Source organism: Nocardia arthritidis NBRC 100137 (assembly GCF_001612765.1).
GTDB classification, from domain to species: domain Bacteria; phylum Actinomycetota; class Actinomycetes; order Mycobacteriales; family Mycobacteriaceae; genus Nocardia; species Nocardia arthritidis.
The window spans coordinates 1-57,191 of record NZ_BDBB01000022.1; the positions used below are offsets into that span (position 1 = coordinate 1).

Here is a 57,191-nt window from a genome sequence, read left to right on the forward strand (position 1 = left end):
GCACGCGGTCCGGCGGCCCGCGCAGCAATTCCAGCGCCCGAGCTATCCGCCACCGCAGGACGCGCCGGCGCCCGCGCTGAACGTCAACATGACGACCAGGGCGGACACCTCGAACATGCCGCCGGTCCGGGCCAGGGCGAGCACGGCGCCCATCGCCCGCCCCGACCGCATTCCCCCGAGCGGCCTCGGCATCGGCCGCACCACCGACAACCAGATCGTCGTCAACGATCCGCTGGCCTCGCGCAAGCACGCCCGCCTGGTCGCCTCCGCGGAGGGCCTGACCATCGAGGACCTCGGCTCGGCGAACGGCACCTTCGTCAACGGGCACCGCCAGCAGCGCGCGGTGCTGCGCGAGCGGGACATCATCACCATCGGCAACATCGACTTCGTCGTCCAGCAGGGCACGCTGGTGCACCGGCAGAAGCCGGTCGCCGAGCAGGGCCTGGCGGTGCACGGGGTCGGCTTCACCGTCGAGGGCAACAAGCAACTGCTCGTCGATGTGAACATGTCGGCCAGCCGCGGGACGCTCACCGCGCTGATCGGCCCCTCCGGCGCGGGTAAGTCGACGCTGTCGCGCCTGATCGCGGGCACTACCCAGCCGTCGGGCGGCGTGGTCACGTTCGAGGGGCGCAATTTGCACGCCGAGTACGAGGCGCTGCGTTCCCGCATCGGCATGGTGCCGCAGGACGACGTGCTGCACCGCCAGCTCACGGTGCGCCAAGCACTCGGGTTCGCGGCCGAGCTGCGGTTGCCGAGAGACAACAGCAAGCAAGACCGGCAGCAGGTCATCGACGGTGTACTGCAAGAGCTCTCGCTCACCGAGCACGCCGACACCAGGGTCGATCGCCTGTCCGGCGGCCAGCGCAAGCGCGCCTCGGTGGCGCTGGAACTGCTGACCGGCCCGTCGCTGCTCATCCTGGACGAACCGACCTCGGGCCTGGACCCGGCATTGGACCGCCAGGTCATGGTGATGCTGCGCGAACTGGCCGACGCGGGTCGCGTGGTGATCGTGGTCACCCACTCGGTGGCGCACCTGGACATGTGCGACCAGGTGCTGCTGCTCGCCCCCGGCGGCAAGACCGCGTACTGCGGCAACCCCGCCGGCGTCGGCGCGGCGCTCGGTACCACCGACTGGGCGGAGATCTTCGCCAACGTCGCGGCCAACCCGGATCAGGCGTTCGCGGCCTATCGCTCCCGCCAGGCGTTCGCGCCGCCACCGCCGCCGCCCGCGCAGCCGTACGGGCCCGCGGGCAGTCCGCCGCAGTCCAGCCGCGGCAAGCAGTTCTCGACGCTGGCGCGACGTCAGGTCCGGTTGATCCTGGCCGACCGCGGCTATCTGACGTTCCTGGTGATCCTGCCGTTCATCCTCGGCGGGCTCTCACTCGTGGTGCCGGGAAAGAACGGTTTCCAGCGGGGGGCGCTGAAAGCGCTACCCGATGGCACATTCGTGCCAGAAGGCGGCAGTGAGACGCAGCAGCTGCTGGTGGTGCTGATCCTGGGCGCCTGCTTCATGGGTTCCACGCTCACTGTGCGCGACCTGGTCGGCGAGCGGACGATCTTCCACCGCGAACGCGCGGTCGGGCTGTTGCCCTCGGCGTACCTGATGGCGAAGATCGCCGTGTTCAGCGTGACCGCGCTGCTGCAATCGGCGGTGCTGGTCGGCATCGTGCTGGCGGGTAAGAAGCGGCCGGGCGAGGGGGCGGTGCTGGCGTCCGGCAGCGCGGAACTCTACATAGATATCGCGCTGACCGCGATCTGCTGCGTGGTCGTCGGCCTGCTGCTCTCGTCGCTGGCGAAGTCGAACGAGCAAGTGATGCCGTTGCTGGTGGTGGCCATCATGTGCCAGCTGGTGATGGCGGGCGGTCTGATCCCGGTCACCGGCCGGGTCGTGCTCGAGCAGGTGTCGTGGCTGTTCCCGGCTCGGTGGGGATACGCGAGCGGTGCCTCGACGGTGAACATCCGCGAATTGTTCCTGAACGCGCAACCCGACACGCTCTGGCAGCACAAGCCGGAGATCTGGGCGCTGGACGTCGGCGTGCTGCTGCTGATCACCCTGGTGCTGGCCGTCATGACGTGGCGCCGGTTGCGACTGAAGAAGTCGTCGGCGTGACGCGGTTCGAACGCGGCGCGAGCGCCCCGGTGCGCGAAAGCGGCGCCGGATGGCATCGGACGGCACCGACGAGCATCTCGGCCGCGAACCGGGCACACTTATGCCTGTGACGGTGCGAGTAGGGGCAGTGCATCTCGGCTGGGATGTGGTGTCCGTGGCCGCGGGTGGTGGTGGCATTCCCATCCGCCCGGTGCAAGTGGAAGGTATGTGGACGCCGCCGGCGTATCTGCTGGCGGATTCGTCGGGCCGGTTGCACACGGCGGGTGTGGAACGCAACAGGCCAGATCTCGGGATGGCGATCGCCGACGTGCGCGACATCCTCGGACATCCGCAGATCGTGGTCGCGGGCGCCACCTGGCCCGCCGAGCTGGTCTTCCGCGCGCGCATGTACAACCCGCTCGCGGAGATCGGCAAGCACTTGCGCGGCAAACCGGACCTGGTGGCGTTGCCTTTCCCGGACAGCTGGCCGGACGAGAAGGTCGAGGTCTACGCCTCGATGGTGGAACAGCTCGACGTCGTGGTGGAGCCGTTGCCGGAGAGCGTCGCGCTGTCCGGCTACGTCCGCGCGCTCGGACTGGTGCACCCGCCCGACCGGTCCAGGCCGAACGGCATCGGCGCGACGGGCGTGTACTCCGACGGCCGCAGCATGCTGGTGGTCGCGGTGCACGGCGACGACGAGCAGCCCACCGAATCGGTCGACGTTCCGGTGGACGCGGAGGCCATGCGCGACGCCCGCTCGGCGGACGACGTCGTGATCGAGGTGATGGCGGCGGCCCGTTCGATCGGCGCGGACACCTCGACGGTGCTGCTGTCGGGCAACGTGCGCTTCAACGACGCGCTGCGCCTGGCCTTCCAAAACCATCTCGGGCACCGCCTGCAGGTGGCCGACCATCCGATGCACGCGCTCGTCCTCGGCGCGGCGCACCTGCTGGTGAGCGATACGGAGGCGGGTGAGCCAGAACCCGCGAGCGGGCACGCCGAACCCGCGCCCGCCCCACAGCGCACCGTCGAGTACCCGTCGCAGGCCACGGCCCCGCCCCAGCCGGCGGACGCGGGACAGCGGTCGAGCAGGCCGGTGCCCGGCGTCCAGTACGGGCCGGGATATCCGACCCAGCCCGACGAGGCGACGCCCAGGACCGGACCCGACGAAGCACCGCGCGGTCTCCCGCCGAACCTCGCCGAGCTGGGCAGCCGTTTCACCCGCCCGCCGAGCGCGTCCGAAGAGCAACAGGCGGGCGGCGGGCTCGCGGGGCCGCCGCCCGGCGGGCCGGTGGCGCCCCTCGGCCCACGGCCGCCCTATCCGGGCGCACCGGAGCAGTCGCAGTACCCCGGCGGCCAGGGACCATGGCAGGACCAGAGCGCCGAGTCCGACGACGAGGACCGGCACCGCAAGGGCAAGCTGTGGAACAAGATGAAAGGCAACCTGTTCGGGGCCAATACCGTGGTCGGGGCGGTGGCGCTGGCCGTGGTCGCGCTCCCGTCCGGTAATCATCGGGTGGAGCTGACCGCGCAGCCGGTCGTCCTCGATACGGGTTCGGTCGTGTCGGAGAAGATGGCCGCGGCCGATCCGGTCGCCTGTGCGACCGCTCCCCACGCGATCACCAAGCCGCGACCGGGGGTCACCAACGCCCGCGGGGACCAGCCCGAAGCACAGCAAAGCGCCGCCGAGTGCGGACGGCCCGACGTCGACACCCTGCGTTACCTGATCCCCGGACCGCCCGGCGCCATGGACTTCGGCCCGCCGATCGAGACCTGAGGCGATTTCTTCCCGCGATACCCCACTGGTATCGTGGCTCGTCGGCGTGTGGAACGTCCGGTCGACTCCTGATGAATCGCCCGAACGTCCGCCGAGTCCCGGGTCTCCACCGGCCGCCGGGAACACCTCGACCACACGCTGGGCCGGCAACACCGACGACAGACAGGGAAGCACTGTGCCTACGTACAGCCCCAAGGCGGGTGACGTGACCCGTAAGTGGTACGTCATCGACGCCACTGACGTAGTGCTCGGCCGTCTCGCCGTCCAGGCAGCGAATCTGCTGCGTGGCAAGACGAAGCCGACCTACGCCCCGCACGTCGATGGTGGCGATTTCGTCATCATCATCAACGCCGACAAGGTTGCCATCAGCGGCAACAAGCGGCAGGACAAGCTGATCCACCACCACTCCGGGCACCCGGGCGGCCTCAAGTCGCGGACCGTCGGTCAGGTGTTGGAGACCCGTCCCGATCGGCTCGTGGAGAAGGCCGTCAAGGGCATGATCCCGAAGAACAAGCTCGGCAACGCGATCGCGGGCAAGCTGAAGGTCTACGCGGGCCCGACGCACCCGCATGCCGCCCAGCAGCCCATTCCGTTCGAGATCAAGCAGGTGGCCCAGTGACCGCTCCCGAGGAATTCAACGAGGACTTCGTCGAGGAATTCGACGCTGCCGAGGCTGTCGAGGACGGCGCCGGCTACGAGGACTCCGAGGACTCGGCGTCCTACGCTCCGGTCGTGATCGACCGCCCGGTGCAGACCGTCGGCCGCCGCAAGGAGGCCGTCGTGCGCGTGCGCCTGCTCCCCGGCTCCGGCAACTTCGTGCTCAACGGCCGCACCATCGAGGACTACTTCCCGAACAAGGTGCACCAGCAGCTGGTGAAGTCGCCGCTGGTGACCGTCGAGCGCACCGAGTCCTTCGACGTGCACGCCCGCCTGGTCGGCGGCGGCCCGTCCGGCCAGGCAGGCGCTCTGCGGCTGGCCATCGCCCGTGCGCTGATCGAGGTCACCCCGGAAGATCGTCCCGCCCTCAAGCGGGCCGGCTTCCTGACCCGTGACCCGCGTGCCACCGAGCGCAAGAAGTACGGTCTGAAGAAGGCGCGTAAGGCGCCGCAGTACTCGAAGCGCTGATATCGGCATCGTCGATCTTCCGCGTCCGGCGCCCCCGCGGTGCCGGACGCGGTACGGTCGTCGCGGCAGCTGTCCGAGAGCAGGCTCCCAGCGAACAGCTGGTCGCCTGCTCTCGCGCTGTATGAACACGCGGCGTTCGCGGGGCCTTCGTGGTGCACAAGCCGGTGCCTCCCAGGTCGACGCCTACGCCACAGATCATCAATGAGGGGCGAGGTATGGGACGGTTGTTCGGCACCGACGGAGTCCGCGGGCTTGCCAACGAGTCACTGAGTCCGGAGCTGGCGCTGCGCGTTTCCGGCGCGGCCGCGCAGATCCTGAGCCGGGGCAAGACGCGGGCGCTCGCGGTGGTCGGCCGCGATCCGCGGGCCAGCGGGGAAATGCTCGAGGCCGCCGTGACCGCGGGTCTGACCGCGGCCGGCGTGGACGTGCTCGCGGTGGGTGTGCTGCCGACGCCCGCCGTCGCCTACCTCACCGGTTTGTACGACGCGTGTCTCGGCGTCATGATTTCCGCCTCGCACAACCCTATGCCCGACAACGGGATCAAGATCTTCGCCGCGGGTGGGCACAAACTCGACGACGCGATCGAGGACCGGATCGAGGCGCTGATGGCCGCGCATACACCGTTTCGCCCGACCGGCGCAGGCATCGGACGGGTGCGCAACGCGGCGGGCGCGCGTGATCAAGGGCTCAGCATCCCGGACCAGTACAGCCTCGCGGGCACCCACGAACGCTACGTGGAACACCTGGTGGAGGCGACCGGCCAGGACCTGTCCGGACTGACCGTCGTGGTCGACTGCGCGCACGGCGCCGCCGCGGAAGTGGGACCCGCCGCCTACCGCGAAGCGGGGGCGACCGTGATCGCCATCAACGCCGAGCCCGACGGGCTGAACATCAACGACGGCTGTGGCTCGACCCATCTCGATCAGGTGCGGGCCGCGGTGGTGGAGCACGGCGCCGATCTCGGTCTCGCGCACGACGGCGACGCCGACCGCTGCCTGGCCGTCGACGCCAACGGCAATGTGGTCGACGGCGACGCTATTCTGGCGATCCTCGCCTCGGCCATGCACGACGCGGGCGAGCTGGCCGAAGACACCCTGGTCGCCACCGTGATGAGCAACCTCGGGCTGCACATCGCCATGCGCGCGGCCGGTATCACCGTGCGTACCACCGCGGTCGGTGACCGTTACGTGCTCGAGGAATTGCGGCGCGGCGGTTTCACCCTGGGCGGCGAGCAGTCGGGGCACGTGGTGTTCCCCCGATACGGCACCACCGGCGACGGCATCCTCACCGGCCTGCGCCTGATGGCGCGGATGGCGCAATCCCAGCGCACCCTGGCCGACCTGGCAAGCGTGCTGCAGACCGTGCCGCAAATCCTGGTGAACGTGCCGGTCAGCGACAAGTCCGTGGTCGCACGCGCACCCGAGATCCGGGAAGCGGTGCTGGAAGCGGAGCGCGTGCTGGGCGACTCCGGCCGAGTACTGCTGCGCCCCAGTGGCACCGAGGAACTGGTGCGCGTGATGGTGGAGGCCACCGACCCCGGCCAAGCGCGCCAGCTTGCTGACGACCTCGCCAAGCGGGTGGCGGCTGTGTAGTTTGGCCGCGACTTCGTCGCGACGTGTTCGCGCGCCGGGCCGTGAACGGCGCCTGATCGTTTCGCTCGCTCGGAACCTGTGGTCGAGCTGGTGGTCGTCGTACAAACCCAGCCGATGCCCGGCGCGGTTCGGTGGGTCGATGGATGTAGCGTCGCGCCGATGTGAACTCGTGGTCAGACTGTCTCGGTGAGCGTGCCCGCGATCATGTGCCAGCGGCGGGTCGCGCGGACGGTGTCCAGCATGCGGCGGTCGTGGGTGACGAGTATCAATGTGCCGGTGAAGGATTCGACAGCCTGCTCCAGTTGCTCGATGGCGGGGAGGTCCAGGTGGTTGGTCGGCTCGTCCAGCACGAGCAGATTCACCCCGCGGGCTTGGAGCAGGGCGAGGGCGGCGCGGGTGCGTTCGCCGGGGGAGAGGGTGTCGCACGGGCGCAGCACGTGCGGGCCGCGCAGGCCGAATTTCGCCAGCAACGTGCGTGCCTCCGCCTCCGGCAGTTCCGGCAGCTCGGTGCCGAACGTGTCGGCCAGCGCGGTGGTTCCGCGAAACAGCCCGCGCGCTTGGTCCACCTCGCCGATCTCGACGCCGGAGCCCAGGCTCGCGGTCCCGCTGTCCGGCCGCAGCTTTCCTAGCAACAGCGCCAGCAAGGTGGACTTCCCGGAGCCGTTCGCCCCGGTGAGAACGATGCGATCCGCCCAGTCGACCTGGGTGGTGATCGGGCCCAGCGTGAAGTCGCCGCGGGTGACCTTCGCCCCGGACAGCGTCGCAACCACCGAGCCGCTGCGCGGGGCGGCGGCGATACTCATGCGCAGGTCCCACTCCTTGCGCGGTTCCTCCACCACCTCGAGTCGTTCGATGCGGCGCTGGGTCTGCCTGGCCTTGGCGGCCTGTTTCTCGGTGGATTCGGCCCGCATCTTGCGGCCCGCCTTGTCCGAGTCCATCTTCCTGGGGTCGCGCGCCTTGCGGCGTGCGTTGCGGACGCCGTGCTCGAGCCAGTTGCGCTGCATCTGCGCGCGGGACTCCAAGCCCGCTTTGGTGTCGGCGTACTCCTCATAGGCCTCGCGCGCGTGCTGCCGGGCGATCTCGCGCTCCATCAGATACGACTCGTAACCGCCGTCGTACAACCCGACCTGCTGCTGGGCGAGATCCAGCTCGACGACGCGATTCACGGTGCGCGCCAGGAACTCGCGGTCGTGACTGATCACCATCAGCGGGACCCGCACGCCCGCGACGAACTGCTCCAGCCGGGCCAGGCCGTCCAGGTCCAGGTCGTTGGTCGGCTCGTCCAGCAGCAGGATGTCGAAGCGCGACAGCAACACCGAGGCCAGGCCCGCGCGGGCCGCCTGGCCACCGGACAACCCGGTCATCGGCGTGTCGAGGCCGCCGGGCAGGCTGTCGGCGAGGCCGAGATCGGCGGCGACTTCGTGGGCACGCTGGTCCAGGTCGGCTCCGCCGAGGGCGAGCCAGCGTTCCAGCGCGGGGGAGTAGTCGTCCGGCCCGCCGTCGGCGAGGCGTTCGGCCGCGGCGTCCATCACCCGCTGTGCCTCGCCGACTCCGGTTCGGCGGGCGAGGAATTGCAGAACCGTCTCGCCGGGGATCCGCTGCGCCTCCTGGGCCAGGTAACCGACCGTCGCGTCCGGCGGGCTGAGCGTGATGCTGCCGGTCGGCGCGTGCCGGTCGGCGAGCATGCGCAGCAGCGTCGACTTGCCCGCGCCGTTCACGCCGACCAGCCCGATCACGTCGCCCGGCGCGAGGGTCAGATCGAGGTCGGCGAACAGCGTGCGCTCGCCGTGACCGGCCGACAGGCCGCGGGCATGCAGAGTGGTGCTCACCAGCACGAGTCTGCCGTGCTCGGGGTCGCACCCTGAGGTCGGCCCCGGGAGAAATCAGGGTGGGAATCGGCCGCGGGGCCGATGGCGGGGCCCGCGGTGGCGGGCACAGTGGAGGTTGTAGCGATCACCGCACGAGAGGGAAGACCAATGACCGCCCCCACCCGCCGTTTCACCCGCTCCGCCCACGACAAGTGGATCGCAGGCGTCTGCGGTGGCATCGCCGAGTACCTCGGCTGGAACGCCAACGTCGTCCGGCTGCTGTTCGTGGTGTCGTGCCTGCTGCCCGGCCCGCAGTTCATCCTCTACCTGGTGCTGTGGCTGCTGATGCCGAAGAAGTGACCCGGGGGGCTGCGTCGAGCGCGCGCGGGTGTCAGGATGGAACGATGCCGCTTGTGCGGCACGTGCCACCGAATGAGTCCTGCTGAGGAGGAGTCATGATCACCTCGAGCGAATTCCCCGGTCTGGATATACCCGGCATCGACGCGTCCTCGTCGCTCGGCGGACTGGGCGCCATCGAATTGCAGCATCCGACCCAGGACATCGATGGCGACGGCAGTCTCGACACCATCACCACGACCGGTGACGAGGCGATGCAGGTCTGGACCGACTACGACCACGACGGCTTCGCCGACCACGTCACCGTGGTGGAGAAGGACGGCGACTACGCCGCATGGGAATTCCACCGCCACCCGGACGGCACCTCCGAGTGGGTTCGCACCGACCGGGGCAGAATCGGCAGCTGACCGTCTTCGCGAAAGCGGAATTCGGGGGAACCGAGTGTCGGCGTGTTGCGTCGAAATAAGTACGGCGGGACTCGGTGCGAACGAGATTCGCACCGGCGCAACGACACTACGAGGACGGAGGGGAGTCGTGGGCGGGTCGGAAATGGTCGGCGTCCGCACGGGGGAGCTCGGTGCGCTGGGCAGTGATTATCGGAGATCGGCGGACGCGGTCCGCGACCAGGCGAAGCGAGTCGCCGATCACCGGTTCGGCGCCGGCGACGAGGCGGGCCGGAACTATGCGCCGCAGGGCATCGCGGTGCAGCAAGGACTGGAACGGATCAGCGCGTGGCTGCGGAATTGGAGCGACGCGACCACCGCCACCGCTGACGCGCTCGGGGCCGCCGTGGTGGCCTACGCCGAGACCGACCAGCAGCGTGCTTCCGAGACGAACAAGACATGAGACCGCCGAATGACACGTGCTCGCACCGGCGACACAACACATTCGAGGAGGCGGGATCATGACGGTTTCCTGGCAGGGCAAGGCGATCGACGCCCTCTTGGACGACGGCAGCGCGGGGCTGCGTTACTGGATCGAGTTCATGCCGCTGTACGAGGCGGCGTTCGGCGGCAACGGCGGGCGTGGCGACCTCGGCAAGCTGCTGGCGATGTACGACGAGCAGCGCGGCATGCGGTTGGAGAAGCTGGAGCAGGCGGGCGAGGCGCTGAAAGTCGCTCTGGCCGAGGTCGATCGGGAATGGGACGCGCAGCAGGGTTACACCCGTCGACTGCCCGAGTTGTGGCAGGGAACGGCGGCCGCCGCCGCGCTCGACATGCTCGGCAAACAGTCGGTTCTGGCCGACGAGGACCGGCAGCATGCCCGGGCGGCCATGACGGTGATCGCCGATATGGCGAGTTCGCTGCGCTCGGCGGTGGCCGCGAAGGCATTCGCCACCCGGGAGCTGCTGGAGGGGCCGGTGGGCGGCGGCAAAGTGGTGCAGATCGACGGTAAGACTCCGGACGACGTGAAAGTCATCGTCGAGGTGCATCATGCGCGGGAGTGGATCGACGCCGAGCAGGTGCGCGAACTCGGCCGCATATTCCCGGCACTCGCCGTGCCGGAGGACAAGATCAACAAAAGCGTGCTCGGTTTCATCAACTCCGACAGCAGGAATCTGCTCAGCGGCGCGTACGGCGATCGGGTGCGCAGCGTCACCGACGAGTGGCTGACCAAGACCTTCAAACCGGACTTCGATCGGAAATTGGCGTCCTACGTCGACGTCTGCGCCGAGGTCGATCGCCTGTTCAAGGACCAGTACAAGAACCTGACCGACGCATTGGCGCAGGTCACCGAACGGGCCTACCCTCGGCCGGAAGGTCCGACGAATCCACAGCCGGAAACACCGGCCAACCAGGACAAGCCCCAGGGAACGATGGCTCCAGGGCCGCCGGGCACGCCCGCTGCCACGGTCCCGGCGAGCGCCACGCCGAGCGATGTCCCCGCGTCGGCCACGCCGGCGACACCGAGGACCTCCGGCACGCCGAGCGCTCCGGTTACGCCGACCACCCCCGTTACGCCGAGCTCTCCCATCACGCCCGCGCCCAGGTTGCCGTCGCTGGACGGACTCGCCGCACTCAGCCAGGTGGCACAGGAATTGTCACCGGTGGCAACCGGTCTCGGCCAGGCGGTGAACCAGGGACTGTCAACGCTGAGCGGCCTCATCGAAAGCGGAGTAGACGACGCGATCGAAAAGCTCATGCAGAGCGTCGATCCGCAGACCGCCGAAGCCGACGGCGAGAAGGACGAAGAGAAGGACGAGAATTCCGGGCCCGAGGCGGAGTTCGATATCGGTGGAAAGCATGTGAAGTTCGAGATGGGCCCGGACGGTCGGTTGCGGCTTCTGCTCTCCGATGCCACCGGCAAGGAACAGGAGTTCACCGTCGAGCTGAACGAGCAAGGCATACCGGTCATCTCCACAACCGAACCGGAGGCCGAGAACGCCCAGCCCTCGGCGCCGGTTGCTCCGGCGCCCGAGGCCCAGCAGGACGCGGATGCCCCGACGCCGGAGAGTCGGAAGCGAGAGGAGGCTCCAGCGCCGGAGGCCCAGGAGAAAGAGATTTCGCCCGACTCGGCCCCGGCGCCGGAAACCGATGACGGTCGGCTCGGTGTGCCGAGCGGAACCTCACCGGGCACCCGGCGCGAGGAAGACGGCGAACACTATCCGAGGCCGATGCCGGAACCGGACGCGCCGGTGGACAGCGGCGCGGAACTGGCCGAAGCTGGGCCGCTGGACGCGGATTTCGCCGAGGCGGGCCCGTTGTGAGCCCGGCCGGGCCGAATCCGCACATCCGATAAGCGAGGAGGCGCAGCATGGTGAACTACGCCGAGGAAGCGAGGCAACTCGCCGCCGAGAACCAGCGCCGCATGTCGCTGCTGCTCGACGAGATCCAGGCGATCAACGAGCAGACCGCGACGACCGGCCGAGAGCTCGCCGACCGCCTGACCGCCGACATGGACGAGTTCTGGACGACGCACGCCGACGAGCTGGGCAAGGCCGCCGCCGAGGCGGAGGCGCAGCAACGGCTGCAAGACGAGGCACGCGAGCAGCGTGCGGCCATCGCACGATCGATGGCCGCACGCCGCGCCGCACAGATGGTGACTCCGGTCGACGAGGAGGACGAGGAAGCCGCGTTCTACAGACGCAAGAGCTGGCTGATCTGACCCGGTACTCCGGCGGCGGTGGGCCTGCTACCGGCGCAGCAGGGCGGCGAGCTGGCCGACCTTGAGCTTCGGTGCCGCCTCTTGCTCTTGCGGCGCATCGGGGTCGATGACTGTGGTGTGCGGGATGACCTCTTCGAGTTCCGCGAAGGCGCGATAGGTCTTGTCGCCCGCGAGCGTGGCGAGCAAGTAACCGGCCAGCAAGGCGCGGGTGGTGCGGGCGGTCTTCGCTTCGTGCTTGCCCGCTCCCACGGCGGCGAGTAAGCGCCTGCCCTCGATGATGCCGTTGTGCGAGGCCTTGTCGATGGCGCGCAGGATCGCGGGGCCGCCCCACGCGGTAGCCAGCGGGATGGCGTTGGAACTCACCGAGGTGATGTCGGTCGCGCCGGCCAGGATCAACGCCGGAATGTCCAGCTCGGGCGCGACGGCTTCGGCGGCGGGCGCCGTCGGCGCGGGGAACAGGGCCACGACGGTGGCGACGTCGCGCCGCCCCGCGGCGATGACGGCCGCGCCCGCGCCCATGCCGTGCCCGGCCAGGGCAAGGCGCTCCGGATGCACGCTGATCTCGCCGTCGCCGAGCCGCACGCCGGTGCAGATGTCGAGCGTGGTGAGCAAATCGGCGGCCAGCCCCAGATGTGACGGAATCGGCCCGCGCTCGGTATCGGGGGCGGCCGCCACGATGCCCCACGAAGCGAGGTGTTCGAGCAGGGTGCGGTAGTGGCCGACCCCGGTCAGCCAGCCGTGCCCGAACGCGACGGCAGGTAGATTCCGCCCCGCCTCGGGGGTGAACACCACCCCCGGCTGGCCGGCGACGGCCAGATTGCCACGCAACACGCGGTGCGGGCCGCGGCTGGTCAGGGTGCTCATTAGCGATTTCACAGACGCCGACACGACGTGAACGTTATCCGATAAGTAGTGTGGTGAGCCATGTGCGGAATCGTGGGGTACGTCGGGTACCGAGACGCGCTCGGCGTCGTCGTTGACGCGTTGCGCCGCATGGAATATCGCGGTTACGACTCCGCGGGTGTGGCGATCCTGGACGGCGTGGGCGCGCTGGCGGTGGAACGCAAGGCCGGTCGCCTGGCGAATCTGGAGGCCCAGCTCTCCGAAACCGGCATCGATCGTTTCGTGGGCACCACGGGCATCGGGCACACCCGCTGGGCCACGCACGGCGCGCCGACCGATCGCAACGCGCACCCGCACCGGGACGACAGCGGCAAGGTCGCCGTGGTGCACAACGGCATCATCGAGAACTTCGCTCCGCTGCGGCGCGAGCTGGAGGACGCCGGGGTCGAGCTGCACAGCGACACGGACACCGAGGTCGCCGTGCACTTGGTGGCCCGCGCGTACGCCGACGGCCCGACCGCCGGTGATTTCGCGGCCAGCGCACTGTCGGTGCTGCGTCGGCTGGAGGGGGCGTTCACCCTGGTCTTCACGCACGCCGACCACCCGGACATGATCGTGGCCGCGCGCCGCTCCACGCCACTGGTGGTTGGCGTCGGCAAGGGCGAGATGTTCATCGCCTCCGACGTCACGGCGTTCATCGAGCACACCCGCGAAGCGGTCGAACTCGGCCAGGACCAAGCCGTCGTGATCACCGTGGACAGCTACCGGGTCACCGATTTCGCGGGCGCGGACGCGCGTGCGCGCACCCGCCCGTTCACGATCGACTGGGACCTGGCGGCCGCCGAGAAGGGCGGCCACGACTACTTCATGCTCAAGGAGATCGAGGAGCAGCCCGCCGCGGTCGCGGACACCCTGATGGGGCATTTCAGCACCGATCGCGACGGCGGGGGCCGGATCGTGCTGGACGAGCAGCGCCTCGCCGACCAGGAGCTGCGCGATTTCGACAAGGTGTTCGTCGTCGCGTGCGGCAGCGCCTATCACTCCGGGCTGCTGGCGAAGTACGCCATCGAGCACTGGACTCGACTGCCCGTCGAGGTCGAGCTGGCCAGTGAGTTCCGCTACCGCGACCCGGTGCTGGACCGCTCGACGCTGGTGGTGGCGATCTCCCAGTCCGGCGAGACCGCCGACACGCTGGAGGCGGTGCGCCACGCGAAAGAGCAGAAGGCGCGCGTCCTCGCGATCTGCAATACGAACGGCGCGCAGATTCCCCGCGAGTCCGACGCGGTCCTCTACACCAGGGCCGGGCCGGAGATCGGCGTCGCATCCACCAAGGCGTTCCTGGCCCAGGTGACCGCGAACTATCTGGTCGGGCTGGCCCTGGCGCAGGCGCGCGGCACCAAGTACCCGGACGAGGTGGCCCGCGAGTTCGCCGAACTCGAGGCGATGCCGAAGCTGGTGGAACGCGTGCTGGAGACCGCGCCGCAGGTGCGGACCATCGCGCGGGAACTGGCCCAGGTGCAGACCGTGCTGTTCCTGGGACGTCACGTCGGCTACCCGGTGGCATTGGAGGGCGCGCTCAAGCTCAAAGAGCTGGCCTACATGCACGCCGAGGGATTCGCGGCGGGTGAGCTCAAGCACGGCCCGATCGCGCTGATCGAGGACGGTCTCCCGGTGATCGTGGTGATGCCGTCGCCGAAGGGGCGCGCGGTGCTGCACTCGAAGCTGCTGAGCAACATCCGGGAGATCCAGGCGCGCGGCGCGCGCACCATCGTGATCGCGGAGGAAGGCGACGATACGGTGCGCCCGTTCGCCGACGACCTCATCGAGATCCCCAGCGCGCCGACGCTGTTCCAGCCGCTGTTGTCGACGGTCCCGCTGCAGATCTTCGCCGCCGAGGTGGCGCAGGCGCGCGGCTACGACGTCGACAAGCCCCGTAACTTGGCCAAGTCCGTCACCGTGGAATAGCTCGGTGGCCGCGCACTCTCGAGTGCGCGGCCACCCTCGCCATCTCGGCTATGCCCGCACGGTGACCAAGGGTTCCTCCGGGACGGCGGGCGCAGCGCGGCGCTCGAGGTATCCGGACCCGACCGCGAGAACCAGCGCGACCAGGACCAACCCGACGCCGACCCAGTTGGGGGCGGTGTAGCCGAGGCCCGCGGCGATCACCACGCCACCGAGCCAGGCCGACACCGCGTTGCCCAGATTGAACGCGCCGATGTTGACCGCGGAGGCCAGGGTGGGCGCGCCCGCCGCTTGGTCGAGGACGCGCTTCTGCAGCGGCGGGACGGTCGCGAATCCGAGGGCGCCGATCAGCACGACCGTGACAGCGGCGGCGACCTTGTCGTGGGCGGTGACGGTGAACAGCGCGAGAACGACCGCGAGCCCGCCGAGGGTGATATACAGCATCGGCATCAGGTGGCGGTCGGCGAACTTACCGCCGATCAGATTGCCCGCGAAGAAGCCGACGCCGAACAGCACGAGCAGCCAGGTGACCGAGCTCTCCGCGTAGCCGGTCACCTCGGTCATCATCGGCGCCAGGTAGGTGATCGCGGCGAAAACTCCGCCGAAGCCGAGCACCGTCATCGCCATCGCCAGCAGCACCTGGAGATTGCGGAACACCGCCAGTTCGGTGCGTAGCCGGGCGTTCGCGGCCGCGGGCTGTTCCGGCACAAGCGCCGCGACGCCCAGCAAGCCGATCAGCCCGATCAGTGCGACGAACAAGAAGGTCAGCCGCCAGCCGAAATGCTGGCCGAGCAGCGTCCCCAGCGGCACACCGACCACGGTGGCGACGGTGAGCCCGGTGAACATGATCGCGATGGCACCGGCGCGCCGGTCGGTGCTGACGAGGGTTCCGGCGACTACGGCACCGATCCCGAAGAACGCGCCGTGGGCGAGCGAGGCCACGATGCGCCCGGTGAGCATCAGGGCGAAAGTCGGTGCGGCGGCGGACAGGATGTTGCCGAGGACGAGCAGAGTGAGCATGCCGAGCAGCATGCGTTTGCGCGAAACCCGGGTGCCCAGGCCGGTCATCAGCGGCGCACCCGCCACGACACCGAGCGCGTATCCGGTAACCAGCAGGCCCGCGGTGGGGATGGACACCGCGTAGGTGTCGGCGATGTCGGGCAGCAAGCCGACGACGACGAATTCCGTTGTCCCGATGCCGAATGCCCCGAGGGTCAGGGCGAGAAGGGCGAGGGGCATGAGGGAGCCTCCACATGATGTTGCGTCAGATCCTTACAGGCGTAGACAATAATTGCAGACGCTGTTTAATCGCAAGCGCGGGCTATTGTGAGGTCTGGCTATCCTGGAGTCCTGTCCCCCGACGCCGAAGGAAATGCCGATGACCGCGGATGCCGCTCTGACCGGCCTCGCCGATGGTTGGTACGCACTCTCGCTGCTGCACGACCGGATCGAGGCGCACATCGAGCGGGCCCTGCAATCCGGCCATGACCTGAGCGTTCGCGAATACTCACTACTGGTCGTCCTGAGCCGCCAGCACGACGGGCCGGGCGGGCACCTGCGGATGAACCAGGTCGCCGAAGCCGTGGTGCTGAGCCAGAGCGCCACCACCCGGCTGGTCTCCCGGCTCGAGGACCGCGGCCTGCTCCAGCGGTACCTCTGCCCGGACGACCGCCGCGGTATCTACACCGACGTGACCGCGGCGGGCTTGGACCTGCTCGAGCAGGCCCGGCCCACACACGACGCCGCCCTCGCCGGCGCTCTCGGCCAAGCGGCCGCCAACCCGGAACTCGCGCCGCTGGTGGCCGCGGTCGAGGCGCTGAACACCAGTTCAGCCCACGGGGCCCGGCCGCGGGACTACCGCCCGGTGTGAGCTGAGGCGATTCGCGTATCAGCTCGGACGCCGACCGGCGCCCGAATCGGTTGCTCCGGTGCGGTGTCGCGTCCGCGGGTTATTCGACGGTGACCGTCCCGCGCATCTCCGGGTGCAGCGAGCAAAGATAGCGATAGGCGCCGGGCGTGGTGAAGGTGTAGCTCCACTCGCCCTTGTCGATGATCGGGCTGTTGATGCCCATCGCCTTGTCACCGATGCCCTGCACGGTGTGCGGCACCTTGTCGCCGAATTTCCAGGTGACCGTGTCGCCGACCTTGATGGTGACCTCGGCGGGGGAGAATTTCATGTCGTCCACCGCGATGGTGGCGGCGGCGGGCTTGCGCTCACCGGTCTGCTGAGCGGTGGTGGTGGCCGGCCGAGCCGGTTTCCTCGTGGTGGTGGGGGACGAACCGGATTCCTCGCCGCCGCAGCCGGACAGCAGCAGCGCGCCGGCCAGGGCGACTCCCGTGAGGACGCGGACGGTCCCATTGCGGCGGCGAACGCTTGGCATGATGGCCAAGCGTAGTAGGCCACACCGACGGAGGGAGCGGCGATGTCCACGCAGCGGGGCTATTTCACCGTAGACGAGGTACGCGCGGCGGAGGCCGAGCTGTTCACCCGGGTGCCGGACGGCGTGCCCATGCGGCGTGCGGCGCACGGCCTGGCCACGGTGGTGGCGGGTGAACTGCGGGAGCGTACCGGCGGTGTCGCGGGACGGGCGGTGACCCTGCTGGTCGGATCCGGCGACAACGGCGGCGACGCGCTCTGGGCCGGAGCGCGGTTGCGCCGCCGCGGTGTCGCCGTCACCGCGGTCCTGCTCAACCCGGAGCGGGCGCACGCCGAAGGGCTTGCGGCGCTGCGCGAAGCCGGTGGTCGAGTGGCCGACGACACCGGTGACCCGGACCTGGTGATCGACGGCATCGTCGGCATCTCCGGTCGCGGTCCGCTGCGGCCACGTGCCGCGGAAATCGTTGCGGCGCTGGAGGCTCCGATCGTCGCGGCCGACCTGCCCAGCGGCGTCGACCCGGATACCGGGGCGATCGACGGCCCCGCCATCCGCGCGGAGGTCACCGTCGCCTTCGGCGCCTACAAACCGGTGCACGCCCTCGCCGCGTCGCAGTGCGGCCGAATCGAATTGATCCCTATCGGCTTACGTCTTCCGGAAGCGGATCTCGTCGCACTGGAACCCGCCTCGATCGGCGCCGCGTGGCCGGTGCCAGGCCCGGCCGACGACAAGTACACACAGGGCGTGACCGGTGTATGTGCGGGCAGCGCGACGTATCCGGGCGCCGCTGTGCTGTGCGCGGGTGCTGCCGTCGCCGCGACGTCGGGCATGGTGCGGTATGCCGGAACCGCGGCGGCGGAGGTGTTGCATCACTTTCCCGAAGTGATCGCCACCCAGCAGTTCGCCACCACCGGTCGCGTCCAGTCCTGGGTCTTCGGCCCCGGCGCGGGCACCGACGACGACGCTGGGCAACGCCTTCGCGAGATCCTGGCCACCGACCTCCCGGTGGTGATCGACGCCGACGGGCTGAACCTCCTGGCCGCCGCGCCGGAACTGGTGCGCGATCGCGCGGCCCCGACCGTCCTGACCCCGCACGCGGGCGAGTTCGCTCGGCTCACCGGGCACGAGGTCGGCCCGGACCGACTGGGCGCGGTCCGCGGCCTCGCCGATTCCTGGCAGGTCACGGTGCTGTTGAAGGGCCGCGCCACGCTGGTCGCCGCCCCGGGCCGTCCCGTGCTGGTCAACGAAGCGGGCGGCTCGTGGGCGGCGACAGCGGGCGCGGGCGACGTGCTCTCGGGCATCATCGGGACGCTGCTGGCCGCGGGCCGGGACCCCGCCTGGTCGGCCGCCGCGGCCGCGCGCGTGCACGCGTTGGCCGCGAACCTCGCCGCCCACGACCACGCGCCCGCGGGTACCCCTATCTCGGCGAGCGTCCTGGCCGCGCATGTCCGTCCCGCGATCGGCGTCCTGCGCGGCCTCGCCCACCCCCTGTGAGCTGACGCGCAGGCCCCGACTACGCGGTTGCGCCGACGCTGGGGTCCGGTATCTCCTCGGCTGGAGGATCCCCACGTCCGAGGCGAGCCCGCCCATGGATCGCTGCTTATCACGTGTTGCATCCACCGAGCGGGTCGTCCGCGTTCGGTGTCGTTCATGGCGACGACCACAGGGGACGACCGGCGCGTCAACCGGGTGGAGCCGGAACCGAGCGCGCCCATAGACTCGACCGGAACCAACGCAACGACTGATCTCGAGAGCACATGGGTAACTCGCCGGGTACGCCCAGAACCCAGGTGGCACCGGACGCGGGACCTGAACGCGAATCCTGTACCACCCGACTGGTACGGCCTGAATCCCCGGAGAGGCGGAACGGACTGCCGTGAATGCGCAAGTGGAAACGGTCATCGACCTGGACGCCATCGCCCACAACGTGCGAATCCTGCGCGATCACGCGGGCGACGCGGCGGTGATGGCGGTGGTGAAGGCCGACGGCTACAACCACGGCGCGGTCGAGGTGGCCCGGGCCGCGCTGGCCGCGGGGGCGGCGGAACTGGGTGTGACGACGGTGGCCGAGGCCGTGCAGTTGCGTGCGGCCGGTATCACCGCGCCCATCCTGTGCTGGCTGCACAGCACGGACACCGACTTCGCGGCCGCGGTGGCCGCCGACGTCGAGATCGGAGTGTCCTCGCAGGCCCATCTGCGGGCGGTCGAGGCCGCCGTGCGCGGCACCGGCCGTCCGGCGACGGTGACGCTGAAGGTGGACACCGGCCTGAACCGCAACGGTGTGTTGCCGGCCGAATACCCGCAAGTCCTGACCGCGCTGCGCGCGCTGGTCGACGAGCAGGCGGTGCGCTTGCGCGCGATCTTCTCCCATCTCGCGCACGCCGACGAACCCGGGCATCCCAACAACGACGTGCAACGCGGCCGGTTCCTGGACGCGATCGCCACCGCCAAGGAGCACGGCCTGGAGCCGGAGTTGGTGCACATCGCCAACTCCGCCGCCACCCTCACCCGCCCGGATCTGGCCTTCGACCTGGTCCGGCCCGGTATCGCCATGTATGGCCTGTCCCCGATTCCGGACGACGATTTCGGCCTGCGGCCCGCGATGACGTTCCAGGCCCGGGTCGTCCTGGTCAAGCGGGTGGCCGCGGGCGAAGGCGTCTCCTACGGGCATCAATGGATCGCGCCGCACGACACCACCGTCGCGCTGATTCCCGCCGGTTACGCCGACGGCGTGTTCCGCCCGTTGAGCGGACGATTCGACGTCTGGCTGGGCGGGGCACTGCGCAGGAACGTGGGGCGGGTGTGCATGGACCAGTTCGTCGTCGACCTCGGTGACAACGCGGCGGGTGTCCAGGAAGGCGATACCGCGATCCTCTTCGGTGCGCACCCGCATGCCCAGGACTGGGCGGACCTGCTCGGCACCATCCACTACGAAGTGGTGTGCTCGCCGCGCGGCCGGGTCACCCGCCGCTACACGGGTGGCGTGCGGTGAGCCGCTTCCGGGTGACCCCGCTGCACGGCGGGCTGGCCACGGTGGGTGTCGTCGGTGCGCTGGCCGGCGCCCATGCCCTTCGGCGCGCCGGTGCGCGGGTGCTGTGGCCCGCCCGGGGCGACGACTGCCGCGACGAGAATTTCGGGCTGATCGATGCCGACCGCGCCGCAACGGTGCTCGCCGACGACGGTGTGCCCCTGGCCACGCGCACCTGCGGCCCCGACGACGCGCCGGTGACGGTGATCTTCGTGCACGGCTTCTGCAACAGCATGGCGTCTTTCCACTTTCAGCGGCGTGACCTGGAAAAGCGATGGGGCGCACGGATTCGCATGGTGCTGTTCGATCTGCGCGGGCACGGTCGTTCCGGCGTGCCGAGCGCCGCGAGCTGTACCGTCGCCCAGCTCGGCCGCGATCTCGCCGCCGTGCTGCGCGCCACCGCTGTGGCCGGTCCGGTGGTGCTGGTCGGCCATTCGCTGGGCGGGATGGCGATCCTGGCCGCGGCGGCGCGATTCCCGGACCTGTTCGCGGCCAGAGTGATCGGGATCGCACTCCTGTCGACCACTGCCGCCGGTGTGACCGCGGCGGGTCTCGGGCAGCTGTTGCGCAATCCCGCGATCGACGGCTTCCGGCTGGCCGTGCACACCGCGCCCGCCCTGGTGCAGGCGGGCCGCGTCACCACGAGGCACGTGATCACGCCGATTCTGCACGTCAGCTCGTTCCACGGCCCGGTGAGCCCCACGCTGTCGCGCTTCACGACGCTGATGATCGACCAGACGCCGATGGAGACCATCGTGAAGTTCCTCCAGGCGATCGAGCTGCACGACGAGTCGGCGGCGTTACCCGCGCTGGCGGGCACGCCGGCCCTGGTGCTCGGCGGCGGGCGTGACCTGATCATCCCGTTCCGCAATTCGCGGGCGCTGGCCGCCGCGCTGCCCGGCAGCGAGCTCATCCGGCTGGAAGGCGCGGCGCACATGCCGCATCTGCAGTACCCGGACATCGTCAACGCCGCGCTGGATCGATTGCTCGTGCGTGCGGGCGCGATCGACCCGTCGGCCTCGGAGGTGGCCGGTGGCTGAACCACGGCGACGAATCCTGCCCACCGTCGCCGACACCGAGGCGCTCGGCCGGGAACTGGCCACGGATCTGCGCGCCGGTGATCTGGTGGTGCTCGACGGTCCTTTGGGCGCGGGCAAGACCGCGCTCACCCGTGGCATCGCGGCGGGGCTCGGCGTGCGGGGCCGGGTCAGCTCGCCGACGTTCATCATCGCCCGCCAGCACCGCGCCGGGCAGCGCGAGGACGGACCGCCGGTGCCCCTGGTGCATGTGGACGCCTACCGGCTCGGCGGCGACCTGGACGAGCTGGACGCCCTGGACCTGGACACCGATCTTCATCAGGCGGTGGTCGTGGTGGAGTGGGGCCGCGGCGTGGTGGAGCATCTCGCGGAGCGGCACCTGCGCGTGCTGCTGTCGCGCGAGCCGGATTCGGATGTGCGCACCGCCATCTGGGAATGGGTGGGTTAGCTCTCAGGTAGCTCTGCGTCGGTGCCGCCTACCACCCGGTATCGTTGGCCCAATCATGCTTGTACTAGCCGTCGACACCGCGACACCCGCCGTCACAGCGGGACTGGTGGACCTGGAGCAGGGCGCCGACGCGGCGGACCCCGTCCGGGCACGCACCATCGCCTACCGGGTGCGGGTCGACCCCCGCGCCCATGCCGAGGTGCTCACCCCGCAGATCCTCGAATGCCTCACCGAGGCAGGTCGTTCCAGGACCGACATCGACGCGATCGTCGTCGGCGTCGGTCCGGGTCCGTTCACCGGCCTGCGCGTCGGCATGGCCACCGCGGCCGCGTTCGGTGACGCGCTCGGCATCCCGGTGTACGGCGTGTGCAGCCTCGACGCGATCGCCGCCGACGCGGCCGTCGACCCCGCCGTGCCACCCCCGGTCGAACTCCCGCCCGAGGCCGAGCTGCTCGTGGTGACCGACGCGCGGCGGCGCGAGGTGTACTGGGCGCGGTATCGGGAGGGCGTGCGCGTGGCCGGACCCGAGGTGTGCAAGCCCTCGGAATTGGACGAGGGTCAAGCCACGGCGGTCGCCGGATCCGCCTCGCACGTCGACTTCTTCGATCTTCCTGTGCTCCCCGCCGAAACACCCTCGCCCGCCGGATTGGTGCGCGTGGCCGCCACCGAGCTGCTGTCGCGCAGCGTGCCGGAGCCGCTGGTTCCGCTGTACCTGCGCAGGCCGGACGCGGTCGAGAACGCCTACCGCCGACTCGACCGGACAGGAGCGTGAGGCTGATGGCGTTCCGGATCGAGCCGATGGTGGCCGCCGACATCGCACGCTGCGTCGAACTGGAGCAGTTGCTGTTCCCGGAGGACGACCCGTGGGCCGCCGTGGCGTTCCAGTCCGAGCTGGCCGGCAGGCACAACCGCTACATCACCGCGCGCGACGAGGACGGGCGAACGGTGGGCTACGCGGGTATCGCCCTGCTGGGTGACGCCGAACACCCCGAGGCCGAGGTGCACACCATCGGTGTCGACCCCCGCTGCCATCGCGCGGGCGTCGGCACCCTCCTGCTGGAGGCGCTGCTCGCCGAGGCGGGCAGGCGTGGCGGACCGGTGTTCCTGGAGGTCCGTACCGACAACGCCCCCGCGATCGCGCTGTACGCCAAGCACGGCTTCCACATCATCGGATTGCGCAAGAACTACTACCACCCCAGTGGCGCGGACGCGTACACGATGCGCCGGCCCGCGTTGACCAGCGAGGATCGGTGGCGGACACCGGACGAGGTGCTGTCGTGATCATCATGGGCATCGAAAGTTCCTGCGACGAAACCGGCGTCGGCATCGTCCGCAGGAACCCCGACGGCACCTGCGAACTGCTCGCCGACGAGGTCGCCTCCAGCGTCGACCAGCACGCGCGCTTCGGCGGCGTCGTCCCGGAGATCGCCTCGCGCGCACATCTCGAGGCCATCGTGCCCGCCATGCGCCGCGCGCTGTCGGCGGCGGGTATCGCGAAACCGGACGCGCTGGCGGTGACCATCGGCCCGGGCTTGGCCGGTGCGCTGCTGGTCGGCGTGGCCGCCGCGAAAGCGTATGCGGCGGCGTGGGATGTGCCCTTCTACGCGCTGAATCATCTCGGCGGGCACGTCGCGGTGGACACCCTGGAACACGGGCCGATGCCGCCGTGCGTCGCGCTGCTGGTGTCGGGCGGCCACACCCACCTGCTGCACGTCACGGATCTGTCCGAGCCGATCGTGGAGCTGGGCAGCACCGTCGACGACGCGGCGGGCGAGGCGTTCGACAAGGTGGCGCGCCTGCTCGGGCTGGGTTTCCCCGGCGGTCCGGCGCTGGACGCCGCCGCGGCGGCCGGTGATCCGCGCGCCATCGCGTTTCCCCGTGGCATGACCGGGCCGCGCGACCCGCGCTACGACTTCTCCTTCTCGGGCCTCAAGACCGCGGTGGCCAGGTACGTGGAGGCGGCGCAGCGCGACGGTGTGGCCGCGGACGATCTGCCGATCCCCGACATCGCGGCGTCGTTCCAAGAGTCGGTCGCGGATGTGCTCACCATGAAAGCGATTCGGGCGGCTCAGGATGTCGGCGTCGGCACGCTGGTGCTCGGCGGCGGAGCCACGGCCAACTCGCGGATCCGTTCGATGGCCGAAGAGCGCTGTACTGCGGCAGGTTTGACGCTGCGGGTGCCCAAACCCCGGCTGTGCACGGACAACGGCGTGATGATCGCCGCGCTGGGCGCGCATGTCATCGCGGGTGGCGCGGCCCCTTCGCCGCTGACGGTCGCCACCGACCCCGGTCTGCCGGTGTCGGTCAGTATGGTTCGCTGAACTGCTAGTACTCGGTGGCAGGCCGGGCTGTGACCGATCGGAGTCGGCTGCGATCGCCGGGATCGGCGGTCGGCGATCGGCGATCGGCGATCGGCACACGGATGCCGCCCACGGAGACGTCGACGGGCTCGGGGGACAGCGCCTCGGTGACGCCGGTTGGCAGACGACCGGAGACGAGCGCCCCGGCCTGGGCCCGGCACTCGGCCACATCCACCTGCGCGGAGATCAGTTCGGCGCGAGGAGCCCCGGGTTCGACGCGGACCCCGAATTACCCCGGGGCGGCAACGGCAGGCCCGACCGCGCGGGCGTCTGCGTCGGACTCGTGTCGGGCGCCGTGACGCTGGGCACCGTGGGCCCGAGGGTCCGGCTCGACTGCGGCGAACTGCCCGGTGCGGCATTCGGATTGCCGAACAGCGGACCGAGCAGTTCGGGGAAGGGGATCGGCGGAAGGTTCGGATCCGGGCGCAGTGTGGGCTGCGTGGGCGGAATCACCTGCGTGGTCGTCGAACCGCCGGTGCTGCTCTGCGGCCTGTGCTCCGTGGTCGTCGGCGCGACGCCGGTGCTGTCCGGCATGCGGTCGTGCGTACCGGCCGCCGCGGTCGGGAGCGGTGCGGATGTCGGGTTCGGCAGCTGGGAAGCGCTGCTCGTGGTCCCCGCTGGAGAGACCTCGTCGTCCGCGGTGGGGGAGAACGACTTGACCCCGTACCCGACGATCAGCCCGACGACCACGATCGCACCGGCCAGGGTGCCGAACACCTTCGTGACCGTGCCCGCGGGCGCGTCCCCGCCGAGCGCGCCGACCGGGAACACCGAGGGCTGCACCGAATCGGCGACCAGGGCGGCGCCTTTCGCGGTCACCGCCTCCGGGTCCGGCACGGTGAACACCGGGACGTCCAGCGCGGCGGTGAGGGTGTCGAGCACGGCGGGGATGTTGGCGCCGCCGCCGATGACCGCGACCGCCTGCGGTTGCCGAGGCGCCCGGGCGAACGCCGTGGTGACGAATCGGGCGAGGTCGCGCAGCAGGTCGGCGATCAACTCTTCGAAGTCGGCCCTGGTCAGCTTCAGCGGACGCCCGGCGACGTGGTCGATGGTGACCGCGGGCGCGATGGACAGGTGCTCCTTCGCCGCGCGGCCTCGGTTGGTGAGCATGCCGCGGTTGGGGCGGGTACCGCGCCTGGCGAAGTGCATGTCCACCAGATGCTGATAGATCAGGTCATCGATCGCCTTGCCGCTGACCGTCGCGGTGCGATCGGAACGGAGCAGGGTGCCCTCGGCACGGTCGGCGACGGTGACGCTGAGCCCCGAGGCGCCGAGATCGATGATGGCGACCGTGTCGTAACGGTCCAGCAGGCCGGTGTGCCGCAGGTACGTCAGCGCGGCGGTGCCCTCCGGGATCAGCCGCAGCTCACGCTGTTTGCCGGTGGCCGACCGGATGATCTGCGCCTGCTCCTTGGTGCGGTAGGCGACCGCGACGCTGGTGGGCGGGTGACCGGTCATCGGCTCGAAATCGCGTGGGCCACCCGCGAACCGGCCGACCGGACGGATGATCTCGCGCGGCGGCTGCGTGGTCGGCAACTGGGTGGTCATCAGCTCGATCGAGGACGCCACCAGGTCGCCGAGATCGGAATGGGCCGCGTCGGCGGAGACGACGCGGTAATCGAAGCTCTGCATGCCGTTCGGCGCGGTGGAGACCAACGCCGAGCACACGACCTCGGCCCCGGCCGAGATGCCGAGGGATGTTCGCATGTTCACCTCCCTTCGAGCGGATGGTCATGGTGTCGCCGACCATCTCGAATGGACTGCCGGACCGCCGTATGGATGACGCGCGACCCGGACCGGGAAACGAACCGGCCCCTCGTCCGGGTGGGTCGCGGGGACCGGCCATGGATCACGTGTGTCTTGCTCTCTGGTGAAGCTGGTGGTGCAACGATCGTGCTGCGGCGCTGTGAGTCTCGGCGACGCTGTGGTACCCCTGTGCCGCCGTGCCGCCGCCTGCTCGGCGACGAACCCGGCGGTTGGACCGCAGCCGTCGTCAATAGTGTCACAATCCGTTATCCGAACGTTACTGTTTCCCTGAACTTATCGCCAAGCCCGGTGCGTCATGGGCGCGCCGCGCAAAGTTGGCACCGCCCACCCTTGAGCGCTGGCACTCTCATGTATAGAGTGCTAGTCGGCACTGTGTGTAGTGCTTGTGCCAGCAGCTTGACCACTGGGCAGGGGTCCCGGCACCCGCGACGACGGGGCTATGCGCAGGGTCAGCATCGTGACCAACCGACGAGTCCGGGACAACGGTTCCGGACGACCGAATCCCCTGAAAGTGGAGGGCTCAACGTGGCGAGCGTGAACATCAAGCCGCTCGAGGACAAGATCCTCGTCCAGGCCAACGAGGCCGAGACGACGACGGCCTCCGGCCTGGTCATCCCCGACACGGCGAAGGAGAAGCCGCAAGAGGGCACCGTTGTCGCCGTCGGTCCCGGCCGGTGGGACGACGAGGGCGAGAAGCGCATCCCGCTGGATGTCCAGGAGGGTGACACCGTCATCTACAGCAAGTACGGCGGCACCGAGATCAAGTACCAGGGCGAGGAGTACCTCATCCTGTCGGCGCGCGACGTGCTGGCCGTCGTCACCAAGTAGCCGATCGGGCACGCATGCGTTCCGCCCCGGTGTCTCTAGTGACCCGGGGCGGAACGCGTTCGACGCCGACACTCCGGCAACTGAACACGCGGTGCGAGCGACGGGCCCGTAGGCGGCAGCCTGCGTGACCACGGAGGGCCCCGGGAGCACCGCTCATCGGACACAGCGGTGCGAGCGACGGGCCCGTAGGCGGCAGCCTGCGTGACCACGGAGGGCCCCGGGAGCACCGCATCGGACACAGCGGTGCGAGCGACGGGCGCGGAGCGCCGCAATCCACTACAGGAGCGAATTCCCATGCCAAAGCAGATCGAGTTCGACGAGAAGGCTCGCCGGGCTCTGGAACGCGGCGTCGACAAGCTCGCCGACGCGGTCAAGGTCACCCTGGGCCCGCGCGGACGGCACGTCGTGCTCGCGAAGTCCTTCGGCGGCCCGACCGTCACCAACGACGGCGTCACCATCGCGCGCGACATCGAGCTCGAGGACCCGTTCGAGAACCTCGGCGCGCAGCTGGTCAAGAGCGTCGCCACCAAGACCAACGATGTCGCGGGCGACGGCACCACCACCGCCACCGTGCTGGCCCAGGCGCTGGTTCGTGCCGGGCTGAAGAACGTTGCCGCGGGCGCGAACCCGATCGCGGTCGGCTCCGGCATCGCCAAGGCCGCCGACGCGGTCTCCGAGGCGCTGCTCGCGGTGGCCACCCCGGTCTCCGGCGAGCAGGCCATCGCGCAGGTCGCGACGGTGTCCTCGCGCGACGAGGAGATCGGCGCGATGGTCGGCAAGGCGCTGACCACCGTCGGCAAGGACGGCGTCGTCACCGTCGAGGAGTCCTCGACGCTGCAGACCGAACTGGTCGTCACCGAGGGCGTCCAGTTCGACAAGGGTTACCTGTCGCCGTACTTCATCACCGATCCCGACAGTCAGCAGGCCGTCCTGGAGGACGTGTTCGTCCTGCTGCACCGCGAGAAGATCAGCTCGCTGCCGGACTTCCTGCCGCTGCTGGAGAAGATCGCGGAAAGCGCCAAGCCCGTCCTGATCATCGCCGAGGACGTGGAGGGCGAGGCGCTGTCGACCCTGGTGGTCAACGCCATCCGCAAGACGATCAAGGCCGTCGCGGTGAAGGCGCCGTTCTTCGGCGACCGCCGCAAGGCGTTCCTCGACGACCTTGCCGTGGTCACCGGTGGCACCGTGGTGAACCCGGATCTGGGCATCACGCTGCGCGAGGCGGGCTTGGACGTGCTCGGCAAGGTGCGTCGCGTGGTCGTGACCAAGGACGACACCACGATCATCGACGGCGCCGGTTCCGCGGCGGACGTGGAGGCGCGTGTCGCGCAGCTGCGCCGCGAGATCGAGTCCACCGATTCCGACTGGGATCGCGAGAAGCTCGAGGAGCGGCTGGCCAAGCTGGCCGGTGGCGTCGCGGTGATCAAGGTCGGTGCGGCCACCGAGACCGCGCTCAAGGAGCGCAAGTACCGCGTCGAGGACGCGGTGAGCGCCGCCAAGGCTGCCGTGGAGGAGGGCATCGTGCCCGGTGGCGGCACCGCGCTGGTGCAGGCCGCGAGCAAGCTCGTCGAGCTGCGCGACTCGCTGTCCGGCGACGAAGCCGTCGGCGTCGAGGTGGTGCGCACCGCGCTGCGGGCGCCGCTGTACTGGATCGCCACCAACGCGGGCGTGGACGGCGCGGTGGTGGTCAGCAAGGTGGCCGAGGGCAAGGAGGGCTTCAACGCCGCCACGCTCACCTACGGCGACCTGCTCACCGACGGCGTCGTCGACCCGGTGAAGGTGACCCGTTCGGCCGTCGTGAACGCGGCGTCGGTCGCGCGCATGGTGCTCACCACCGAGAGCGCCGTGGTCGAAAAGCCCGCCGAGGAGCAGAACGAGCACGGCCACCACGGCCACTCGCACTGAGCCGGCCGTCGGGCAGCACAACCCGGCAAGGCCCCCGAACTGCGTGGTTCGGGGGCCTTGCCGGTTCTTACCGCAGGGGACGCGACTACCGGTGCTACCGAGGAGGTTCCGAAGCTCGACACGCTGTCTGCCGCAGAACCGGAAGGGTCGGCGGATGGTCCGGACCGTCCGGCCCGTACGCGTGGAGCGGGAATGCCTGGCGCGACGCCGGGTTCAGCTGGCGACCGGCGGCTGTTCAGCGGCGATGGCCGCGAGTAGGCGGGCGCGCAGCGCAGGCGGCGGTGCGGCCGCCGCGGCTGTGGCGAGAACGGAGAGCGCTTCTTTGGTGTCTCTGACTTCCCGGATGAACTCCGCGCGTAGCACGGGGTCCTCGCTGTCGAACAGTTCCTGCACTTCCTGATGGTCTTCGTCGTCGATCGATCCGAGCGCGACGGTGTGCGCGAGATCGATCTGGCGTTCGTTCATCTCACGTCACCCCCAAACTTTTCTTCAGTCGTGTCAATCCGTCCCGAATACGGGACTTAACCGTAGGTAACCCTACGTCGAGGTAGGTGGCTACCTCCGCATAGGTGCGCCCGCCGTAGTAGGCGAGCGAGATGGCTTCCCGCTGGGTTTCGGTGAGTGTGGCGAGACCAGCCAGGACGGCCTGTTGGTCGAGCCTGCGCTCGACCTCTTCGGTGACCTCGTCGAATTCGTTGCCGAGCACCCGGATCCCGTACGCGACCTCGCGCTGGGTGTGGGCCTGTTCGGCGCGGACCCGGTCGACGGCGCGCCGGTGGGCGAGCGTCATCAACCACGTCACCGCGGAACCCTTCGCCGGGTCGAAGCTCGATGCCATCCGCCAGATCTGCAGATAGACCTCCTGTGTGGTCTCCTCCGCGTATCCAGGATCGTGCAGAACGCGCAACACCAGACCGAAGACGCGCGCACACGTCCGGTCGTACAGTTCGGCGAATGCTTCCTGGTCGGCTCGGCCGCACCGATGCAGAAGCGCGGCGAGCTCGATACTTTCGGCTGCGCGTGCCGTAACCGCAGAATCCACCGTGGGTGGGAAGGCTTCTCTTCGGAACGAGTCGCCCTCTGCGGCTGGCGGCCGCGTTGTCACAACGCTCCATTCTGTGTCATCGGTCACTACCGTAGCGTGCCGCTATGACCTCCCTTCCGGTGGGGTGCCCGCAAGCCCGGCGCGGAACCGGCGCCGCGTGGCGAAATGCGCCGACACGCCGGATATCTCGGGAGAGACACGCCGTGACACGCCGAGCACTGTCGCGCCGTGCCGGAAGGGCGCAGGCACCGTTCCCGGCCTTCGCTCGGCGGCCGGCCGATCGATGGTGACGATCGGAACCCACGCGCCGGCTTCCGGTGCTGAACCGATCACCGTGTCGCGTGAGCGGCTCGACCGGAGCATGTTGCAGTGGCCCGTTGTTTGCTAGGAATTCGACGCCCGGTGGCGTGTGGATGGGAGGGGATTGATTCAGACGGCCATGCGGCGGCGGTTGCGCCGCGCGTGCATCTCGCGCTCGGTCTCCGACATGCCGCCCCAGATGCCATAGGGCTCGCTGACTTTCAGCGCGTGGGTGCGGCATTGCATGAGCACCGGGCAGGTGCGGCAGATCTCCTTGGCACGCATCTCGCGCGCGGTGCGGGCTCGGCCACGCTCGCCATCGGGATGGAAGAACACCGCGGAATCCTGCCCGCGGCACGATCCTCGCATCTGCCAATCCCAGACATCGGCGTTGGGTCCCGGGAGGTGGGTCGGCATGGGCATGGTGAACTCCTCGTGGTGCGAGCTCGTCAGCGTTGTCGAGCAGTTGTCCTGCAACAGTTGTGGGCCACGACGCCGTGTCGGCGAAGGTGCCCGGGCTCGCCCTTCGCGGTCGCTGCAATTTCGCGCGGCGCCGTCTGTGGCGATGAGCTACGTTAGGTCCAGCCGCGAAATTCCGTCAATAGTTCGACGCAGCACTTTTCCAAATCTCGCGCTGCGAAATTTAACCTCCGAACTGTTTACTTTTCGCGTTGGTTCCGGTGATACTGTTCGGTTGGCCGGAGGCCCGTTGTATCCGCATGTGCCGTGTGCGATCAGGTTTACGCAGGTAGGGATGCTTTTTGCGGTGCGGAGCCGCTTCGGCGCGGACGGTGTGCGCATGACGGCGGCCGCGCCCGCGGCCCAAGGGGTCCGGGACCCGCGGATCCGAAGATGGCGGAAACGGGGCGGGCAGGTTAATTACGCGAAACGCGCATGAATTCCCGGCGCGACCGCTCGGTGATTGCCAGGGCTGTATTTACCTAATGGAAACATCGGCTCGGCGGCGGAAATGCCGAGTGCCGGCCGGTCCGCGGTCGCTCGCCTTTCGTCGTCCCGGCCCGCGTGCCGTACAGGATAGAGTGCGCCCGTGTTCGCGCCCGCTCCGCTCGGAGATCCTCACGTCGCGGTCCTCGCCGAGGCCGCCTTCGGCGCCGATCCGGGGCGCGCTGCCGCCGAGTTGCCGCCCGCCTCGGACGCACTCGGCGGGTGGTATCGCGCGGTGGTCCTCGGCGGCCAGGGGCGCTATGCCGCCGCGCGTGCCGAATTGCGAAGGGTATGCAACCACAGCACCGACCCTGTCCTCCTCTCACTGGCGGGAAGTACCGAAGGCTCTTTTCTGCGCCAGCTCGGCAGGCACGAGCGTGCGGCGGCGTTCGACGGGCGGGCCGCGGCGCTGATCCTCACCACCGGCGACCGGGCCGGCTCCGGGGATTCTCCGGTGGAGACGGGCGGTTACCGTCCCAGCCGCGCCGACGCGATCTGTGACGCGCTCACCGGACTCGCCGCCGACGCGGTCGGGACCGGGCGGCTCGCGCTGGCCGATCGGCTGCTGCGGCGCAGCGCGTCGGCGGCACGGCAGCACGGGGCCGGTTGGCGTCCGGCGATCCGCCTGGGCTGGGTGTCCGCCGAAACCGCCCTGGCGGCAGGTGATTTCGAGACCGCGGCCGCGCACGCGGCGGCCGCGCTCGACCTGGCCGACCGATCCCCGTCGGTGCGGCACCAGGTCAAGTCGCGCCTGCTGGTCGCCGCGGCCGACGTGGCCCGCGGCGCGCGCGGACGATCCGGTGTCTCCGCCGAGGACGTCGCCGAGCAGTGCCGTGAACACGGACTGCTGCCGTTGCGATGGGCTTGTGCCATGCTCCGCGCCGGTTCCGGCGCACCGAATGCGGCGGCCGAGGCGGCCGAGTGCGCCGCGCTCATCGCCCGTGCCGGCGGAGCGTTGCGCCCGCTGGGTGGCCGCTAGGTGATCACGGAGTCCACCGTGTTGCCAAGTTCCGGCCACCGGGTCGCTATTGTTAGATCCGTTCCGCCCCTTCGGTGGAAGCACTGGTCGTCACCGGACCGTGCCACTTGTAACGCCAGGAATATCTCTGACGATGACGCACACGGGCGAAGAGTTGGACCTCGCCGTCGCTGCCGCTGCGCAGGGCGACAGATCCGCTTTAGCTCAGGTACTGGAGATGATCCGCCCGCTGGTGGTGCGCTACTGCCGCGCGCGGATCGGAGCCGCGGAGCGTGGGCAGCTCTCCGCGGACGACGTTGCGCAGGAGGTTTGCCTGGCTGTGATGACAGCCTTGCCCAGGTATCAAGACCAGGGCAGGCCCTTCATGGCCTTTGTTTACGGGATCGCTTCGCACAAGGTCGCCGACGCTCATCGCAATGCCGCCCGTAACAAGGCGGAGGCGATGGCCGAAGTACCAGATGTCATATCCACCGACCAGGGACCGGAACAACGAGCTCTCGAATCAGAGACGAGCAGACAGATGAACCGTTTGCTCGCGACGCTTCCCGAGAAGCACCGAGAGATCTTGATCCTGCGCTTGGTCATGGGTTTGTCAGCGGAAGAAACCGCAGTCGCCGTGGGCAGTACGGCGGGTGCGATCCGGGTGGCCCAACACAGGGCACTCGCGAAACTCAAGTCACAAGTGGCGAGGGCAGGTGAAATGTATGGCTAGGGATGGCGAGCGCGGTCGGGGTGACTGGAAGGCGCGGCTTGGATCGCGAAACAGCGGTCCCTACGCCGAGGCGTCCGGGGACACCGGCCCGGTCGACATCGCCGCGGTACGCCGCGACGATGCTCTGATCGACGCCATCGCCAGCGATGGTCCGGTGCACACCGACAGCGCCGAGGAGTATCAGCTCGCGACGTTGCTCGCGGATTGGCGAGCGGAACTGATCGCACCTCCGATGCCGGCCGAACCGGACCTGGATGCGATCGTGGCCGCGGTGAACCAGGAGATCGGCGCGCGGCAGGTTCGCATCGGGGCGCACAGCGGCGGGCGACTAAGGCTTCTCCGCCCGATCATGGGCGCCGCGGCCGCGCTGGCCCTGGTCTTCGGCGGCATGACGGCGTTCTCGTACAACGCGGAGCCGGGTGATCCGCTGTGGCGGGTCAAAGAGGTGGTATTCAGCGAGCAGGCCCAGACCACCGTGGTGCAGCGTGCGGGCAACGATCTGAACGAGGCGTCGACGCTGGTCACGCAGAATCCCGCCGAGGCGAAGGTGCGCTTGGAGCGGGCCAAGGAGAACGCCGCGCAGGTCAGCGATCCGGATAAGCGCGCCGATCTGATGGCGGAGTGGGAGCGGTTGCTCGCGGCACTGCGCGAGGTGGAACCGGAACTGGCCGACCAGCTCGAATCGACGATGCCCAAGACCACCGATCCGCGCGCCACCCCCGGCACAAGTGCGACGACGAAGCCCAACCAGTCGACCGGCGGCACATCCACGATCGTGCAGCGGCCGGGCGATGCGACGAAGCCTTCGACCACGGTCGATGCCACCGCTCCGAACGGGGGCGGAACCTCGAACGGCGGCGGCGCGCCGACCACGGCGCCGCCGGTCACCACGGTCCCGCCGGTGACCACCCAGCCGCCGGCGACCGTGGAACCGACGGTTCCGCAGGAGCCGCCGGTCACGGAGGTCAAGCCGCCGCCCACCGGTGGGCCCACGGCGGACACCGGTAATCCGTCGGCGCCGCAGCCGCAGCAGCCGCCCACCGCGCCCACGCCGGGCAACACCGGTACGAACAACAACAATCAGCCGCCGACCTTCAGCGTGCCCGTCATCCCCAACCCGGGGTCGTTCGTGCCGCCCGGTCGCTGATAGACGCGATATCGGACAGGGCAAGAGCCGATCGCCGGCAAGGCGGTCGGTTTTTGTCTTTGCGGTGCCGCTCTGTGCAGCGAGGCATCGGGCCGTGATTCATCGGCGTGTCGGCCCGCGACGGGGCCTCGATGTCCGCTTGCCGAAGCGAGTGTGTGCGTCGAGAATCACATCGGCAAGGGATGGGTACGCGCGCCTCGCGAGGCCCGCGTGCGTATCGGTGAGGCCGGTCTCAGCCGTCGAATCCGTCGAACCCGTCGCCGTGGAAAGCCTCGTTCATCGAGGCATCCGCGTAGCCCCGGCAGTAATCCCAGGTGACGTACGCTTCCGGCGTCGGGTCGTAGGCGGGCTCGTGCGGGCGGACCGTGCCGTCGACCAGCAACTGAAGCAAGTTGGCGCGCAACATGTCCCAGTCGTGGTAATGGTCCTGCCTGCAGTCTTCGCAGCTGACCACGAGGCCGCGGATGCCGCGGTGGGCCAGCAGCGCCTCGTAGACCGCGAGGTCGGCGAGATCCTCCTCGACCGCAAGGCGCTCGTGGGGATCCAGCGGTTCGCCGGGCTCGATGGCGTCGAGCGCGGCGGACGGGTCGGAGGGGTCTCCGGCGAACGGATCCGGCGGCAAGCCAGGTGGTAGATGGTCACGCACATCCCCACGGTACGCAGAACAGGGTGGTCTGCGCCAGCGATGCGGCCCGCCAGTTTCGGTGGTGGGCTCACTTCGTCGGCGAGTTCACCGGACAGATACCATGGAGCACAGGCTACGGCGGGTCCCGACCGCACCGCCGCCGAACCACGTCCATCCCATCAGCCGTCACGGCGCAGGTTATGCCTGCGCCGGTCGCTATCGACGTCCAGGAGGGGTCGATCCGAATGAGTAATCCCGTACCGGGCGAACGACTCGCAGTCCGCCCTCCTACGGGTGGCGACGATCCGAACAAGATCGCCATGCTCGGCCTCACATTCGATGATGTGCTGTTGCTGCCTGCCGCCTCGGATCTCATCCCCAGTTCCGTGGAGACCTCCAGCCGGCTCACCAGGGAGATCCGTCTGCGCACCCCGCTGGTCAGTTCGGCCATGGACACGGTGACCGAGGCGCGGATGGCGATCGCCATGGCGCGCGCGGGCGGCATGGGCGTGTTGCACCGCAACCTCTCGGCGGCCGACCAGGCCGCCCAGGTGGAGACGGTCAAGCGGTCCGAGGCCGGCATGGTCACCGACCCGGTGACCTGCCGCCCGAACGACACCCTCGCCGAGGTCGACGCCATGTGCGCCAGGTTCCGCATCTCCGGGCTTCCGGTGGTGGACGAGACCGGTGCGCTTGTGGGCATCATCACCAACCGCGACATGCGGTTCGAGGTGGACCAGAACCGCCGCGTCGCCGACGTGATGACCAAGGCTCCGCTGATCACCGCGCAGGAGGGCGTGACCGCCGAGGCCGCGCTGGGGCTGCTGCGCAGGCACAAGGTGGAGAAGCTGCCGATCGTCGACGGCAACGGGCGGCTGCGCGGCCTGATCACCGTCAAGGACTTCGTCAAGACCGATCAGTACCCCGACGCGACCAAGGACCGCGACGGCCGCCTGCTGGTCGGCGCCGCGGTCGGTGTCGGCGAGGACGCGTGGTCGCGTGCCATGACGCTGGCCGACGCGGGCGTCGACGTGCTGGTGGTGGACACCGCGCACGGTCATCAGGCGCAGGTGCTGCAGATGGTGACCAAGGTGAAGACCGAGGTCGGCGACCGGATCCAGGTGGTCGGCGGCAATGTGGCGACACGTGCGGGCGCGTCGGCCCTGGTCGAAGCGGGCGCGGACGCGGTCAAGGTAGGTGTCGGCCCCGGCTCGATCTGCACCACGCGCGTCGTCGCGGGCGTCGGCGCGCCGCAGATCACCGCGATCCTGGAGGCGGTCGCCGCGTGCAAGCCCGCGGGCGTCCCGGTGATCGCCGACGGCGGCATCCAGTTCTCCGGCGACATCGCCAAAGCCATCGCCGCCGGCGCGTCCACCGTGATGCTCGGCTCGCTGCTCGCTGGCACCGCCGAGTCGCCGGGCGAGCTGATCCTTGTCGGCGGCAAGCAGTTCAAGAGCTACCGCGGCATGGGCTCGCTGGGCGCCATGCAGGGGCGCGGCCAGGCCAAGTCGTTCTCCAAGGACCGCTACTTCCAGGACGACGTGCTGGCCGAGGACAAGCTGGTCCCCGAGGGCATCGAAGGCAGGGTGCCGTTCCGCGGCCCGGTCAACCAGGTGATCCACCAGCTGGTCGGCGGCCTGCGCGCCGCCATGGGCTACACCGGCTCCCAGTCGATCGCGCATCTGCAGGAGGCCCAGTTCGTGCAGATCACCGCGGCGGGCCTCAAGGAGAGCCATCCGCACGACATCACCATGACCGTCGAGGCCCCTAACTACACGGGACGCGGCTAGCCCACTAGGTTCATGTACAGGACCAACCGGTCCGTGCATGATAAGAGCTGGCTGACCGGCTGTGGCGGTGAGCAGGCTGGACGGTAGCCGGCGGCGCGTTTCGTGCTGCCCGCCTGCCCCGTAAATGACCACTGGAGGCGCGAGTCTTACGAGCGCCGTTCGCGGCTCGGCTCGTGTCCGAGTGGGCGAAGCGCATGCGACGAAGTCGCGAGTCTCGCCCGCTCGGACACGAGCCATGAGGGGGCCGCGAATACGCAGCGCCGCAGGCGCTGCACATTAGACAAGGAGATTTCGCGTGCGCGACATGGTGGAGATCGGCATGGGCCGGACCGCCCGGCGTACCTATGAGCTGGACGACGTCGACATCGTCCCCTCGCGCCGGACCCGCTCGTCGAAGCAGGTTTCGCTGTCCTGGCAGCTGGATGCCTACCGTTTCGAGATCCCGTTTCTCGCGCATCCCACCGACGCGCTGGTATCGCCGGAGTTCGCCATCGAGCTCGGCCGCCTCGGCGGGCTCGGCGTGATCAACGGCGAGGGTCTGTGGGCGCGGCACGCCGATGTCGGTGCCAAGATCGACCAGCTGCTCGAGCTGGTCGGCAAGGGCGGCTACGAGCGCGCCGTGGCGCTGCTGCAGGAACTGCACGCCGCGCCGATGCAGCCGGACCTGCTCGCCGCCGCGGTCGCGCAGGTCCGCGCCGCCGGTGTCACCGTGGCGGTGCGGGTGAGCCCGCAGAACGCCCGCACGCTCACCCCGGCGCTGCTGCAGGCGGGCATCGACCTGCTTGTGGTGCACGGCACGATCATCTCCGCCGAGCATGTCGGCGACGGTGAGCCACTGAACCTGAAGACCTTCATCGCCGAGCTGGATGTGCCCGTGGTCGCGGGCGGCGTGAGCGATCACCGCACCGCGCTGCACCTGATGCGCACCGGGGCGGCGGGTGTCATCGTCGGCTACGGCTCCTACGCCGGCGCGACGACCACCGGTGAGGTGCTGGGCATCGGTGTGCCGATGGCCACCGCGATCGCGGATGCCGCGGCCGCGCGCCGCGACTACCTGGACGAGACCGGCGGCCGCTACGTGCACGTCATCGCGGACGGTGACGTCGCCACCTCGGGGCAGCTGGCCAAGGCGATCGCGTGCGGCGCGGACGCCGCCATGCTCGGAGTTCCGCTCGCCGTCGCCGCGGAGGCGCCGGGCCGCGGCTGGTACTGGCCGTCGGCGGCCGCGCACCCGTCGGTGCCGCGCGGGTCGATGCTGCATGTCGACGATCCCTGGGATCTCGGTGGCGAGCCGGTCGGCGACACGGTGCGTCCGAGCCTGGAGCGGGTGCTGTTCGGGCCGTCCGACGATCCGTTCGGATCGCTGAACCTCGTTGGTGGACTGCGTCGTTCGATGGCGAAGGCCGGTTACTCGGATCTGAAGGAATTCCAGAAGGTCGGCCTCAGCGTGCGCGCCTGAGGTGTGTTCGATTTGCAGCGCCCGCGGCGCTGCAAACGGCGCTCGTAAAGATTCGCTTCTCGCGCATGCTTCGTTCGTGATGGCGCCACAACGGTTCCCGTTGCTCGATTGACGCTCGCCTGGGTGGATTCACCGCACGCGGGTCGGTTTCGTTCTGGCGCGCAGGAATTGGCGGATCGCGTGGTTCACCGGTTCGGGGTGGGTCATCGTCACCGCCAGTCGGGCGTCCGCGATCTCGATGAACGTGGCGCCGGACAGGCCGTGAGCCAGTTCCTGGGCGCGTTCGCGGCCCATGCCGCTGTGGGTGGGGTGGATCACCAGAGCGGGACAAGCGATTTCGCGCAGGCGATCCAGCACCGAATCCCGGCTGAGCAGGCAGCCTGCCGCGACTTCGATGCCGCGACGGTCGCGCACCAACCATCGCTGGGTCCAGATCTGGCGGTACCACTCGTCGTCGCCGATCAGCCAGGAAGCCAGCTGGTGCACGGCCCGTTCGCGGGAGCCGTCGTCGTACCACTCTTCGAGGAATTTCCGGGTTGCGGTGGACTGCTGCGGGGTCGGACCGTGCGCTTCGGTGCTGATCAGGATCAGAGCGGAGACGCGTTCCGGCGCGATCAAGGCGGTGCGCAGCGCGGTGAAGCCGCCCTGGGCGGTGCCGCCGATGACGGCCTGTTCGGCGCCGAGATGATCGAGGATGGTCAGCGCGTCGCGGGCCGCGGTCCAGTAGGTGAAGGGTAGGCCCTCGTCCCTGGTGCGGCCGTGGCCGCGGGCATCCCAGGAGACGATCCGGAACTCCGGTGCGAGCGCGGCCATTTGGGCGGCGAACATGGTGCGGTCCATGAAGAACTCGTGCGCCAGCAGTACCACCGGGCCGTCCCCGCCGCTGTCCTCGTAATGGATGTCGGCATCGATCGCGCGGGCGAAGGGCACGAGCAGAAGGATAACCAGCCGGCCCGGCAACGGGTGACGATTCGGGCGGTCGGCTCGCCTCCCGCGCGAGGGCGCTGTGCCGATGATTCGCTCGTTTCGCCGCTCACTAAACTGGGTGGGTGGCACAAACCCAGAGACCGGTCCTCGTCGTCGACTTCGGAGCACAGTACGCCCAGCTGATCGCGCGGCGGGTTCGCGAGTCGAGCGTGTTCTCGGAGGTGGTTCCGCACACCGCGACGGTGGAGGAGATCGCCGACAAGCAGCCGCTCGCGGTGATCCTGTCCGGCGGCCCGGCCAGCGTGTACGCCGAGGGCGCGCCGCAGCTGGACCCGCGGTTGTTCGAGCTGGGACTGCCGGTCTTCGGCATCTGCTACGGCTTCCAGGCGATGGCCCAAGCACTCGGTGGCACGGTCGCGCACACCGGCACCCGCGAATACGGGCGCACCGAACTGAACATCGATGGCGGTTTGCTGCACGGCGGCCTGCCCACCATTCAGCCGGTGTGGATGAGCCACGGTGACGCGGTCACCGACGCGCCGGAGGGCTTCGAGGTCACCGGCACCACCGCGGGCGCTCCGGTCGCCGCGTTCGAGGACCGCGCGCGCCGCCTGGCCGGTGTGCAGTACCACCCGGAGGTGCTGCATTCTCCGCACGGCCAGCAGGTGCTGAGCCGGTTCCTGCACGAGCTCGCCGGCATCCCCTCCACCTGGACTCCGGCGAACATCGCCGACTCGCTGGTCGCCTCGGTGCGCGAGCAGATCGGTGACGGGCACGCGATCTGCGGGCTGTCCGGCGGGGTGGACAGCGCCGTCGCCGCCGCCCTGGTGCAGCGTGCCATCGGCGACCGGCTGACCTGCGTGTTCGTCGACCACGGTCTGTTGCGGGCGGGGGAGCGCGAGCAGGTGCAGCAGGATTTCGTCGCCGCGACCGGCGCCAAGCTGGTGACCGTCGACGCGGTGGACAAATTCCTCGGCGAGTTGAAGGGCGTGACCGATCCCGAGGAGAAGCGCAAGACCATCGGCCGGGAGTTCATCCGCTCCTTCGAGGACGCGGTGGGCGAGGTGGTGCTCGAGCACGGCGAGGCCGACGGCGCGACGCCGAAGGTCGAGTTCCTGGTGCAGGGCACGCTCTATCCGGACGTCGTCGAGTCCGGCGGCGGCACCGGCACCGCCAACATCAAAAGCCATCACAATGTCGGCGGCCTGCCCGACGACCTGGAGTTCGAACTCGTCGAACCGCTGCGGCTGCTGTTCAAGGACGAGGTGCGCGCGGTCGGCCGCGAACTCGGTCTGCCCGAGGAAATCGTTGCCCGCCAACCCTTCCCCGGGCCCGGTCTGGCCATCCGGATCGTCGGTGAGGTCACCGCGGACCGGCTGGAGACGCTGCGCCAGGCCGATGCCATCGCCCGCGAGGAATTGACCGCGGCCGGTCTGGACGGACAGATCTGGCAGTGCCCGGTCGTGCTGCTCGCGGAGGTTCGCAGCGTCGGTGTCCAGGGTGACGGCCGCACCTACGGTCACCCGATCGTGCTGCGCCCGGTCTCCAGTGAGGACGCCATGACCGCCGACTGGACCCGGCTGCCCTACGAGGTGCTCGAACGCATCTCCACCCGGATCACCAACGAGGTGCCGGAGGTCAATCGCGTGGTCCTGGACGTGACCAGCAAGCCGCCGGGCACCATCGAGTGGGAGTGATCTCCCGGCCGCCCACCCGGCGATAGCGGCTCGTCGTCACCTGGGCCGCGGACGAGGTCAGCGGGGGCGGTGGAAGGCGCTGTGCAGAATCAGGTGCCCCAGCAGCGCACCGTTGGCGCTGCCGGGGCGGGGATCCGGCGGTGTGGTTCGCGCGGTGGGACGCGCCGGATCGGTGGGTTCGTCGGGGTTCATTCGATTCTCCTGTCGTACGACGATCAGGGGGAGTGCGGTCCGGCCCGAGTGATCGCTGGGGATGAACGTGGCACGGCCCGTCCGGATGGACGGGCCGTGCGGTCATTTGCGGGGAGAGATCACCAGCAGGATGCCGATGACGATCGCGGCGATCACGACGATCCAACCGATCGGGATCATGCTGGCTGCGGGCCAGGACGCCGGACCGACGAAAGCCCACACGCTGATCGCGATGGACAGCAAACCCGCGATGAGCAGCGAGGCGGCGGGGCCGCGGCGGGAATCGGTCGTCTCTTCGCGCTCGGTCTCAGCCACGTTGCACCTCCAGGTTTCCGGCGCGGACGTCGACGTTCAGCTCGAGCACCGGCGCGCCGGGAGTATTCGGACCGCTGATGCCGTCGGTGCAGAGGGCCTCGGCCATGGTCGCCGTGCAGCGGGTGCGGACGGTCATGTCCGCCGGAAGCAGGACGCGGGCTTCGCCCATCCGGACATCGACGTCCACGGTGCGGTTCTCGGTCAGTTTCACCGACCGCAGATCCAGCGTGCCCGAGCCCATGGTCACCTGGTAGTTCGACGCCAGTTCGGCGACGGAAGCGGGCGCCCAGGTGTGGTTGCCCATCGCGGCCTGATCGAACTCGACCGGACCGACGGCGGAGGCGAGCAGTACGAATCCCGCGAGCGGCGCGGTGAGCACGAGCAACCCGTAGCCGCGCCGCAGGAACGCGCCGAGTACCAGGCCCAGACCGATCACGGCCAGCGCCGCGGCGGCGATCCGGCCGGGCGTCATCCACTCCGCGCCCGAGGCTGCCGCCGCACCCGCACCCGCCGCCGCCAGGATGGCCAGGCCGAGCACCACCGGCGTCAGGCGCGAGCGCGGACGCTTCTGCGGCGGAGCGACGACGGTGCGGGCGGGTGCGGGGTCGGGAAGGTCCCAGGCGAGCGGGGCGACGCCGAGCGGGTCCCAGGACGGTGGGGTCGGGCCGCCGATGATCGCGGGGTGAGCGGCGGCGGGGCGGCGTGGGCTCGGAGTGTGGCCGGGCGCTCGGGTGCCGGTATCGCCTGGGGAGACCGGGCTCTCGGGCCGAGACGCTCGCTCGGTGGATATGGCGCCATCCGAGGCGCTCAGCGCGTGGTGCTCGACGCTGCCGGAAGACTCCGGTCCTGTTTCGCCGGCATGGCCGATGGCAGCCGGAGCCGATCCGGCTCGGTCACCGATCGAGGCGTCCGGACCGTCCGGGCCGATGGCGGCCGCGCCCGATTCGGTTCGCTCGCCGGTAGACGACCCCGGTTCGGCCTCGGTGGCCCCGCCGGTGGTCGGCGCCGCCGACTTGTCCAGCACCACGGTCGCGGGGTCGGCGGCTTGCTCCTCGGCGGCGGGCTTGTGCAGCGGGACCGTTGCCGCATCGCCGTTCGCGGCGTGCACGGGCGTCTCGGGGACATACGTCTCCGGCAGCTTGGTATACGGCGTGTACACGGAGGTCGGCGGCACGTACAGGTCACCGACGGTCCGGGTCGCGCCCTGCGGGAAGACTGCACCGGGGTAGCCGGTGGCGGTGATCCCGCCGTCCGGGGCGAATCCGCCGAACGCCTCGGTGGTTCCGGGTGGCGGGTTGGGTGTGCGCAGATGCAGCATCCACCAGCCCGCCAGCATCAGCGCGAGGCTGATCAGGCCGGATCCGCCGAGACCGACACCGACCGGGCCCATCGTGCTGACCGCGATGGCCAGCGCCACGATCAGCACGATGGTCTTGGTCTGCGACTGCGAGCTGTGGCCCTTGCCGACCAGCGATTCGGCCGCGGACGCCTGATCGCCCGCCGCGCTCAGCAGCAGCCAGGCCAGCAGATAGAGCACGAGGCCCGCGCCGCCGAAGATCGTCGAGACGACGAACGCGACGCGAACCAGCACCGGATCGATCTCGTAGCGCCGCGCGAACCCCGCCGCGACGCCCGCGATAGGCCCCTGGCGCGGCAATCGGATCGGCCGGGTCTGCCATATCTGCTGGACCTGGTCGCCGAAGCTCGTTTTCGTCATGTCTCCCATGGTGTGCCGCCCCGCGGAATCGGCGCATCGGGGGGAACCCTGAAAAACGGCCTGAACACTTTGGACCGATCCACTGATGTAGCAATTGTTCAGCTATGCAGAGTTTCGCTGATCCGGCCGCTTCTGCCCTGGTCGGCGCGGGTGTCGCTGCCCGAGATCAGGGTGAATCCGGATGGCTGGCAGCTGCGTTGTCGGGCAGTATCGAAGACATGTACCCGTCTGTTCCCGCGTTCGACACTCGGGGGTTCGACGCCGCGCGCGGACTGGCCCCCGCGCCCGCGCCGGTCTCCGGGCCGCCGCAGGCGCGGATGTTCCGCCGCTCGGGTGGCCGGGTCGTCGGCGGCGTGGCGGGCGGTCTGGCCGACCATCTGGGCGTCGACGTGTTCAAGGTGCGGATGGCGTTCGTGCTGCTGTGCGCGCTGGCCGGGGCGGGCATCGCCGCCTACGGGCTGCTGTGGATCTTCACGCCCGGTGGGGCGGACCAGTCGAAACCTTCCGGTGCCGAGCGGCGGCAGGCGATCGGGCTAGCCATGCTCGGGCTGGGCCTTGCGGTCGCCGTGTCATGGGTGTTCAGCGGGACGGCGGCGAAGGTGATCGCGCCGATCATCGTGGTGGCGGTCGGCGCGGCGCTGGTGTGGCGGGAGTACGACGTCGACGGGCCGCGTTCGCTGCTCGGGCTACCCGCACGGCCCTCGGTCATCACCTGGTCCCGGATCGTCGCCGGTGCGACGCTGATCGTGGCAGGCCTCGGTGTGGTGGTGCTGGCGCGGATCGATCTCAGCTCACTCGGCTCTGCGCTGCTCGCGGTGGCGGTCACGCTGGTCGGCGCCGGACTGCTGACGGTTCCGCTGTGGCTGCGCATGATGCGCGCGCTGAACGCCGAGCGCGCCGCCCGCATCCGCAACGAGGAACGCGAGGAGATCGCCTCACACCTGCACGATTCCGTGCTCCAGACGCTCGCGCTCATCCAGCGCCAGGCCGACGACCCGCAGGAGGTGCTGCGGCTGGCCCGCAGCCAGGAGCGGGAACTGCGGAAATGGTTGTTCGAGGATTCCGCGCCCGCGCAGTCGAGCTTGGCCGCGGCCCTGCGGACCATCGCGGGCGAGGTGGAGGACCAGCACGGCGTGAAGGTGGCACCGGTGACCGTCGGCGACGTGTCGATGGACATCGACGGTTCCGGATCCGGTCTGCCGAAGGAGCACTTCACCGCGCTGCTCGGCGCGAGCAGAGAAGCGCTGGTCAATGCCGCCAAGCACGCGGGCGTTCCGGAGATCGATCTGTTCGCCGAGGTCGAGCCGCATCAGGTGAGCGTCTTCGTGCGTGACCGCGGATCCGGCTTCGACCTCGCGTCCGTGCCGGAGGATCGCCGCGGCCTGGCCAAATCCATCCGCGGCCGGATCGAGCGCCGCGGCGGTCAGGTGGACATCCTGTCGAGGCCGGGACGTGGCACCGAGGTCCGGATCATCATGGCGCGCACGGATTCCGGCTGCCCCGCCCACGACGAAGAGCCCGCCCCCGCCGCGGGCGCCGTGCGCTAGTCGTCCGTTTCTCGCGAACCGGCTCGGTCCGCGCGGTTGCCGTGGAGTGCGCGAGGAGCGCGTGGGGGATGAGTGTGGTACCGGTTGGGGGTCAAAGGTCGGTTAGGAGAAGTAGGTGGCCGTGCGGGTCTTTCTCGTCGATGATCACGCCGTTTTCCGGTCGGGTGTGCGTGCTGAGCTGAGCCGGGAGGCGGACATGGAGGTGGTCGGGGAGGCAGGCGGGGTGGCGGAGGCGGTGGCCGGGATCAACGCCGAGCGCCCGGACGTCGTCCTGCTCGACGTGCACATGCCCGACGGCGGTGGGGTGGCGGTGCTGGCCGGCATCGAGCCGGGGCCGGTGTGCCTGGCGCTGAGCGTGTCCGATGCGGCCGAGGACGTGATCGCGGTGATCCGGGCCGGGGCCAGAGGATACGTGACGAAGACGATTTCGGGATCCGAGCTGGCCGACGGCATCCGCCGGGTTGCGGGCGGCGATGCGGTCTTCAGCCCACGCCTGGCCGGCTTCGTGCTGGACTCGTTCACCGGAAGGTCTCCGGTACCCGAACCACCCCTGGACCCCGAACTCGACTCGTTGACCCCTCGCGAGCTGGAGGTGCTGCGCCTGCTCGCGCGCGGCTACACCTACCGCGAGATCGCCGAATCCCTTTTCATCTCCGTCAAAACCGTGGAAACGCACGCCTCCAACGTGCTGCGCAAGACTCAGCAGTCCAACCGCAACGCTCTGACCCGCTGGGCCCACCGCCGCCGCATCGACTGAAGGCCGCGCGCCTGCCGGTGCGGCGCGGGGATATCAGAGGACGGCGACGATGATCCCGATGATGATGATCAGGCCGATCAGCAGTCCCACTGCGATGGCGAGAGGGGCATTGTTGGGCTGGGGATTCCTGGCGCGCTGCGGGGGAGCGGCCGCGGTCGCGCCCGCGTGGTTGCGGTGCGGGCGGGGCAGCGGGGTGGAGTGCGGGCTGCGGATCCCGGACGCCGAATTGCGCGCGGCCCAGGAGGGGATGGTTCCGTCCTCGGTGCGGACGGGCGCGCCGAGAATGTGCGGGCCGGTGCCGGGACCGAAAGCGGCGGTGAGGATCTCGTCGCGCGCCTCGGCCATGGTCGGGCGGCGCTGCGGCGCGGGCTCCATCATGTGCAGCAGGGCCTGGGTGAGCACACCGCTGCGGGTCGGCGGGATGATCTGCGCCATGGCGGCGCGGTGCACGATGACGTCGCTGTCCTCGTCGAAGCCGAACGGCGGCTGCCCTTCGATCGCGGTGTAGAGCGTGGCGCCCAGGGAGAACACGTCGCTGGCCTTGGTCGGCTGGGCTCCGCGCGCCACCTCGGGGGGCAGATAGGAGGGGGTGCCGGTGATCACGCCGTCCGGTTCGTCGGACAGATCGCCCGCACCCCGGGAGATGCCGAAGTCGCTGAGTTTCGCCATACCCACGCCGGGGCCGCGGTCGGCGACGAGGATGTTGCCCGGCTTGATATCCCGATGCACGATGCCGACCGCGTGCGCGGCGGCGAGCGCGTCGGCGACCTGGGCGCCGATCTGCGCGACCTCGATCGGCGGCAGCGTGTCGACCAGCGCGAGCGCCTTCGCGACGCTGCGCGAGGGCAGGTGCTCCATCACCAGCCAGGGCTCACCGGCCTCGAGCACCACGTCGTATACGGCGATCGCGTGGTCGTGCGAGAGTTTCGCGGCGACCCGGCCCTCGTGCAGGATCTGGTTGCGGACCGCCTCCGCTTCTGCCTCACCGAGCCCGGCCGTGGTGAGCACCTGTTTGATCGCGACGTCCCGGTCGAGCAGACGGTCGTGCGCCAGCCAGACCGCGCCCATGCCGCCGCCGCCCAGCTTCGACTGGAGGCGATAGCGGCCTGCGACGAGATATTGGGGGCCGACAGTGGGACGAGCGCGTTCGGTCACGGGTGCAGGGTAGCGGAAAATGAGGCTAGCTGGCCTGATTCGTGTTCGCGCATAGGCGAGACACGGGGCACGTCCATGTGCCGCGCCCGCTCGCTGACGTTCGGTCGGGATGCGTGCCACACACCATACCGATGAATGGGCGCCGGGCGTGGTAGCCGGGCGCGCGCCGGTTCGCTCCTCGCATGGAGAATCACGTCACTCGGAAGGGGTCCGCGGATTTCCGGTCTATCGCAGCGGTCGCGTGGTCGGTTTGCCGAGACGGGGAACTTTCACCTCGGAGGGACGGCGCGACCGCCTGGTGGGGGCCCTGCGGGTTGCTCGCGGACCGGGCTCGACATGCCCATCCGGCTGGCCGGAATCCGCTCGACGCACCGTTCGGAGCGACACGGAGCCCTGCGCTCTTGACGAAACCTGGGGGTCGGTTTCTACTGGGTCAGTATCGAACGTATATTCGATATCAATCGATAGCTGAATCGGTGCTGTACTCGAAAATCGAGGGCGGCCCCGCATGCTTCGCCCTCGGGTCCATCGTGGGAAGTGGGTGGTTGAGATGGGTTCGGATGCGATATCGCAGGGAGGGGTGAATCGGGGCGCGCTGCGGCGCGATGGTGGGCGGGAGGATGCTCCCTCCCTGGCTGAACTGCGCAGACGCATGGCCGCAGTGCCGGGGCGTGGTGAATCGGCAGCGCAGCGGGTTCCGCTCGGCGCCGAATCGCGCCGCGCGGCATTGCCGGTGCCAGCGGCGCTCGCACCCCTGTTGCCCGATGGTGGCCTGCCCAAGGGTTCCGTGGTGGCCTATACGGGGGCGAGTTCGCTGCTGGCCGGTCTGCTCGCCGCGGTAACCGAGGGCGGTGGGCATGCCGCGGTGGTCGGCATGCCCCGGCTCGGTCTGCTCGCCGCGGTGGAGATGGGGGCGCAGCTGCGGCGGCTGGCCGTGATCGCCGAGCCGGGTCCCGATCCGGTGGAGGTGGCCGCGGTGCTGCTCGACGGGCTCGATCTGGTCGTGCTCGGACTCGGGGGCGGCGCCGTCGCGCCCGCTCGCAGTCGGGTGCTCGCGGCCCGCGCCCGCAACAAGGGCGCCACCCTCGTGGTCGCCGACGGTCGCTGGCCCGGCGCGTCCCTCCAGCTCGACGCCCGCATCGCGGGTTATGTCGGTCTCGGCCGCGGGCGCGGACGCTTGCGTTCGCTCGGCTTGACGGTCGAGGTGCGTGGCAAGGCGGGACCGCCCCGGCGCGGACGGCTGGATCTGTGCCCGAATGCGGGGCGCGTGGAATGGGTGCTGCGCGAGAAGTCCGCCCGGCCAGCCGAAGTCGCCGACACGCAGGAGGCGGTCTCGTGAGTGCGTCGGCCCGCTGCGGGGCTTCTCCGGTCGTCTCGATTCGCCCGATGGCTCCGGTTCGCCGCTGTCGGGTCCGGTCGCTGCCGATCCGCTCCGGCGCACCGACCGAGCGATTCGGCGCCGGTGGCGCCGGCTGTCTCGGGCACGGTTGGCGCGATCCGTCGATGAGGATGGGCGGCCGCGAGCACGCGGGGGAGAATCCGGGCCGCCGGATCCGGTGGCGTGTCCGCCATTCGGAGTGCATGTCGCACGATGCGGCGAATGACTCCACCGGGATCGTGTGCCTTCGAGGACCCGTGGGGGACGAAGGTCGTTCGTCGCCGTGATCCGGCCGGGGTCGAAGCGGGTGCTCGCCCTGTGGTGCCCGGACTGGCCCGCGGTCGCCGCGGCGGCGTCGGCGGGACTGCCCGCGACGCGGCCGGTGGCGGTGCTGTTCGCCAACCGGGTGGCGGCCTGTTCGGCGATCGCTCGAGCCGAAGGGGTGCGCCGCGGCCTGAAGCGCCGAGAGGCGCAGGCCCGGTGTCCCGAGCTGTTGCTCGCGCAGCAGGATCAGGACCGGGACGCGCGGCTGTTCGAACCGCTGGTCGCGGCGGTGGCCGCGACGGTGCCCGGTGTGGAGGTCCTGCGCCCCGGGCTGCTCGTGCTCGCCGCGCGCGGTGCGGCGCGGTTCTTCGGGTCCGAGGAGGCGGCGGCCGAGCGCCTGGTCGACGCGGTGGCCGCGGCCGGGGCGGAAGCGCAGATCGGGATCGCCGACGAGTTGTCCACGGCGGTGATCGCCGCCCGGCGGGCCGCGATCGTGCCGGTGGGGGCGGGTGCGCGGTTTCTCGCGCAGCTGCCGATCGGGGAACTCGCGGTGGAGCCGAGCCTGGCCGCCCCGGAACGCGCCGATCTGGTGGATCTGCTGCACCGCTTGGGTCTGCGGCGGATCGGTGATTTCGCCGCGCTCTCCGCGGCGGAGGTCGCCTCCCGGTTCGGGAGCGACGCGGTGCTCGCGCATCGCTGCGCCAGGGCCCAGCCGGAGCGTCCGCCGTCCGCCCGGCAGCCGCCGCCGGATCTGGTGGTGGAGTATCGCTGTGATCCGCCGATCGAGCGGGTCGACGCGGCCGCCTTCGCCGGTCGCCTGCTCGCCACCCGGCTGCACAGCGCGCTCGCGGATGCCGGACTGGCCTGCACCAGGCTCTCGGTGCACGCGGAAACCGCGGCGGGGGAGGATCTCGCGCGGATCTGGCGCTGCGCCGAGCCGCTCACCCCGGAGGACACGGCGGATCGGGTGCGCTGGCAACTGGACGGCTGGCTCACCCGGCGCGACGGTGCGCGGCCCACCGCGCCGATCACCGTGCTGCGGCTGGAACCTGTCGAGGTGGTCACGGCGGGCGCGCTGCAACTCGGCCTGTGGGGCGGGGCCGGGGAAGAGGACGAGCGCGCCCGTCGCGCGCTCATCCGGGTGCAAGGGTTGCTGGGCGGGGAAGCGGTGCGGGTCGGCGTGCTGAGCGGCGGACGCGGGCCCGCCGAACGAATCACCATGGTCACGCTGGGGGACGAACTCGTCCCCGCGGCCGACCCCGCGCAGCCCTGGCCGGGCCGGCTGCCCGAGCCCGCCCCCGCCGTGCTCCTGCTGAACCGCCCGCTGGTGCGGCTCGAAGCCGCCGACGGCGCGCCAGTCAAGGTCACCGACCGCGCCATGTTCGACGCCGAGCCCGCCCTGCTGCGCTGGGGAAGCAAGCAGTGGCGGCTGATCGGCTGGGCGGGCCCGTGGCCGGTGGACGAACGCTGGTGGGCGCCCGATGCGGACGACGCGGAACTCACCGCCCGCGCCCAGGTCCAACTCGACGACGCCCCCGCTCCCAGCCGAGTGCTGCTGCTGGTCTACCGCGCCGAAACCTGGCGCGCCGAGGGACTTTACGACTGACGGCCACAACAGTTACACGCCCGCGAGCCTCGGTTGCTCTCGGCCGGTACAGGCTTGCCCTGAACGGAATCGGCGTCGGAGACCAAGTGCTGCCGCCGTCATCGCACCCAGGTCTGGCGGCTCTCCTGCACGAACGACATCAGTACCTTGCGATCCTCCGCAGGGCCGCCGACGCGCGGTGACAAGTGGATCGTGGTCGTTCGAAGGTTCACTCCGGCCGCGACCACACCGTCGCCAATGTGAACGGATGTCCGCGCAGGGCAGCCCATTTCGGCTTGCGGGCCAGGAATGTGTCGTCCACCAGTGCCTCGGCGACCTCGGTGAGGACCCATCCGGCGGCCAGACCGGCCGACAGGTGCTCGCTGATCAAATGCACATGGGTGCTGATCGCCACCGGTTCGCCGGACGGGTCGGTGTAGTGCGTCGGCATTCCGGACACCATGATGAACTGCGGGTGGTAGCTGACCGAAACGCACCGGGCGCCCGGTGCGGCCAGGCGCCACGCCTCCGCGTAGAACGGCGCCAGCTCCGGTAGGTGCTCGTCGATCAGCGACGCGATCACCAGGTCGTAGGCGCCGTCCGGCAGGCCCGTGTCCCGCACATCCGCTCGGGTCAGCGTGGTGTGGGCGCCGCGTTCGGCGGCCAGCGCCAGCATTCCCTCGCTCACGTCGACTCCGTCGATGTGCGTCAACCCGTTGTCCCGCAGCCAAGTTCCGGTGCGCCCGGTGCCGCAGCCCAGATCCGCCGCGCGCCGCACCCGGCCGAGGTCCAACCGCAATCGCCCGAGCAGAGCGAGATCCATTTCGTCCAGGACCGTCTGCTCGTAGGTAGGCGCCCATCCGTCGTATCCCGTGGCGACATCTACGGTGCGGTAGTCGCGACGGTCGAAGTCGGCGAAGGAGGGCATGCGGTGAGTATTGTTCCGGACTCGCTCGCACGCCAGGCATTTATCGGGCGAGTCGAAACACTATGGTTCGCATAAGACTTCGCTGACCTCCGGAAGCCCCGAGGACCGCACCACACCCTTTTCGGGAGTGATCCGCGCTACATGATGAAGGGGGAGTGCATGACTGCCAGTATTCTCGTTGGTCGTGGATCTGACGCTGGACCAGGTGACATTCGGAAACATGCGGATCGCCTACCGGGATTCGGGGGTGGGCGCGGTCAGTGACATCCCCGTGCTGCTGGTGCACGGCATGGGCGGCGACGGGCACACGTGGGACCGGTTCGCGCGTGTGCTGGTGCAATCCGGGCGCCGAGTGATCATCCCCGATCTGCGCGGACACGGCCGTAGCTCGCATACCGATTCCTATCTCTTCGACGAGTTCGGCGACGATCTGCTGCGCCTGTGCGAGCATCTGGAGTTGCCCGCGGTGGATCTGGTCGGGCATTCGCTCGGCGGTTACGCGGTGTCGCGCGTTGCGCAGGAGCGGCCGGAGCTGGCGCGCAGGCTGGTCATGGAGGAGTGCCCGCTTCCGCTGCGATCCGGCGTCGAGGAAATGCGCCTGACCCGCCGGTTTCCCACCGCGCCCGAGTTGTGGCACGCCACATCCAGCCTGGTTCGCCACCCGCGCGCGGTGGTCGCGTTCGACCGTTCCATGACGAAGACGGCGCTGGAGCAGTTCCGCAAGCCGAACCCGGAATGGTGGGACCGGCTCTCCGACATCACCGCACCCACCCTGGTGTTGTGCGGCGGACCGGGCGGCATGGTGGATCCGGACAAACTCGCCGACCTGCGAGCCGGCCTCGCCGACTGCACCGTGACCACCTTCACCTGCGGCCACAGCATTCATCGCGACCGCTACCGGGAGTTCGCCGCGACCGTTCGGCCGTTCCTGGCCGGCTGAGGTTCACCAATGCGTACCGGGCACCCATCGGGCGGCCCGGCGCAAGGCCGTGCCCGTGACGCGCCGCGCTGCCGACCTGGGCCGTCGCACGGGAAGCGAGTCGATGGGTTCGGCCTGTTCGTCGTCGGGCTCGGTCGGCTCGCCCTTGGCCGCGGGGGAGTCGGGCAGGGCGCGGTAGTAGCGGTGCAGGACGCGGTCGCGGATCTTCGGGGTGAGCAGCGCGCCGTATTCGGCGATGGTGCCCAGCGGCACGTCGATGCGCTTGGGGCGTTCGGTCAGCGCCCGCACGATGGTCGCGGCCGCCCACTCGGGAGACTCGGCGGGGCCTTGGTCGCCGCTCGGGGTGATCATCGGCGTGCGCACCAGCGGCATGTGGATGGTGGTGAACGTGACACCATCGGCCATGGTCTCGACGGCCGCCACCTCGGTGAACTTGTCCAACGCCGCCTTGCTGGCCAGATATGCGGAGAACCGCGGCGTGGCCACCTGCACGCCCGCGCTGCTGATGTTGACGATGTGCCCGAACTTGCGTTCGCGCATCTGCGGCAGCAGGGCCAGGGTCAGCCGCAGTGCGCCGAAGTAGTTGACGGCCATGGTGCGTTCGAAGTCGTGCAGCCGGTCGGTGGAGCGGTGGATGGCGCGGCGGATCGAACGGCCCGCGTTGTTCACCAGCATGTCCACGTGGCCGTGCTCGGCCAGGACGGTCTCGAGCACCTGGTCGACGGAGTCGGAATCGGTGACGTCGCAGGAGTATCCGTAGGCCGAGCCGCCCGCCGCCCTGATCTCGTCGACGACGGCGGTGAGTTCCTCGCCCCGGCGCGCGAGCAGGAACACCGTGGCGCCCTTGCCCGCGACCGCCAGCGCCGCCGCCCGGCCGATTCCGGAGGACGCCCCCGTGATGAGAACGTGCCGTCCGGTGAGGTCGCGGTTGCGGCGCCCGCGCCGGGCGGGTTCGGCGGATGCGTCGGTCATCGCTGCTCCTTTGCAGGTGTGGTCGAAATGAAACTTACTCCGAAGTAAGTTCACTGCCAAGTGGTCGTGGTCACAGCCGTGATCGCCGGGCCCGGTGGCGGCGGCGTGTCGCCCGGCATGGCCCAGTGCCTTCGAGAGCTGCACGGGCGTGGGGTTTTCCGGGTGTGCGAAACGTTCGAACAACGGTCGAAACGTTCGAACATATGTGCGATACTCGGCGCATGTCGGACGATCGGATGGCGGAGGTGTTTGCCGCGGTGCGGCTCGGTGGCGTCGACCCGGCGGCGGGGCGGCGGGCGTTGGAAAAGCTCTGGAACGAACTCGGCGAACACGGTGGAGCGCTGCAACGCTGCGTGGTCGCGCACCATCTCGCCGACCTCCAGGAGGAGGCCGCCGAGGCGCTGCGTTGGGATCAGCGCGCGCTGGCCGCGGTGTTCGGCCCCGGCGTGCCGCTGGACGAAGGTCTGCGCGGGTTCTTGCCGTCGCTCTATCTGAACCTGGCCGACAGTCATCGCCGGGTCGGTGAGTTCGAAGTGGCCAGGATGCAATTGGCCATCGCGCGCGGGCATCTCGACGTCCTGGCCTCCGATGCCTACGGCGCGCTCATCCGGACTCGTCTGAGTGGGATCGAAGCCGCGCTGGCCGCTGGTTCCCTCGAACGCCTTTCGGTGGCCTGACCAGCCTGTACATCAACCCTGCTCGAATGTATGTTCGAGACGAGGAGGTGAGCTGTGGGCTGGGGAAACGGTCCGCCCAGCTGGGCGGAGATGGAGCGGGTGTTGTCCGGGCGCTCCGGACGGACGAATCCCGATGGGGTGTTCCCGGGCGACGGCGGCGACAGCCCGGCGTGGTCGCGCAAACGCGGCGAGTACCGGCCCGAGCCGGTGCTGCGCGCCGCGGAACCGCCGGTCCCGTACGCGGAGCTGCACGCGCATTCGGCCTACAGCTTCCTGGACGGCGCCAGCCATCCGGAGGAGCTGGTGGAGGAGGCGGTGCGGCTCGGCTTGGCGGCGATCGCGCTCACCGATCACGACGGCTTCTACGGCACCGTCCGCTTCGCCGAGGCGGCCAAGGAGTGGGGGATGCCCACCGTCTTCGGAGCCGAACTGTCGCTCGGCGCGGCATCCGAACCCCACGTTCCCGGCGCCGCGCGCGGGCACGCCGCCGCGCCCGACTCGGCGCCGCGCACCGGCGCGCCGGACCCGGCCGGGCCGCACCTGCTGGTGCTGGCTCGTGGCCAGGAGGGCTACCGCAGGCTCTCCCGCGAGATCGCCGCCGCGCACATGGCCGCCGGAGAGAAAGGCATCCTGCGCTACGACCTCGACACGCTCACCGCGGCGGCCGAGGGGCACTGGCACATCCTGACCGGGTGCCGGAAGGGTCACCTGCGCCAGGCGCTCGAGCTCGATTTACGCACCGGCGCCACCCGGCTCGAGCGTGCGGAAGCGGCGCTGCGTGACCTGACCGACCGCTTCGGAACCGACCGGGTGAGCGTGGAACTCACCCACCACGGCGTCCCGGAGGACGACGAGCGCAACGCTCACCTCATCGCCCTGGCCGATCGTCTCGGCCTGCCCGTGCTCGCCACCACCGGGGCGCATTTCGCCGCGCCTGGCCAGCGTCGCCGAGCCATGGCGCTGGCGGCGATCCGGGCCAGGCAGAGCCTGGACGAGATCGCGGGCTGGCTGGCTCCGGCGGGCGGCGCGCACCTGCGGTCCGGGGCGGAGATGGCGCGGTTGTTCGCCGACTGCCCGCAGGCGGTGGCGAACGCGGCGGCACTGGCTCGCGAATGCGCCTTCGACCTGAAGCTGATCGCCCCGCACCTGCCGCCCTTCGACGTGCCCGCCGGACACGACGAGCAGTCCTGGTTGCGCGAACTCACCATGGCAGGCGCCGCGGCGCGCTACGGGCCGCCGGAGGAGAACCCGGAGGCATACCGGCAGCTCGAGCACGAACTCGCGGTGATCGGCAAGCTGGAATTCCCCGGCTACTTCCTGGTGGTGCACGACATCGTCAGCTTCTGCAAGAACAACGACATCCTGTGTCAGGGTCGTGGCTCGGCGGCCAACTCCGCGGTCTGCTACGCGATCGGCATCACCAACGTCGACCCGGTGCGCAACCATCTGCTGTTCGAGCGCTTTCTCTCCCCGGAGCGCGACGGTCCGCCGGATATCGATGTCGACATCGAATCCGACCGCCGCGAAGAGGCGATCCAGCACGTCTACCGCAAGTACGGCCGCGAGTACGCCGCACAGGTGGCCAATGTGATCACCTATCGCGGCAAGTCCGCGGTGCGCGATGCCGCGCGGGCGCTGGGTTTTTCGCCCGGTCAGCAGGACGCGTGGAGCAAGCAGGTGAGCCGCTGGACAGGGGTCGGCGCCGAGACGAACACCGACATCCCCGCCGAGGTACTGGAACTGGCCGCCGATATCGAGGGTTTGCCGCGGCACCTCGGCATCCACTCCGGCGGCATGGTGATCTGCGACCGGCCGATCGCCGACGTCTGCCCGGTGGAGTGGGCGCGCATGCCCGGCCGCAGCGTCTTGCAGTGGGACAAGGACGATTGCGCGGGCATCGATCTGGTGAAGTTCGACATGCTCGGCCTCGGCATGCTCTCCGCGCTGCACTACATGATCGACCTGGTGCGTGAGCACAAAGGCGAGATTGTCGAGCTGCACTCGCTCGACCTGGCCGAACCCGAGGTCTACGAGATGCTCTCGCGCGCGGACTCGGTCGGCGTCTTCCAGGTGGAGTCGCGTGCGCAGATGGCCACCCTGCCCCGGCTGCGGCCGCGCAGCTTCTACGACCTGGTGGTGGAGGTGGCGCTGATCCGTCCCGGCCCGATCCAGGGCGGTTCGGTGCATCCCTACATCCGCAGGCGCAACGGTGTGGAGGACGTCGTCTACGACCATCCGGCGCTGAAGAATTCGCTGGAACGCACGCTCGGCGTGCCGCTGTTCCAGGAGCAGCTCATGCAGATGGCTGTCGACGTCGCCGGATTCACCGCCGTCGAAGCCGATCAACTGCGCCGCGCCATGGGCTCCAAGCGGTCCCCGGAACGCATGAAGCGCCTCGAGGCGCGGCTCTACCAGGGCATGCGCGAGCTTCACGGCATCACCGGTGAAGTCGCCGACCGGATCTACGAGAAGCTCTACGCCTTCGCCAATTTCGGCTTCCCCGAGAGCCATTCGCAGAGCTTCGCCGCGATCGTGTACTACTCGGCCTGGTTCAAACTGCATCATCCCGCCGCTTTCTGCGCGGGTCTGCTGCGCGCCCAGCCGATGGGGTTCTACTCGCCGCAGTCGCTGGTCGCCGACGCGCGCAGGCACGCGGTCGCGGTGCACGGCCCCGACGTCAACGCCAGCCGGGCCGAGCCCACCCTCGAGGCGAAGGGCACCGAGGTGCGCCTCGGTCTCGCCGCGATCCGTCAGATCGGCGACGACCTCGCCGAACGCATTGTCACCGCCAGGGGCGAGCGGCCCTACACGTCATTCCTCGACTTGACCGGGCGGGTGGAACTCACTGTCGCCCAAGCGGAATCGCTCGCCACGGCGGGTGCGCTCGGCAGCCTCGGCAGCACCCGCCGCGAAGCGCTCTGGGCGGCGGGCGCCGCCGCGGGCGAGCGCCCGGACCGGTTGCCCGGTACCGGCGCGGCCACCACCGCGCCCGCCCTGCCCGGGATGAGCGATCTGGAACTGGCCGCCGCCGACGTGTGGGCCACGGGCGTCTCGCCGGGCAGTTATCCGACGGAGTTCCTGCGCCCGCACCTCGACACGCTCGGCGTGATACCGGCCTCCGGCCTGCTGGCCGTGCCCGACGGCTCGCGGGTGCTGGTGGGCGGCGCGGTGACGCATCGGCAGCGTCCCGCCACCGCCGGGGGCGTCACCTTCCTCAATCTGGAAGACGAAACCGGCATGGTGAACATCGTCTGCTCGCTGGGGTTGTGGCGGCGGTACCGGCGTCTCACCCAGGGCGCTGCCGCTCTGCTCATCCGCGGCCGGGTGCAGAATGCCGAGGGCGTGGTGAGCGTGGTCGCCGAACATCTGCAGCGCATGGATCTGCGAATGGCGTCCAAGTCGCGTGACTTCCGTTGAGCCGGTGCTTTAAAGAAGTGTTAGAAGCGTTCTAGGAAACGGTTATGCGGGGCTGTTCGCGCAGCGCAAAAGGCTACTGTGCCAGGCATGAGGAAGCTTGCTGCGCTGTGTGTCGGCGTGCTGGGGTTGAGTCTGCTCGCCGGCTGCGGTGCCGATCGCCCCGAGCCCGCTCGAGACCGGACGTCGACGGCGATCACCGGGCCCGCCGCCCCCGCGCTCGTGCCGTCGGGAGCACACGAACTGGCGCCCCCGAAGCGGGACAACAACTCCGGCGGCGAGCCCGTGTCCCTGCGCAAGGAAGTGGTCACCGGCAGCGTCGAGATCACCGCAGGCGCGCCCGTCGCCGCGGCGGGCACGATCATCGACCAGGTGCGAGCCGCCGGGGGCCGGGTCGACAGCCGCACCGAGCAGCCCGGCACCGACGACACCGAGCCCAGCGCCACACTCGTCGTCCGGTTGCCCGCGGACAAGACCGACGCGTTCATCTCGGGCCTCGGCGGGGTCGGGCAGGTCACCCGGGTCACCACCAACCGCGACGACGTCACCATGCAGTGGGAGGACCTGGACGCGCGGATCAAGGCGCTGCAAGCCTCGGTGGATCGGCTGCGCGCGCTCATCGCGGGCGCCACCACCACCTCTGACCTGCTCGCCGCCGAACAGGCGCTGTCCAGCCGCCAGGGCGAACTGGACAGCCTCACCGCGCAGAAGCGGCGGCTCGACGACCAGGTCGCCCTGTCGACGCTGACCATCGAGATCACGACCGATCAGAAGAATCACGGCGACGACCCCGACAGCTTCTGGGACGGCATCGTCTCCGGCTGGAACTCCCTGGTGGAGTGGCTGGGGGACGCGGTCGTATTCAGCGGCAAGGCAATTCCGTGGCTCGGCTTCCTCGCGGTGGCGGCTGCCGCGCTGTGGGGCATCGTGCGCCTGGTGCGCCGCCGTCGGAAGCCCGCTTCGGGTGCGGGAGAATCGACGCCCGCGCACGCGAAGTCCGCGAGCAGCGCCTCCGAAGGCGCGGAAACCAGCGCAGGAGGCAAAAGTGCCGACGGTGGTCAGGGCGACGATCAAACCGAATAGCCGTAAGGGCCCGCTGGTGGAAACCCTCGACGACGGCAGCCTGTACCTGTACGTGCGGGCTCCCGCCGTCGAGGGCAAGGCCAACAAGGCGGCCATCGAGTTGCTCGCCGAACACTACGGAGTCGCCAAGTCCGCCGTCCGGCTGACAGCGGGCGCGACATCGCGCTTCAAACGATTCGAGATCGACCTACCCTGAACACGCTGTCTCCCTGCGGTTCCCGCGCAGATGATGGAC

At 69.9% G+C, this 57,191-nt stretch carries 52 protein-coding genes; 36 read left to right on the plus strand and 16 right to left on the minus strand.

Features of this window, described 5'->3' with window-relative positions; translation table 11 throughout:
- From NA8_RS17645 to glmM, 5 genes are all read left to right on the plus strand, one after another.
- Nucleotides 1-2,110, plus strand: a 2,110-nt coding sequence (locus NA8_RS17645; protein ID WP_063051494.1) for an ATP-binding cassette domain-containing protein, incomplete at its 5' end; no start/stop codon positions are given.
- Between the two features lie 100 nt (nucleotides 2,111-2,210).
- The gene (locus tag NA8_RS17650) at nucleotides 2,211-3,866 is read left to right on the plus strand and encodes a hypothetical protein (RefSeq protein WP_063051540.1); all 1,656 of its coding nucleotides are present in this window, start codon (nucleotides 2,211-2,213) and stop codon (nucleotides 3,864-3,866) included.
- 175 nt (nucleotides 3,867-4,041) lie between these two features.
- Nucleotides 4,042-4,485, plus strand: coding sequence for a 50S ribosomal protein L13 (gene rplM, locus NA8_RS17655; protein WP_040864934.1), 444 nt, complete (start codon nucleotides 4,042-4,044; stop codon nucleotides 4,483-4,485).
- Nucleotides 4,482-4,991: a 30S ribosomal protein S9 gene (gene rpsI, locus NA8_RS17660; RefSeq protein WP_062973192.1), complete on the plus strand. Its 510-nt coding sequence runs from the start codon at nucleotides 4,482-4,484 to the stop codon at nucleotides 4,989-4,991. Before rplM ends, rpsI begins: the two co-directional genes overlap by 4 nt.
- A gap of 215 nt (nucleotides 4,992-5,206) precedes the next feature.
- Nucleotides 5,207-6,583 carry a phosphoglucosamine mutase gene (glmM, locus tag NA8_RS17665; protein WP_063051495.1) on the plus strand — a complete coding sequence of 459 codons (1,377 nt, stop codon included), beginning with the start codon at nucleotides 5,207-5,209 and terminating at the stop codon, nucleotides 6,581-6,583.
- Nucleotides 6,584-6,756: 173 nt separating this feature from the next.
- Here glmM and NA8_RS17670 read toward each other — a convergent pair whose 3' ends face one another.
- A complete protein-coding gene (locus NA8_RS17670; RefSeq protein ID WP_063051541.1) occupies nucleotides 6,757-8,412 on the minus strand; it encodes an ABC-F family ATP-binding cassette domain-containing protein in 1,656 nt (551 codons plus the stop codon).
- 147 nt (nucleotides 8,413-8,559) lie between these two features.
- Here NA8_RS17670 and NA8_RS17675 point away from each other — a divergent pair, with 147 nt between their 5' ends.
- The 5 genes from NA8_RS17675 (at nucleotide 8,560) to NA8_RS17695 (ending at nucleotide 11,853) form a co-directional block, all read left to right on the plus strand.
- Nucleotides 8,560-8,751 carry a PspC domain-containing protein gene (locus NA8_RS17675; protein ID WP_040864950.1) on the plus strand — a complete coding sequence of 64 codons (192 nt, stop codon included), beginning with the start codon at nucleotides 8,560-8,562 and terminating at the stop codon, nucleotides 8,749-8,751.
- Between the two features lie 95 nt (nucleotides 8,752-8,846).
- Complete coding sequence (locus tag NA8_RS17680; protein WP_063051496.1) at nucleotides 8,847-9,155, plus strand: DUF6802 family protein; 309 nt, start codon at nucleotides 8,847-8,849, stop codon at nucleotides 9,153-9,155.
- A gap of 127 nt (nucleotides 9,156-9,282) precedes the next feature.
- Nucleotides 9,283-9,594, plus strand: coding sequence for a hypothetical protein (locus NA8_RS17685; protein ID WP_157106758.1), 312 nt, complete (start codon nucleotides 9,283-9,285; stop codon nucleotides 9,592-9,594).
- Between the two features lie 58 nt (nucleotides 9,595-9,652).
- Nucleotides 9,653-11,455, plus strand: coding sequence for a hypothetical protein (locus NA8_RS17690; protein ID WP_063051498.1), 1,803 nt, complete (start codon nucleotides 9,653-9,655; stop codon nucleotides 11,453-11,455).
- Between the two features lie 47 nt (nucleotides 11,456-11,502).
- Complete coding sequence (locus NA8_RS17695; RefSeq protein ID WP_063051499.1) at nucleotides 11,503-11,853, plus strand: hypothetical protein; 351 nt, start codon at nucleotides 11,503-11,505, stop codon at nucleotides 11,851-11,853.
- A 27-nt stretch (nucleotides 11,854-11,880) separates the two neighbouring features.
- Here the strand turns inward: NA8_RS17695 and NA8_RS17700 are convergent, their stop codons facing one another.
- On the minus strand, nucleotides 11,881-12,741 hold the full coding sequence (locus tag NA8_RS17700) for a poly(ethylene terephthalate) hydrolase family protein (protein WP_063051500.1): 861 nt from the start codon (nucleotides 12,739-12,741) through the stop codon (nucleotides 11,881-11,883).
- Between the two features lie 36 nt (nucleotides 12,742-12,777).
- Here NA8_RS17700 and glmS point away from each other — a divergent pair, with 36 nt between their 5' ends.
- Entirely contained in the window at nucleotides 12,778-14,661 is a 1,884-nt protein-coding gene (glmS, locus tag NA8_RS17705) for a glutamine--fructose-6-phosphate transaminase (isomerizing) (protein ID WP_063051501.1), read from the plus strand.
- Nucleotides 14,662-14,709: 48 nt separating this feature from the next.
- On the opposite strand, the gene NA8_RS17710 is transcribed toward glmS, so the two are convergent.
- The gene (locus NA8_RS17710) at nucleotides 14,710-15,897 is read right to left on the minus strand and encodes an MFS transporter (RefSeq protein ID WP_063051502.1); all 1,188 of its coding nucleotides are present in this window, start codon (nucleotides 15,895-15,897) and stop codon (nucleotides 14,710-14,712) included.
- Between the two features lie 139 nt (nucleotides 15,898-16,036).
- Between NA8_RS17710 and NA8_RS17715 the strand changes: the two genes are divergently transcribed.
- Nucleotides 16,037-16,528 (plus strand): MarR family winged helix-turn-helix transcriptional regulator, encoded by a 492-nt coding sequence (locus NA8_RS17715; RefSeq protein WP_063051542.1) that lies wholly within the window; start codon nucleotides 16,037-16,039, stop codon nucleotides 16,526-16,528.
- Between the two features lie 79 nt (nucleotides 16,529-16,607).
- Here NA8_RS17715 and NA8_RS17720 read toward each other — a convergent pair whose 3' ends face one another.
- Entirely contained in the window at nucleotides 16,608-17,039 is a 432-nt protein-coding gene (locus NA8_RS17720; RefSeq protein WP_063051543.1) for a plastocyanin/azurin family copper-binding protein, read from the minus strand.
- A gap of 42 nt (nucleotides 17,040-17,081) precedes the next feature.
- Here NA8_RS17720 and NA8_RS17725 point away from each other — a divergent pair, with 42 nt between their 5' ends.
- The 7 genes from NA8_RS17725 to tsaD all read left to right on the plus strand — a co-directional run bounded on the left by NA8_RS17725 (nucleotide 17,082) and on the right by tsaD (nucleotide 23,867).
- On the plus strand, nucleotides 17,082-18,527 hold the full coding sequence (locus NA8_RS17725) for an NAD(P)H-hydrate dehydratase (RefSeq protein WP_063051503.1): 1,446 nt from the start codon (nucleotides 17,082-17,084) through the stop codon (nucleotides 18,525-18,527).
- Between the two features lie 382 nt (nucleotides 18,528-18,909).
- The gene (gene alr, locus NA8_RS17730) at nucleotides 18,910-20,025 is read left to right on the plus strand and encodes an alanine racemase (protein WP_245663891.1); all 1,116 of its coding nucleotides are present in this window, start codon (nucleotides 18,910-18,912) and stop codon (nucleotides 20,023-20,025) included.
- Nucleotides 20,022-21,101: an alpha/beta fold hydrolase gene (locus NA8_RS17735; protein WP_063051544.1), complete on the plus strand. Its 1,080-nt coding sequence runs from the start codon at nucleotides 20,022-20,024 to the stop codon at nucleotides 21,099-21,101. The genes alr and NA8_RS17735 overlap by 4 nt, the downstream gene beginning before the upstream one ends.
- Entirely contained in the window at nucleotides 21,094-21,546 is a 453-nt protein-coding gene (gene tsaE / locus NA8_RS17740; protein WP_063051505.1) for a tRNA (adenosine(37)-N6)-threonylcarbamoyltransferase complex ATPase subunit type 1 TsaE, read from the plus strand. Before NA8_RS17735 ends, tsaE begins: the two co-directional genes overlap by 8 nt.
- A gap of 55 nt (nucleotides 21,547-21,601) precedes the next feature.
- Complete coding sequence (gene tsaB, locus NA8_RS17745; RefSeq protein ID WP_063051506.1) at nucleotides 21,602-22,318, plus strand: tRNA (adenosine(37)-N6)-threonylcarbamoyltransferase complex dimerization subunit type 1 TsaB; 717 nt, start codon at nucleotides 21,602-21,604, stop codon at nucleotides 22,316-22,318.
- Nucleotides 22,319-22,323: 5 nt separating this feature from the next.
- The gene (rimI, locus tag NA8_RS17750; RefSeq protein ID WP_063051507.1) at nucleotides 22,324-22,827 is read left to right on the plus strand and encodes a ribosomal protein S18-alanine N-acetyltransferase; all 504 of its coding nucleotides are present in this window, start codon (nucleotides 22,324-22,326) and stop codon (nucleotides 22,825-22,827) included.
- A complete protein-coding gene (tsaD, locus tag NA8_RS17755) occupies nucleotides 22,824-23,867 on the plus strand; it encodes a tRNA (adenosine(37)-N6)-threonylcarbamoyltransferase complex transferase subunit TsaD (protein ID WP_063051508.1) in 1,044 nt (347 codons plus the stop codon). Before rimI ends, tsaD begins: the two co-directional genes overlap by 4 nt.
- A 225-nt stretch (nucleotides 23,868-24,092) precedes the next feature.
- On the opposite strand, the gene NA8_RS17765 is transcribed toward tsaD, so the two are convergent.
- Complete coding sequence (locus NA8_RS17765) at nucleotides 24,093-25,613, minus strand: DUF7159 family protein (RefSeq protein WP_063051510.1); 1,521 nt, start codon at nucleotides 25,611-25,613, stop codon at nucleotides 24,093-24,095.
- 585 nt (nucleotides 25,614-26,198) lie between these two features.
- Between NA8_RS17765 and groES the strand changes: the two genes are divergently transcribed.
- Together groES and groL are read left to right on the plus strand one after the other, a co-directional pair.
- Nucleotides 26,199-26,501 (plus strand): co-chaperone GroES, encoded by a 303-nt coding sequence (groES, locus tag NA8_RS17770; protein ID WP_028479292.1) that lies wholly within the window; start codon nucleotides 26,199-26,201, stop codon nucleotides 26,499-26,501.
- A gap of 294 nt (nucleotides 26,502-26,795) precedes the next feature.
- The gene (groL, locus tag NA8_RS17775) at nucleotides 26,796-28,406 is read left to right on the plus strand and encodes a chaperonin GroEL (protein ID WP_063051511.1); all 1,611 of its coding nucleotides are present in this window, start codon (nucleotides 26,796-26,798) and stop codon (nucleotides 28,404-28,406) included.
- Nucleotides 28,407-28,619: 213 nt separating this feature from the next.
- Here the strand turns inward: groL and NA8_RS17780 are convergent, their stop codons facing one another.
- From NA8_RS17780 to NA8_RS17790, 3 genes are all read right to left on the minus strand, one after another.
- On the minus strand, nucleotides 28,620-28,871 hold the full coding sequence (locus tag NA8_RS17780) for an RskA family anti-sigma factor (RefSeq protein ID WP_063051512.1): 252 nt from the start codon (nucleotides 28,869-28,871) through the stop codon (nucleotides 28,620-28,622).
- A gap of 1 nt (nucleotide 28,872) precedes the next feature.
- Nucleotides 28,873-29,448, minus strand: coding sequence for a sigma-70 family RNA polymerase sigma factor (locus NA8_RS17785; RefSeq protein ID WP_040864969.1), 576 nt, complete (start codon nucleotides 29,446-29,448; stop codon nucleotides 28,873-28,875).
- Between the two features lie 432 nt (nucleotides 29,449-29,880).
- Nucleotides 29,881-30,174 (minus strand): WhiB family transcriptional regulator, encoded by a 294-nt coding sequence (locus NA8_RS17790; protein WP_040865039.1) that lies wholly within the window; start codon nucleotides 30,172-30,174, stop codon nucleotides 29,881-29,883.
- A 625-nt stretch (nucleotides 30,175-30,799) separates the two neighbouring features.
- On the opposite strand from NA8_RS17790, the gene NA8_RS17795 reads away from it, so the two are divergent.
- From NA8_RS17795 to NA8_RS17805, 3 genes are all read left to right on the plus strand, one after another.
- Nucleotides 30,800-31,675, plus strand: a complete 876-nt coding sequence (locus NA8_RS17795) for a hypothetical protein (protein ID WP_063051513.1) — start codon at nucleotides 30,800-30,802, stop codon at nucleotides 31,673-31,675.
- A gap of 133 nt (nucleotides 31,676-31,808) precedes the next feature.
- Nucleotides 31,809-32,387, plus strand: coding sequence for a sigma-70 family RNA polymerase sigma factor (locus tag NA8_RS17800; protein WP_040864971.1), 579 nt, complete (start codon nucleotides 31,809-31,811; stop codon nucleotides 32,385-32,387).
- Complete coding sequence (locus tag NA8_RS17805; protein ID WP_063051514.1) at nucleotides 32,380-33,534, plus strand: anti-sigma-D factor RsdA; 1,155 nt, start codon at nucleotides 32,380-32,382, stop codon at nucleotides 33,532-33,534. Before NA8_RS17800 ends, NA8_RS17805 begins: the two co-directional genes overlap by 8 nt.
- A gap of 232 nt (nucleotides 33,535-33,766) precedes the next feature.
- Here the strand turns inward: NA8_RS17805 and NA8_RS17810 are convergent, their stop codons facing one another.
- On the minus strand, nucleotides 33,767-34,180 hold the full coding sequence (locus NA8_RS17810; protein WP_039795739.1) for a DUF5319 domain-containing protein: 414 nt from the start codon (nucleotides 34,178-34,180) through the stop codon (nucleotides 33,767-33,769).
- A 224-nt stretch (nucleotides 34,181-34,404) separates the two neighbouring features.
- Between NA8_RS17810 and guaB the strand changes: the two genes are divergently transcribed.
- Nucleotides 34,405-35,949, plus strand: coding sequence for an IMP dehydrogenase (guaB, locus tag NA8_RS17815; RefSeq protein WP_281199074.1), 1,545 nt, complete (start codon nucleotides 34,405-34,407; stop codon nucleotides 35,947-35,949).
- A gap of 295 nt (nucleotides 35,950-36,244) precedes the next feature.
- Nucleotides 36,245-37,408 (plus strand): GuaB3 family IMP dehydrogenase-related protein, encoded by a 1,164-nt coding sequence (locus NA8_RS17820; RefSeq protein WP_063051515.1) that lies wholly within the window; start codon nucleotides 36,245-36,247, stop codon nucleotides 37,406-37,408.
- 129 nt (nucleotides 37,409-37,537) lie between these two features.
- On the opposite strand, the gene NA8_RS17825 is transcribed toward NA8_RS17820, so the two are convergent.
- Nucleotides 37,538-38,338, minus strand: a complete 801-nt coding sequence (locus NA8_RS17825; protein WP_063051546.1) for an alpha/beta fold hydrolase — start codon at nucleotides 38,336-38,338, stop codon at nucleotides 37,538-37,540.
- A 119-nt stretch (nucleotides 38,339-38,457) separates the two neighbouring features.
- Between NA8_RS17825 and guaA the strand changes: the two genes are divergently transcribed.
- Nucleotides 38,458-40,032, plus strand: a complete 1,575-nt coding sequence (gene guaA, locus NA8_RS17830; protein WP_063051516.1) for a glutamine-hydrolyzing GMP synthase — start codon at nucleotides 38,458-38,460, stop codon at nucleotides 40,030-40,032.
- Nucleotides 40,033-40,089: 57 nt separating this feature from the next.
- Here the strand turns inward: guaA and NA8_RS35550 are convergent, their stop codons facing one another.
- From NA8_RS35550 to NA8_RS17840, 3 genes are all read right to left on the minus strand, one after another.
- Nucleotides 40,090-40,224, minus strand: coding sequence for a hypothetical protein (locus NA8_RS35550; RefSeq protein WP_281032503.1), 135 nt, complete (start codon nucleotides 40,222-40,224; stop codon nucleotides 40,090-40,092).
- Nucleotides 40,225-40,326: 102 nt separating this feature from the next.
- Complete coding sequence (locus tag NA8_RS17835) at nucleotides 40,327-40,539, minus strand: hypothetical protein (RefSeq protein WP_063051517.1); 213 nt, start codon at nucleotides 40,537-40,539, stop codon at nucleotides 40,327-40,329.
- Nucleotides 40,532-42,256 carry a PspC domain-containing protein gene (locus NA8_RS17840; RefSeq protein WP_439957393.1) on the minus strand — a complete coding sequence of 575 codons (1,725 nt, stop codon included), beginning with the start codon at nucleotides 42,254-42,256 and terminating at the stop codon, nucleotides 40,532-40,534. The genes NA8_RS17835 and NA8_RS17840 overlap by 8 nt, the downstream gene beginning before the upstream one ends.
- Before the next feature lie 218 nt (nucleotides 42,257-42,474).
- Between NA8_RS17840 and NA8_RS17845 the strand changes: the two genes are divergently transcribed.
- Nucleotides 42,475-43,803, plus strand: coding sequence for an ATP-binding protein (locus tag NA8_RS17845; protein ID WP_084466897.1), 1,329 nt, complete (start codon nucleotides 42,475-42,477; stop codon nucleotides 43,801-43,803).
- 121 nt (nucleotides 43,804-43,924) lie between these two features.
- Complete coding sequence (locus NA8_RS17850; RefSeq protein ID WP_040865043.1) at nucleotides 43,925-44,560, plus strand: response regulator; 636 nt, start codon at nucleotides 43,925-43,927, stop codon at nucleotides 44,558-44,560.
- Nucleotides 44,561-44,593: 33 nt separating this feature from the next.
- Here NA8_RS17850 and NA8_RS17855 read toward each other — a convergent pair whose 3' ends face one another.
- Nucleotides 44,594-45,715, minus strand: a complete 1,122-nt coding sequence (locus NA8_RS17855) for a serine/threonine-protein kinase (RefSeq protein ID WP_063051519.1) — start codon at nucleotides 45,713-45,715, stop codon at nucleotides 44,594-44,596.
- Nucleotides 45,716-46,265: 550 nt separating this feature from the next.
- On the opposite strand from NA8_RS17855, the gene imuA' reads away from it, so the two are divergent.
- Together imuA' and NA8_RS17870 are read left to right on the plus strand one after the other, a co-directional pair.
- Nucleotides 46,266-47,054 carry a DnaE2-dependent mutagenesis accessory factor ImuA' gene (imuA', locus tag NA8_RS17860; protein ID WP_063051520.1) on the plus strand — a complete coding sequence of 263 codons (789 nt, stop codon included), beginning with the start codon at nucleotides 46,266-46,268 and terminating at the stop codon, nucleotides 47,052-47,054.
- Nucleotides 47,055-47,376: 322 nt separating this feature from the next.
- Nucleotides 47,377-48,963: a DNA polymerase Y family protein gene (locus tag NA8_RS17870; RefSeq protein WP_084466891.1), complete on the plus strand. Its 1,587-nt coding sequence runs from the start codon at nucleotides 47,377-47,379 to the stop codon at nucleotides 48,961-48,963.
- Between the two features lie 208 nt (nucleotides 48,964-49,171).
- Here NA8_RS17870 and NA8_RS17875 read toward each other — a convergent pair whose 3' ends face one another.
- Nucleotides 49,172-49,870 (minus strand): class I SAM-dependent DNA methyltransferase, encoded by a 699-nt coding sequence (locus NA8_RS17875; RefSeq protein WP_063051522.1) that lies wholly within the window; start codon nucleotides 49,868-49,870, stop codon nucleotides 49,172-49,174.
- Between the two features lie 184 nt (nucleotides 49,871-50,054).
- Here NA8_RS17875 and NA8_RS17880 point away from each other — a divergent pair, with 184 nt between their 5' ends.
- Nucleotides 50,055-50,810 (plus strand): alpha/beta fold hydrolase, encoded by a 756-nt coding sequence (locus tag NA8_RS17880; RefSeq protein ID WP_439957394.1) that lies wholly within the window; start codon nucleotides 50,055-50,057, stop codon nucleotides 50,808-50,810.
- 3 nt (nucleotides 50,811-50,813) lie between these two features.
- Here the strand turns inward: NA8_RS17880 and NA8_RS17885 are convergent, their stop codons facing one another.
- Nucleotides 50,814-51,782 (minus strand): SDR family NAD(P)-dependent oxidoreductase, encoded by a 969-nt coding sequence (locus NA8_RS17885; RefSeq protein ID WP_063051523.1) that lies wholly within the window; start codon nucleotides 51,780-51,782, stop codon nucleotides 50,814-50,816.
- A gap of 221 nt (nucleotides 51,783-52,003) precedes the next feature.
- On the opposite strand from NA8_RS17885, the gene NA8_RS17890 reads away from it, so the two are divergent.
- The 4 genes from NA8_RS17890 (at nucleotide 52,004) to NA8_RS17905 (ending at nucleotide 57,152) form a co-directional block, all read left to right on the plus strand.
- Nucleotides 52,004-52,459, plus strand: coding sequence for a hypothetical protein (locus tag NA8_RS17890; protein ID WP_084466892.1), 456 nt, complete (start codon nucleotides 52,004-52,006; stop codon nucleotides 52,457-52,459).
- Between the two features lie 54 nt (nucleotides 52,460-52,513).
- On the plus strand, nucleotides 52,514-55,876 hold the full coding sequence (locus NA8_RS17895; protein WP_063051524.1) for an error-prone DNA polymerase: 3,363 nt from the start codon (nucleotides 52,514-52,516) through the stop codon (nucleotides 55,874-55,876).
- A gap of 87 nt (nucleotides 55,877-55,963) precedes the next feature.
- Entirely contained in the window at nucleotides 55,964-56,956 is a 993-nt protein-coding gene (locus tag NA8_RS17900; protein WP_084466893.1) for a DUF4349 domain-containing protein, read from the plus strand.
- On the plus strand, nucleotides 56,919-57,152 hold the full coding sequence (locus tag NA8_RS17905; RefSeq protein WP_063051526.1) for a DUF167 domain-containing protein: 234 nt from the start codon (nucleotides 56,919-56,921) through the stop codon (nucleotides 57,150-57,152). Before NA8_RS17900 ends, NA8_RS17905 begins: the two co-directional genes overlap by 38 nt.
- Nucleotides 57,153-57,191 lie beyond the last annotated feature (39 nt).

What these genes read in the sequence shown, in the direction of transcription:
- NA8_RS17840 (WP_439957393.1), bottom strand. Translation starts at nt 42,256, where the DNA reads ATGACGAAAACGAGCTTCGGCGACCAGGTCCAGCAGATATGGCAGACC.
- NA8_RS17765 (WP_063051510.1), bottom strand. Translation starts at nt 25,613, where the DNA reads ATGCGAACATCCCTCGGCATCTCGGCCGGGGCCGAGGTCGTGTGCTCG.
- NA8_RS17710 (WP_063051502.1), bottom strand. Translation starts at nt 15,897, where the DNA reads ATGCCCCTCGCCCTTCTCGCCCTGACCCTCGGGGCATTCGGCATCGGG.
- NA8_RS17650 (WP_063051540.1), top strand. Translation starts at nt 2,211, where the DNA reads ATGCCTGTGACGGTGCGAGTAGGGGCAGTGCATCTCGGCTGGGATGTG.
- NA8_RS35550 (WP_281032503.1), bottom strand. Translation starts at nt 40,224, where the DNA reads ATGAACCCCGACGAACCCACCGATCCGGCGCGTCCCACCGCGCGAACC.
- NA8_RS17690 (WP_063051498.1), top strand. Translation starts at nt 9,653, where the DNA reads ATGACGGTTTCCTGGCAGGGCAAGGCGATCGACGCCCTCTTGGACGAC.
- NA8_RS17890 (WP_084466892.1), top strand. Translation starts at nt 52,004, where the DNA reads ATGTCGGACGATCGGATGGCGGAGGTGTTTGCCGCGGTGCGGCTCGGT.
- NA8_RS17885 (WP_063051523.1), bottom strand. Translation starts at nt 51,782, where the DNA reads ATGACCGACGCATCCGCCGAACCCGCCCGGCGCGGGCGCCGCAACCGC.
- NA8_RS17805 (WP_063051514.1), top strand. Translation starts at nt 32,380, where the DNA reads ATGGCTAGGGATGGCGAGCGCGGTCGGGGTGACTGGAAGGCGCGGCTT.
- tsaB (WP_063051506.1), top strand. Translation starts at nt 21,602, where the DNA reads ATGCTTGTACTAGCCGTCGACACCGCGACACCCGCCGTCACAGCGGGA.
- glmM (WP_063051495.1), top strand. Translation starts at nt 5,207, where the DNA reads ATGGGACGGTTGTTCGGCACCGACGGAGTCCGCGGGCTTGCCAACGAG.
- guaB (WP_281199074.1), top strand. Translation starts at nt 34,405, where the DNA reads ATGAGTAATCCCGTACCGGGCGAACGACTCGCAGTCCGCCCTCCTACG.
- NA8_RS17790 (WP_040865039.1), bottom strand. Translation starts at nt 30,174, where the DNA reads ATGCCCATGCCGACCCACCTCCCGGGACCCAACGCCGATGTCTGGGAT.
- NA8_RS17780 (WP_063051512.1), bottom strand. Translation starts at nt 28,871, where the DNA reads ATGAACGAACGCCAGATCGATCTCGCGCACACCGTCGCGCTCGGATCG.
- NA8_RS17900 (WP_084466893.1), top strand. Translation starts at nt 55,964, where the DNA reads ATGAGGAAGCTTGCTGCGCTGTGTGTCGGCGTGCTGGGGTTGAGTCTG.
- rimI (WP_063051507.1), top strand. Translation starts at nt 22,324, where the DNA reads ATGGCGTTCCGGATCGAGCCGATGGTGGCCGCCGACATCGCACGCTGC.
- glmS (WP_063051501.1), top strand. Translation starts at nt 12,778, where the DNA reads ATGTGCGGAATCGTGGGGTACGTCGGGTACCGAGACGCGCTCGGCGTC.
- NA8_RS17680 (WP_063051496.1), top strand. Translation starts at nt 8,847, where the DNA reads ATGATCACCTCGAGCGAATTCCCCGGTCTGGATATACCCGGCATCGAC.
- NA8_RS17695 (WP_063051499.1), top strand. Translation starts at nt 11,503, where the DNA reads ATGGTGAACTACGCCGAGGAAGCGAGGCAACTCGCCGCCGAGAACCAG.
- NA8_RS17845 (WP_084466897.1), top strand. Translation starts at nt 42,475, where the DNA reads ATGTACCCGTCTGTTCCCGCGTTCGACACTCGGGGGTTCGACGCCGCG.
- NA8_RS17875 (WP_063051522.1), bottom strand. Translation starts at nt 49,870, where the DNA reads ATGCCCTCCTTCGCCGACTTCGACCGTCGCGACTACCGCACCGTAGAT.
- groL (WP_063051511.1), top strand. Translation starts at nt 26,796, where the DNA reads ATGCCAAAGCAGATCGAGTTCGACGAGAAGGCTCGCCGGGCTCTGGAA.
- NA8_RS17725 (WP_063051503.1), top strand. Translation starts at nt 17,082, where the DNA reads ATGTCCACGCAGCGGGGCTATTTCACCGTAGACGAGGTACGCGCGGCG.
- NA8_RS17720 (WP_063051543.1), bottom strand. Translation starts at nt 17,039, where the DNA reads ATGCCAAGCGTTCGCCGCCGCAATGGGACCGTCCGCGTCCTCACGGGA.
- NA8_RS17715 (WP_063051542.1), top strand. Translation starts at nt 16,037, where the DNA reads ATGACCGCGGATGCCGCTCTGACCGGCCTCGCCGATGGTTGGTACGCA.
- imuA' (WP_063051520.1), top strand. Translation starts at nt 46,266, where the DNA reads ATGGGTTCGGATGCGATATCGCAGGGAGGGGTGAATCGGGGCGCGCTG.
- NA8_RS17675 (WP_040864950.1), top strand. Translation starts at nt 8,560, where the DNA reads ATGACCGCCCCCACCCGCCGTTTCACCCGCTCCGCCCACGACAAGTGG.
- NA8_RS17800 (WP_040864971.1), top strand. Translation starts at nt 31,809, where the DNA reads ATGACGCACACGGGCGAAGAGTTGGACCTCGCCGTCGCTGCCGCTGCG.